The 57671-nt window shown below is 63.2% G+C and carries 45 protein-coding genes and 1 CRISPR repeat array (1 of these 46 running past the window's edge); of the genes, 26 read left to right on the top strand and 19 right to left on the bottom strand.

The features are described 5' to 3' along the window. The 7 genes from HPY44_19910 to HPY44_19880 form a co-directional block, all read left to right on the top strand. Nucleotides 1-268, top strand: partial view of a sulfatase-like hydrolase/transferase gene (locus HPY44_19910; protein ID NSW58279.1) — the 3' end only. 1334 nt of this gene lie to the left of the window's left edge; 268 of the gene's 1602 nt are visible here — the last part of the coding sequence; the start codon falls outside the window, past its left edge; the stop codon is at nt 266-268. 24 nt (nt 269-292) lie between these two features. Next, a complete protein-coding gene (locus HPY44_19905; protein NSW58278.1) occupies nt 293-1678 on the top strand; it encodes a sulfatase-like hydrolase/transferase in 1386 nt (461 codons plus the stop codon). A gap of 44 nt (nt 1679-1722) precedes the next feature. Continuing rightward, a complete protein-coding gene (locus tag HPY44_19900; GenBank protein NSW58277.1) occupies nt 1723-4113 on the top strand; it encodes a DUF4091 domain-containing protein in 2391 nt (796 codons plus the stop codon). 51 nt (nt 4114-4164) lie between these two features. Continuing rightward, nucleotides 4165-4641, top strand: a complete 477-nt coding sequence (locus HPY44_19895) for a hypothetical protein (protein NSW58276.1) — start codon at nt 4165-4167, stop codon at nt 4639-4641. Between the two features lie 97 nt (nt 4642-4738). Next, nucleotides 4739-7321: a hypothetical protein gene (locus HPY44_19890; protein NSW58275.1), complete on the top strand. Its 2583-nt coding sequence runs from the start codon at nt 4739-4741 to the stop codon at nt 7319-7321. A gap of 29 nt (nt 7322-7350) precedes the next feature. Next, a complete protein-coding gene (locus tag HPY44_19885) occupies nt 7351-9477 on the top strand; it encodes an SGNH/GDSL hydrolase family protein (protein NSW58274.1) in 2127 nt (708 codons plus the stop codon). Between the two features lie 17 nt (nt 9478-9494). Then, complete coding sequence (locus HPY44_19880; protein NSW58273.1) at nt 9495-10385, top strand: formate/nitrite transporter family protein; 891 nt, start codon at nt 9495-9497, stop codon at nt 10383-10385. Nucleotides 10386-10486: 101 nt separating this feature from the next. Here the strand turns inward: HPY44_19880 and HPY44_19875 are convergent, their stop codons facing one another. From HPY44_19875 to HPY44_19850, 6 genes are all read right to left on the bottom strand, one after another. Beyond that, on the bottom strand, nt 10487-10726 hold the full coding sequence (locus tag HPY44_19875; protein ID NSW58272.1) for a hypothetical protein: 240 nt from the start codon (nt 10724-10726) through the stop codon (nt 10487-10489). Between the two features lie 62 nt (nt 10727-10788). Continuing rightward, entirely contained in the window at nt 10789-11427 is a 639-nt protein-coding gene (locus HPY44_19870; protein ID NSW58271.1) for a DUF1559 domain-containing protein, read from the bottom strand. A 161-nt stretch (nt 11428-11588) separates the two neighbouring features. Further along, the gene (locus HPY44_19865; GenBank protein ID NSW58270.1) at nt 11589-12815 is read right to left on the bottom strand and encodes an L-rhamnose isomerase; all 1227 of its coding nucleotides are present in this window, start codon (nt 12813-12815) and stop codon (nt 11589-11591) included. A gap of 313 nt (nt 12816-13128) precedes the next feature. Further along, entirely contained in the window at nt 13129-13866 is a 738-nt protein-coding gene (locus tag HPY44_19860; protein NSW58269.1) for an SIS domain-containing protein, read from the bottom strand. Beyond that, entirely contained in the window at nt 13866-14612 is a 747-nt protein-coding gene (locus HPY44_19855) for a sugar isomerase domain-containing protein (GenBank protein NSW58268.1), read from the bottom strand. The genes HPY44_19860 and HPY44_19855 overlap by 1 nt, the downstream gene beginning before the upstream one ends. A gap of 5 nt (nt 14613-14617) precedes the next feature. After that, nucleotides 14618-15616, bottom strand: a complete 999-nt coding sequence (locus tag HPY44_19850; GenBank protein NSW58267.1) for a hypothetical protein — start codon at nt 15614-15616, stop codon at nt 14618-14620. A gap of 109 nt (nt 15617-15725) precedes the next feature. Here HPY44_19850 and HPY44_19845 point away from each other — a divergent pair, with 109 nt between their 5' ends. Further along, a complete protein-coding gene (locus HPY44_19845; protein ID NSW58266.1) occupies nt 15726-16952 on the top strand; it encodes a hypothetical protein in 1227 nt (408 codons plus the stop codon). A gap of 16 nt (nt 16953-16968) precedes the next feature. Continuing rightward, nucleotides 16969-17859 (top strand): NAD(P)-dependent oxidoreductase, encoded by an 891-nt coding sequence (locus tag HPY44_19840; GenBank protein ID NSW58265.1) that lies wholly within the window; start codon nt 16969-16971, stop codon nt 17857-17859. Nucleotides 17860-17865: 6 nt separating this feature from the next. On the opposite strand, the gene HPY44_19835 is transcribed toward HPY44_19840, so the two are convergent. Both HPY44_19835 and HPY44_19830 read right to left on the bottom strand, forming a co-directional pair. Next, entirely contained in the window at nt 17866-19566 is a 1701-nt protein-coding gene (locus tag HPY44_19835) for a hypothetical protein (GenBank protein ID NSW58264.1), read from the bottom strand. 29 nt (nt 19567-19595) lie between these two features. Then, nucleotides 19596-21002 (bottom strand): hypothetical protein, encoded by a 1407-nt coding sequence (locus HPY44_19830; GenBank protein NSW58263.1) that lies wholly within the window; start codon nt 21000-21002, stop codon nt 19596-19598. Between the two features lie 189 nt (nt 21003-21191). On the opposite strand from HPY44_19830, the gene HPY44_19825 reads away from it, so the two are divergent. Further along, nucleotides 21192-22220: an aldo/keto reductase gene (locus tag HPY44_19825; protein ID NSW58262.1), complete on the top strand. Its 1029-nt coding sequence runs from the start codon at nt 21192-21194 to the stop codon at nt 22218-22220. A 241-nt stretch (nt 22221-22461) separates the two neighbouring features. Here the strand turns inward: HPY44_19825 and HPY44_19820 are convergent, their stop codons facing one another. From HPY44_19820 to HPY44_19810, 3 genes are all read right to left on the bottom strand, one after another. Next, nucleotides 22462-23787 (bottom strand): ammonium transporter, encoded by a 1326-nt coding sequence (locus HPY44_19820; GenBank protein NSW58261.1) that lies wholly within the window; start codon nt 23785-23787, stop codon nt 22462-22464. Between the two features lie 464 nt (nt 23788-24251). After that, nucleotides 24252-25481: a hypothetical protein gene (locus tag HPY44_19815; GenBank protein ID NSW58260.1), complete on the bottom strand. Its 1230-nt coding sequence runs from the start codon at nt 25479-25481 to the stop codon at nt 24252-24254. Between the two features lie 16 nt (nt 25482-25497). Continuing rightward, entirely contained in the window at nt 25498-26523 is a 1026-nt protein-coding gene (locus tag HPY44_19810; protein ID NSW58259.1) for a hypothetical protein, read from the bottom strand. 470 nt (nt 26524-26993) lie between these two features. Here HPY44_19810 and HPY44_19805 point away from each other — a divergent pair, with 470 nt between their 5' ends. From HPY44_19805 to HPY44_19760, 10 genes are all read left to right on the top strand, one after another. Further along, nucleotides 26994-27656: a peroxiredoxin gene (locus HPY44_19805; protein ID NSW58258.1), complete on the top strand. Its 663-nt coding sequence runs from the start codon at nt 26994-26996 to the stop codon at nt 27654-27656. A gap of 165 nt (nt 27657-27821) precedes the next feature. Further along, the gene (locus HPY44_19800; GenBank protein NSW58257.1) at nt 27822-28487 is read left to right on the top strand and encodes a hypothetical protein; all 666 of its coding nucleotides are present in this window, start codon (nt 27822-27824) and stop codon (nt 28485-28487) included. Nucleotides 28488-29508: 1021 nt separating this feature from the next. After that, the gene (locus tag HPY44_19795; GenBank protein ID NSW58256.1) at nt 29509-31212 is read left to right on the top strand and encodes a GAF domain-containing protein; all 1704 of its coding nucleotides are present in this window, start codon (nt 29509-29511) and stop codon (nt 31210-31212) included. Nucleotides 31213-31323: 111 nt separating this feature from the next. Next, nucleotides 31324-31794 (top strand): ribose 5-phosphate isomerase B, encoded by a 471-nt coding sequence (gene rpiB, locus HPY44_19790; GenBank protein ID NSW58255.1) that lies wholly within the window; start codon nt 31324-31326, stop codon nt 31792-31794. Next, complete coding sequence (locus tag HPY44_19785; GenBank protein NSW58254.1) at nt 31791-32279, top strand: cytidine deaminase; 489 nt, start codon at nt 31791-31793, stop codon at nt 32277-32279. The genes rpiB and HPY44_19785 overlap by 4 nt, the downstream gene beginning before the upstream one ends. 4 nt (nt 32280-32283) lie before the next feature. Continuing rightward, a complete protein-coding gene (locus HPY44_19780; protein ID NSW58253.1) occupies nt 32284-33237 on the top strand; it encodes an undecaprenyl/decaprenyl-phosphate alpha-N-acetylglucosaminyl 1-phosphate transferase in 954 nt (317 codons plus the stop codon). Beyond that, nucleotides 33204-34439, top strand: coding sequence for a UDP-N-acetylglucosamine 2-epimerase (non-hydrolyzing) (wecB, locus tag HPY44_19775; protein ID NSW58252.1), 1236 nt, complete (start codon nt 33204-33206; stop codon nt 34437-34439). The genes HPY44_19780 and wecB overlap by 34 nt, the downstream gene beginning before the upstream one ends. A gap of 27 nt (nt 34440-34466) precedes the next feature. Next, nucleotides 34467-35582: an AI-2E family transporter gene (locus tag HPY44_19770; protein NSW58251.1), complete on the top strand. Its 1116-nt coding sequence runs from the start codon at nt 34467-34469 to the stop codon at nt 35580-35582. Between the two features lie 33 nt (nt 35583-35615). Next, nucleotides 35616-36449 carry an undecaprenyl-diphosphate phosphatase gene (locus HPY44_19765; GenBank protein NSW58250.1) on the top strand — a complete coding sequence of 278 codons (834 nt, stop codon included), beginning with the start codon at nt 35616-35618 and terminating at the stop codon, nt 36447-36449. A gap of 135 nt (nt 36450-36584) precedes the next feature. Beyond that, nucleotides 36585-38867 carry a sodium-translocating pyrophosphatase gene (locus HPY44_19760; GenBank protein ID NSW58249.1) on the top strand — a complete coding sequence of 761 codons (2283 nt, stop codon included), beginning with the start codon at nt 36585-36587 and terminating at the stop codon, nt 38865-38867. Nucleotides 38868-38951: 84 nt separating this feature from the next. Here the strand turns inward: HPY44_19760 and HPY44_19755 are convergent, their stop codons facing one another. Further along, nucleotides 38952-40334, bottom strand: coding sequence for a sulfatase (locus tag HPY44_19755; protein NSW58248.1), 1383 nt, complete (start codon nt 40332-40334; stop codon nt 38952-38954). 143 nt (nt 40335-40477) lie between these two features. Here HPY44_19755 and HPY44_19750 point away from each other — a divergent pair, with 143 nt between their 5' ends. The 4 genes from HPY44_19750 (at nt 40478) to HPY44_19735 (ending at nt 43700) form a co-directional block, all read left to right on the top strand. Next, on the top strand, nt 40478-41377 hold the full coding sequence (locus tag HPY44_19750) for a dihydrodipicolinate synthase family protein (protein NSW58247.1): 900 nt from the start codon (nt 40478-40480) through the stop codon (nt 41375-41377). A 103-nt stretch (nt 41378-41480) separates the two neighbouring features. After that, complete coding sequence (locus HPY44_19745; protein ID NSW58246.1) at nt 41481-42113, top strand: ThuA domain-containing protein; 633 nt, start codon at nt 41481-41483, stop codon at nt 42111-42113. A gap of 55 nt (nt 42114-42168) precedes the next feature. Next, entirely contained in the window at nt 42169-42849 is a 681-nt protein-coding gene (locus HPY44_19740) for a D-lyxose/D-mannose family sugar isomerase (protein NSW58245.1), read from the top strand. 161 nt (nt 42850-43010) lie between these two features. Beyond that, nucleotides 43011-43700: a hypothetical protein gene (locus tag HPY44_19735; protein NSW58244.1), complete on the top strand. Its 690-nt coding sequence runs from the start codon at nt 43011-43013 to the stop codon at nt 43698-43700. Nucleotides 43701-44115: 415 nt separating this feature from the next. Here HPY44_19735 and HPY44_19730 read toward each other — a convergent pair whose 3' ends face one another. The 6 genes from HPY44_19730 to rpmE form a co-directional block, all read right to left on the bottom strand. Next, nucleotides 44116-44739, bottom strand: coding sequence for a DUF1559 domain-containing protein (locus tag HPY44_19730; GenBank protein ID NSW58243.1), 624 nt, complete (start codon nt 44737-44739; stop codon nt 44116-44118). A 156-nt stretch (nt 44740-44895) separates the two neighbouring features. After that, nucleotides 44896-45534, bottom strand: coding sequence for a DUF1559 domain-containing protein (locus tag HPY44_19725; GenBank protein ID NSW58242.1), 639 nt, complete (start codon nt 45532-45534; stop codon nt 44896-44898). Between the two features lie 69 nt (nt 45535-45603). Continuing rightward, complete coding sequence (prmC, locus tag HPY44_19720; GenBank protein NSW58241.1) at nt 45604-46476, bottom strand: peptide chain release factor N(5)-glutamine methyltransferase; 873 nt, start codon at nt 46474-46476, stop codon at nt 45604-45606. Continuing rightward, a complete protein-coding gene (gene prfA / locus HPY44_19715; protein ID NSW58240.1) occupies nt 46473-47528 on the bottom strand; it encodes a peptide chain release factor 1 in 1056 nt (351 codons plus the stop codon). The genes prmC and prfA overlap by 4 nt, the downstream gene beginning before the upstream one ends. A 51-nt stretch (nt 47529-47579) precedes the next feature. Beyond that, on the bottom strand, nt 47580-48722 hold the full coding sequence (locus tag HPY44_19710) for a DUF1385 domain-containing protein (GenBank protein ID NSW58239.1): 1143 nt from the start codon (nt 48720-48722) through the stop codon (nt 47580-47582). A gap of 99 nt (nt 48723-48821) precedes the next feature. Beyond that, entirely contained in the window at nt 48822-49043 is a 222-nt protein-coding gene (rpmE, locus tag HPY44_19705; protein ID NSW58238.1) for a 50S ribosomal protein L31, read from the bottom strand. 829 nt (nt 49044-49872) lie between these two features. On the opposite strand from rpmE, the gene HPY44_19700 reads away from it, so the two are divergent. Then, entirely contained in the window at nt 49873-52071 is a 2199-nt protein-coding gene (locus tag HPY44_19700; protein NSW58237.1) for a DUF4091 domain-containing protein, read from the top strand. 237 nt (nt 52072-52308) lie between these two features. Further along, on the top strand, nt 52309-55521 hold the full coding sequence (locus tag HPY44_19695) for a DUF4838 domain-containing protein (protein ID NSW58236.1): 3213 nt from the start codon (nt 52309-52311) through the stop codon (nt 55519-55521). A 10-nt stretch (nt 55522-55531) separates the two neighbouring features. On the opposite strand, the gene HPY44_19690 is transcribed toward HPY44_19695, so the two are convergent. Further along, nucleotides 55532-56950, bottom strand: a complete 1419-nt coding sequence (locus HPY44_19690) for a hypothetical protein (GenBank protein ID NSW58235.1) — start codon at nt 56948-56950, stop codon at nt 55532-55534. A 331-nt stretch (nt 56951-57281) separates the two neighbouring features. Continuing rightward, a CRISPR array of direct repeats spans nt 57282-57619; the repeat unit is 38 nt; unit sequence GTTTCAATCCCCTTCGCAGCGGGGAGTGCGGCTGAGAC. Nucleotides 57620-57671 lie beyond the last annotated feature (52 nt).

Genomic DNA, 57671 nt, shown 5'->3' with positions numbered 1-57671 from the left:
TGAGATCCCCGGGCGCGGGCGCTTCATGTACACATACAACCTGACATCGCCCCAGGACGAACTGTACGACCTTGATGACCTTTCGTACCGTGACCTTTCAACAGATGCGGCATTCTCTGATGTGAAAACCAAGATGATTCGCCGGCTCGGTGCGATCCTCGAAAGCGACCCGCGCTGGACATGCTACTGGCACACATTCCGGCTGGACAAGTACGAGCTGCTGGACGTGCCTCAGGGCGATTTCCAAATGTTCCGGCCGGAGCACTGACGTTACAAACCGGGAGGCAACGCGGTGTCCAGACCCAATATCGTGCTGGTCCTCGCCGATGACATGGGCTACGGTGACTTCGGCATCTTCAACGGTGGTCTGAGCCAGACGCCCAACCTCGACCGACTGGCTTGCGAGGGGGTCTGCCTGACTCAGCACTACGCCGGCTCCTGCGTCTGCGCCCCATCGCGGGCAGCGCTGATGACGGGCCGTTACCCGCACCGCACGGGAGCCGTGGATACCTACGAGGGCCGCGGCCTGGACCGCCTCGCGCTGGCCGAGGTGACCATGGGCGACATGCTTCAGGCCGCCGGATACGTCACCGGGCTCCTGGGAAAATGGCACCTGGGCGCACTGGATCCGCGCTATCACCCGAACCAGCGCGGCTTCGACGAGTTCGCCGGATTTCGCGGCGGATGGCAGGACTACTACGACTGGCGCCTCGACCGCAACGGCTCCATCAGCAGGTCCGACGGGCGCTATCTCACCGATGTCTTCACCGACGAAGCCTGTGACTTCGTCCGCCGACATCAGCGTGAACCCTTCTTCCTGCATCTCACCTACAACGCCCCACATTTCCCTTTCCAGGCCCCGGACGAAGATCTTGCCGCCGTCCCTGACGCTGCGGGTCTTACCCACGCCGTTCGCATGATCTATGCCATGATCCGCAGGATGGACGCCGGCGTCGGGGCTCTGCTGGAGACCCTCGAAGACTGCGGCATCGTGAACAACACGATCTTCATCTTCACCAGCGACAACGGGCCGCAGTTTGGCGGCGAGGGCGACCAGTGCACGACTCGCCACAACTGCGGCTTCAATGGCTCCAAGTGCAATGTATACGAGGGCGGCATCCGGGTGCCCGGGCTGGTGCGCTGGCCGGACGGTCTCCCGTCCGGCCTACAGGTAGATGCGATGATGCACTTCTGTGACTGGCTCCCGACGCTGGCGAGCGCCGTGGGCTGCGACTTGCCCGCGGGCAAGACACTCGACGGCTGCAATGTGCTGCCGATGCTCCGGGGCGAGCCCGGAGACGTCTGCACCCGGCGGTTTTGGCAGTGGAACCGGTACACGCCTGTGGTCCAGTCAAACGCGGCCTTCCGCGACGGCGACTGGAAACTCCTGCGCCCCGTCATCCGCGAAAGCATGGCCGTTACCCCCCTTGACGGCCAGATTGACCGCGCTCTCAAGTACGCGCCCGAGACCGTAACCGACATCAACCGTGAACCCGAACCCGAGCGCATCCTTCCCGAACCTCCGCCACCCATGCTGTTCAACATCCGCGAGGACCCGTGCGAGTTGAGGGACCTCGCGGCGGATGAACCCGACCGTACCGCGCGGATGCTCACCGAGCTGGAGAACTGGTTCGAGGAAGTGGACGCCGAACGCCATGCGATCCCGGACGAGTGGTAGCGTCAGACCCGTAACCCACGCCGCATTTGACAGGAGGCCGCACCATGGCACGCTTGACACTGGTAGCCGTGTTCGCAGTCACCCTCACAACTGCCGCCCTCGCTGAAGTGACGCCTCAGGGACTGCTCATCGCGGGCTTCGAGACCTCCGACGAGCTCGCTCTATGGAAGACCCGGGCTCTCACCGACCTGGCGCTGACGGATGCCTGGAGCGCCCAGGGGCAGTCCGCCGCCGCAATCACCTACCACCAGTGGTCCGCCGGCAAGGAGGAGTGGCCGGCGATCATTGCCGACCTGGGCCAGGCCCTGCCCACTGGCGACTTCACCGCCTTCGAGGTTCTCCGCTTCACCGCCTTCAACCCCGGCGATCAACCCGCGGAGATCAAAATCCACATCGCCGGGCGGACTGGAGCCCGTTATTCCCGGATCTTCTCCGTCCCTGCAAGGCAGGAGTTGCCGGTTCAGATACCCCTCAATGAGATCGGGGCATCCATCGATATCAGCAATGTCGCCACCCTCCACTTTTTCGTCACCCGGCCCGAGCGCACATACACCGTCTACGTCGACGACCTGCGACTCACGGTGGACGTGCCCGGCAATGCGGAGACGCTCCTGGCCGACATCGCAGACCTTCAAGCGCAAGTGCGCCAGTATGGCGCCGGCGTGGTGCGCGCTCTGCCGCCTGTGCTGCAGAGGAGGTTGGACTGGCTGGACACTCTCGCAGGCCAGACCGAGCGAGTCCTGAACGCGGCAGCCGCGGGCGACCTGCAGACCTGGGATGCCGTGAAAGACGCCAGGGCGCGGCTGGTGCGCATACGTCGCGAGCTTGAGGACACGCGCCTGACCCTGCCGAAACTCGCCGCCCTCCGGGCCGCGCGCAAAGCGGGCGCGGACCAGTTCGTCCTCGCCACCGAGACCTCCATGCAAAAGGTATTCCTCGAGCAGAGCAAGTTCGCCTCGGCGTTCGGAAACGAATACGAGTTGTCCTGCGCCCGGAATGAACACGAGAGCTTCCAGGTCATTGTCGTCCCGGTGGCAAATCCCCTCACCGACGTGCGTTGGTCCGCCACAAGCCTTTACAACGACAAAGGCGCGAGCATCCCGGCGAGGGTGCGACTCGTGGGATATGTGGAGACAAAGCAGCCCTCCTACCCGGTGCCCTTCAATGGCTGGTGGCCCGACCCTCTGCTGGACTTCATGGACAGCGTTCCCGAAGTCCCCGCCGACGAGGTGCTGCCTCTTTGGGTCACGGTGAGCGTGCCCGAGGATGCCGCCGCGGGCGTCTACTCCGGGCGGGTTACGGTGACCGCGGCAGGCGCCAAGGCCCAGACCGTTGATGTGCGCTGCCGAGTGCGCAACTTCGCCATCCCCAAGCACACGCACTTGCGCACCGCCCTGAGCTGGCGCGGGCATCTTGGCGCTCTCTACCCTGAGGACCAGGTCGCCGACATGACCCGCAAGTACCACGACTGGATGCTTGAGGAATACCATCTGAACCCAAACAACATCTACGCCGCCGGGCCGCCGACGGAGTGGGATGTCGCGCGGCTGAAGGACCTGATGAGCAAGGGACTCAATGCCATCAACCTGGCCTACTTCAACGCTCCCCGGGAGCCCGACTTCAACTCCGAAGCCTACTGGAAGAGCTTCGACCAGCGCGTTCAGTGGATCAAGGACTACCTGCCCGTGGTCGATGCCGCCGGGGCGCGCGACCTGTGCTTCATCTACTGCTTTGACGAGCGCCCCAGCAGCCAGCTAGACATCGTCTTCGAAACCGCCGAGAAGCTCAAGGAGATCTTCCCAGACATCGAGACCATGACGACCGCGTACGACACCACCTTCGGCATGAACCGTAAGAACGGGCATTTCATGGACATCTGGGTGCCGCTCACGCCCCATTTCGACAGCAACGCGGCCAACATCGCCAGAGCCCGCGAACAGGGCCGGGACATCTGGTGGTACATCTGCATCGGGCCGAAGCACCCCTACGCCAACTGGTTCGTGGAGTGGCCGGCGATCGAGGCGCGTCTGCTGATGGGCATGATGACCGCCAAGTACAACCCGGGCGGGTTCCTCTACTACGCGGTGAACCGCTGGCCCAATAACAAGAAGGTGATCACCGGCGGCCCGCGCACCGACTGGGACCCGGCGAGTTATCAGATCAACAATGGCGACGGGAGCATCATGTGTGCCGGCCCCAATGGTCCGCTGGCAACGATCCGTTTGGAGAACATTCGCGACGGCATCGAGGACTACGAGTACAACCTGCTCCTGCGTGACCTGCTACGGAAAAAGGGCAAGAGCCTGGATGCGGCTGAGGTCTCGCCGAAGGTGGTGCAGGACCTGTCGCATTTCACCTACGACCCGCAGGTGCTGTACGCTGAGCGCGAGCGGATGGCAAGACTGATTGAGGAGTCAAGCGGCGAAGGCAGGTGAGGGCGCTGATCCGCGACCGAACTCCGACGGCACGATGGAGCGAATAAGCGAATGGTCAAGCTGAGCCGATCCAAACGAAGGCACCTCGCATCTGTCTATGCCACGGCTGCTCACTACCTGGTGCAGATGGATGAGGCGGCGCGCGAGGGTCGCTCGCCAACAGGTGTCGGTGCGCCCTTGGCGCCTCTGCCGCCCCACGAAGCCGAGACGATACTCGCCCCGGTGCGCGAAGCAGTGACGCGTCTTCGACAACTTGCGCTGGAGTACGCACCGACTGAGCTGGCCGAACTTGAGCGACCTCAGAGCCTGGGAAACACATTGGTGTGGCTGTCGAATCTGCTCGGGCGAATCCGGGTAGCCGTGGACGACCTGCTCCCCCGAGCATTGGCGAGATATGGAAAGTGCGCGCCGGAGGAGGCAGCAGTTCTGGAAGATGCCCATCGCGTGATGTTCACCCTGATCCAGACGGCGCGCGAACGCCTTGACAACACCACCACGGCCGACGGGGGGTCCGTGAGCAACCGCTGATGACGCTCCAGAAAGCGCCCTGCACCACGAAGGCCGACACGCCCCCAATAGCGAACCCTCCCGCCCAAGTCAGTCACCCAGGGAGGGTTCGCTTCTCATGCCCATAGACAAGATCCCCTACTCGCCCGAAGAACTGTTCGCCGAAGGCCCCCAGAAGGTCTACTCCGGCCGCGAACTCGATGAGATCGCCTTTCCCCTCGGAGGCATCGGTACCGGGACCGTGAGTCTCGGCGGCTGGGGTCAGTTGCGCGACTGGGAGATCATGAACCGCCCGGCCAAGGGCAGGACCATGCCCAACGCCTTCTTCGCCGTGCGCGTGGTCGAGGGGAAGAAGGAGCCACGCGTCAAGGTCCTGCAGGGCCCTGCCGGAGGCACATATCGCAATGGCGGCCACACTGCACACAAGGACTCCGGCGAGGGTCTCCCCCATTTCCGGGACGTGACCTTCAAGGGCGAGTATCCCTTCGCCGAAGTGGAGCTTTCCGACGACGACTTCCCGGTGGAAGCAAAGCTCCTCGCCTTCAACCCCTTCATTCCCCTGAACGAGGACGACTCGGGCATTCCCGTGGCGATCTTCCTGTACACCCTTACCAACCGCACCAGCCGCAAGCTCAGGATTTCAGTGCTGGGCAATCTCACCAACATCATCGGCGGCAATGAGGGCCGCACCAATGAGGCGCGCGAGGCCGACGGTCTCACCGGTCTGTTACTGGGAACCACCGCGCATGACCCGGATCACCCCGCTTTCGGCACCATCGCACTGACCACTCCGGCCCCCAACGCCTGGGTCTGGCCGCGCTGGCATGACGGCCGCATTCTCAAGTTCTGGGAGGCAATCGCCTGGAATGACCAGTGGCCCCCGGTGCGGGATGGGGGCGCGGAATCCGGCACCGTCGGCGTGGACCTCGACCTCCCTCCGGGCGCATCCGTGACCGTGCCTTTCATCCTTGCCTGGAGCTTCCCGAACTTTGAGCATTGGGCGAAGTGCGAGGGCTGTGACACGGGTGCGACCTGGAAAAACTGGTATGCCACCCGCTGGTCGGAAGCCTGGGATGCCGCGAAGTACACGCTCTCCGAGTTCGACCGCCTTTACGACGAGACCCGGCGCTACCACGACTCCCTGTTCGAGACCACGCTGCCCACACATGTGCTCGACGCCGTAAGCAGCCAGATCTCGATCCTGCGCACCAACACCTGCCTGCGCCTCACGGACGGCACTTTCTACGGTTTCGAGGGCTGCAGCGACACCGTGGGTTGCTGCGAGGGCTCCTGCACTCACGTCTGGAACTACGCTCAGGCCCTGCCATACTTGTTCCCCAGGCTCCAGCGGTCCCAGCGCGAAGCTGACTGGAACAACTCCATGCTGGAGGACGGATTCGTGTGCTTCCGGATGCCCCTGCCGCTGGGCACGAAGGGCACCGACCGCTTCCACCCCGCAGCGGACGGGCAACTGGGTACGGTCATCCAGGTCTACCGTGAGTGGCTCATCTCCGGCGACGACGACTGGCTGCGCATGATCTGGCCCAGCATGAAGCGCGCCCTGGAGTTCGCCTGGAAGTACTGGGACGCCGACCGCGACGGGCTCATGGAAGGCATGCAGCACAACACCTATGATATGGAGTGGTGGGGCGCTAACAGCATGTGCGGTAGTCTGTACCTCGGCGCGCTGCGAGCCGCCGAGGAAGTCGCCCGCTACCTCGGCGAACCGGACAAGGCCGCGGAGTATCGTGCGCTGTTCGAGAGCGGATCGGCACTCACAGACCAGCGCATGTTCAACGGCGAATACTATGAGCAGATCGTGAATCCGCAGGCCAACGAGGGTTGGCCACAGCACCTGAAAGACCTGTGCATGGGCGGCGGCGGCCCAGACGACCGCTTCCCCGATTGGCCCAAATGGCAGTTCGGCAGGGGCTGCCTGTCTGACCAGCTCATCGGCCAGTGGTACGCGGAAATGCTGGGATTGGGCTACCTGTATAAGCGCGACAATGTGCGCAGGGCCCTACGGTCCATCTTCCGGTATAACTGGCTGCCTGACCTGTCCGACCACTTCTGCTCCCTGCGCATCTACGCGCTCAACGATGAGGCCGGATTGCTCATCGCCACCTGGCCGCGTGGCGAAAGACCCGGCTATGCATTCTGGTTCTGCGACGAGGTCTGGTGCGGGATCGAGTACCAGGTCGCGAGCCACCTCATCTACGAGGGGTTCGTGAGAGAGGGCCTGGCCATCGTCCGCGGCGTGCGCGACCGTCACACCGGAGAGCGCCGCAACCCGTGGGACGAGTTCGAATGCGGCCACCACTACTCCCGCTCCATGGCCAGTTACGCGGTGCTCACCGCGCTGTCCGGATTCTCTTACTCCGCGCCCGAAAAGCGCATCGGCTTTGCGCCACGCGTCCATCCCGAAGACTTCCGGTGCTTCTTCTGCGTGGGTTCCGGCTGGGGGGTGTACAGCCAGAAGACCGGCGAGAAGACCACAATTCGCCTGCGCGTGGACTACGGAACTCTGGATGTCCAGACGCTCACACTCGCCTTCGATCCGGCCGCATCCGTTACGGCGAAGCTGGGCCGGCGCGAGATCGCATGCAGGGTGAAGAAAGCCGGCAAGCGCCGCGTCTTGGTGTTCGAGGCGCCGGTGACCATTGGCACCGGCGAAACGCTGGTGATCACGGCGGCCCGGTAGCCGGCCACCGCAGAATCCAGGAGGTCTCAGTGCTGCTCCTATCCTGTCTCGCCGGGGCGATGCTCTTGGCAGCCTCCGCGCAGGCCGAAACCGTGACCATCGACGCCAACTCCATGCCGCGCATCGTGTTCACCGGCGATTCGCAGACCTGCGGGCGCGTAGGCGCCACGGACTACCCGCAACTGGTGGCCCGGCTGCTGCCACTGCGGGTCATCAATACCGCCGTTGGGGGCACCAATACCCATCATCTGCTCTTCGAGACCAGTGGCGGAACTGCCTCCATCAGCAAAGGGGAGCATGAGGTCCGCGGGAGCGGCGTGAGCTGGTATGCTGGACCTTACCCGGGGCAAAAAGTACGTCTGGGGGCCCACCAGTACACTATCGACCGCATCGAGGTGAGAAACCAGGCGGAGCGCGAGGTCAGCCTCTGGATCGTCGAGCCGGCCGTCGAGGACTTCGAAGGGTCCGACTACGCCATCGAGCCGGGTTGGCGAGCGCGCATCGTCGAGCAGCGGCCGGACTGGGTCTGCTTCATGTACTCGGTCAACGATGCCGGCAAGACGTCGGATGATTTTCTGGCGAACATCCATGAGATCGCGCGCCGGACGCGCGAACTCGGTGCACAGCCCATCTTCCTTAGCGGCGTGCCTTACATGGACCGCGAGAAAGGCGGCACGCACCCGGGAAGCAACAGGAACGTTGCGGTTCGCGCCCGTGACCTGGCCCAGTATTGCCGCGAACACTCGATCCCCTACGCCGACATCTTCACCGCGCTGATGCAGCTGGACGAGCACTGCGTCTCGGTCTGGGCGGATACGGTGCATCCGACGACGGACGGATCAGCGCCCATCGTTCAGGCAATATTGCACATACTCCGGGAATTGGGTATCGCCATTCCCCCGCGCTCGCTCACGGCCTGGCGCGCGCCGTCCGTTGAGCCCGGTCCAATCAGGGACAAGACAGAATGGACACCGCTTACCACAAGCCAGCCCGATTACTCGGCTGCCAACACGCCGGACGAGAACCACTTCGATTTGAACGCCATCCGTGTGCGGGATGAGTATGGACTGATCGAGGCCGCCGATGGCGAAATGCTGAATGGCGGCCCGGCGTTGGTGCTCTCCTTCTGCGCCGCCCGGCCTGCGCCGGTTGTTCAGGCAACCGCGCGGCTGGTGCTGGGCTCGGAATGCATAGTCTTGGCCGCCAGAAGAGACGGGAAAGCTCACAGCGCATGGGAACGTCTGGGCACTTTCGGGCCGGGCTCCGTCAATGTCCGCGTCCCGCTTCTCCGGGATGGAGAAACGGGCGAAGCAATTCTGTGCCTGAACTCGTCGCAGGGCGTGAAGCTGGATTACGCGAGCCTGGAGGTCGATGTGACCGGGCCGACGGAACAGCTTCCCTCCCCGGCGACATGGATCCACTGGCCCGCCGAGGAGGAAATCCATTGGAGCGATGACCCGAGCAATCTTCTGGTGAACGGTGCCCTCACCGAGACGGACGGAGTGCTCCCGGCGGGCTGGCATCCCAGCGGGGATGGCGCACTTTATCTGCCCGCACGGGTGGTGGCGCAGGGCACTGGAGCGTTCATGCAGGACCGCCGCATCGACCTGTTCCGACCAGATGATCCAATTGCGACCGGCATGGTGCGCCCTCTGGACTTTCTCCAGGTCGACCATGAGGACAATAACTTCGCCGGGCGCTACATCATCTCAGGAGTGGAGGCAGATGGCAGCTTCCGGCTTCGAAGATACGCGCCTGAGCAGGCGAAGGGCGTAACGTTCTGCGTGCTGCGCCGTTCGGGTTGTCTCGCGGTGCCGGGAGGCTGCTGCATTGAGGCTGCGGGAACCTCTGCGTGGGAGCAAACTGTTGAGGGTCTCCAATCCGGGCGGTATGAGATATCCTTCTTCGCGCGTGCCTACGCGCCGGAGCGGCTCTCGGCATCGAGTCGCCCCGACTGGCGCGCGCGCCTGACGCTCTCGGATGGCGAAAGAGAGCTGTACCGACTGACACCCGAGACCCACTTTCAGTGGCAACGCACCACATTCCATTTCGAACTCGGGAGCCCGTGCGCGTTGACGGTCACTGTAGAATCAACTGAAGACATGCCTGTACAGTACACCGGCTGGCGATTGCGCCGGCTCGACATGACTGACTGATCCTGGAGGCCGTGCCAATGTGCTCCACTGATCCCGTCTCCCCGGTTCCCACCCCTTGCGGAGGGCCGGAACTGGCGGCCCGCGCGCTGAAGAGTGGTGAGGCCAAGGCAAGACTAGGGTTCATCCCCACCCTGTTCCTCGGTATCATGGCGGGCGTTTATATCGGGTTCGCCGCCAACTTCTTCACCATCATGAAGACCGGCAACACGCTGCCCTTCGGGATACAGCAGTCACTGGGTGGACTATGCTTCTGCCTTGGCCTCATTCTGGTTGTAGTCGGGGGAGCGGAGCTCTTCACCGGCAACACCCTGATCACCATGGCCTGGCTCAGCGGCCGCGTCCACACCCGGTCGATGCTCCGCAACTGGGCCATCGTCTACGCAGGCAACCTGATCGGCTCGATCCTCCTGGTATATCTCGTGGTTGCTTCGGGCCAGGACACCCTGTCCGGTGGCGGCGTGGGGGAAACAGCAATGAAGATCGCAGCCGCCAAGTGCTCCCTCACTTGGGGGCAGGTCTTCTTCCGAGGCATCCTGTGCAACGCCCTGGTCTGCCTCGCGGTATGGCTCTGCTATGGGGCATGCACCAACACCGACCGGATCCTGGCGATCCTGTTCCCGATTACCGCCTTTGTGGCCTGCGGGTTCGAGCACTGCGTCGCCAACATGTACTTCATCCCGATGGGGATCGCGCTGAAATCGGTGGCGGCCAGCGTCCCCGACGGGGTCGCCGACGCGCTTACGATGAGCAATTTCATCTTCCGCAACCTCATCCCGTCCACGCTTGGGAACATCATCGGCGGGTCACTGGTTGTGGGAGGCGCCTACTGGGTGTCCTACCTGCTGCCGGAGACCCAGGCATTCCGCGGCTATACATTCCGACGCAACAACAAGTGCGATCTCGAGTAAGCACTGCTACCGGCGACAACGGAGCGTGAATCCACAGGGGCGCGAAGCATCCCACTGCTTCGCGCCCCTGTCGCTTGCGCAACGGTTGTGACCTGGTGGTGCTACCTGGAGGGAGACGGTCCGCGACCGGGCTGCATGGGTGCCGAGCTACCACCCGTGCCGCCGCCCGGCATGCCTCCCGGCGGCATGCCCTGGCCATACCCTCCGGCCGGAGGAACCATGCCTTCGGCCGGCTGCGGCGTGGACGACTTACCCATGGTCATCTTGTAGATGATCCCGATGACCACGATTGCCACGACAACTACGATAGCGACGACGACCGGCGACACGCTCTGCTTCACGTCACGACACCTCCAGAGATGCGTTGGCTCGGACTTGGGCCGAGCTACTGGGCACGGTCAGGTTAGCGCGGCCGGATGTACAGCGGCTGGGCGTCATCATCCTCGTTGGGGATCGACGCGATCTTCTGCCACTTCACGTGCCCGTCGCAGAAAGCGATATTGGCCCCCTCATTGTGCGGGCCATCCTTGCTGCCCTCTTCGGCGCAGGTGCCGATGCGATGGTGCCAAGCCTGACCACCGAAGCAGCAGCCGCCCGCAACCGAGTAGGGGAACCAGCGAATGCCGCCCGAGTCAGCCCACATGACCGTCCGCGCCGGCTGGCTGATAGCGCCGTCCTTCTGCCGAGCCAGCAGCTTGTTGTAGCCATAGGTGGGCCACCCTTCCCAGCTGGGGCAGTAGAGGATTTGCTTGTTCTTCAAATATGGGAAGATGAGTCCCTCGCGGTCCCTGACAATCTCGCTCCAACACATGTTCGGGCAGGCTGGGTTGCCGGTATTGCACCATACCTCGTACATGTAGCGCTCATCGTAATCCTGATTGTACATGAGAGTTGCCAGTGCAATCTGCTTGAGATTGCTGGAGCAGCTTGCCTGGCGAGCTTTCTCGCGCGCTCTGGCGAACACCGGGAAAAGGATGGCCGCCAGAATGGCGATGATGGCGATCACGACCAACAGCTCAATCAGCGTGAAACCCCTGCGCACGGCGGTTCGACCTCCTTCTATCGCAATGTTGTCCAAACTGCTACGTTCCGCTGAATGTTAGCTAAAATCACCCCCTCCACAGGGCAGTTTCATCTCTGCTCTAGCGTGCTGAACGCCGCGGGAAAGGCGCTTTCCTTCCCCGCGGCAGATGCCAACTCACACTAGCCCAGGCCGCCGCCGCCGCTGCGGATGCCCCGCTCCTGCTCGATCTTCGCCTGGTATCCGCTTTCCCGATAGGCCTTGAGCGGTTCGGGGTTCAGCCCCATTTCCTCGCGCACCGCGTGGATCAAAGGACGCACGTCGGTGAAGAAAGCTTGGGTGAGCACGTTCTCGCAGTCTACGATGTTCAGTTCCGACTGCGCCTGCTGAAGCCGCTTGCGGTCTACACAGAGGGCCTTTGCATAGGTGTACTGAATGTGTTCCACGGTCTGGATCATCGCTTCGATCTTCGGCTTTACATTGTGGCTTTGGTCGATCATATAGGCGATGTCCAGCTCAGGGTCTGCCGCTTCGGCCTTCACCAGCTCGTTATAGATCAGGAAGCCCTCGTAGGGATTGACGGAGCCGAAGGTCAGGTCATCGTCGGCATAGCGGGCGTTGTTGAAGTGGAATCCTGCCAGCCGGCCCTCGTCGATAAGATTGGCCACGATGTGCTCGATGTTCACCGTTCGCGGGTGGTGTCCCAGATCCACGAGGACCTTCGCATTGGGCCCGCAGCGCTCGGCGAACTTCAGGGCCATCCCCCAGTCGGCGATGTCCGTGTGGTAGAAAGCGGGCTCGAACAATTTGTACTCAATGCCCATGATCATACTGTCGGGCATGGCCGCATACACCGTGTTCAGGCACTCCTGCACCCGGTGCTTGCGCTCCATGAAATCATCCATGCCCGGATAATTGGTGCCGTCGGCGAACCACAGGCTCAGGAAGTCAGAGCCCACCTGGCGCCCGATGTCCACGGATTCGAGCATGTGGTCCACGGCCTTCTGCCTTACCTTGGGGCAGGGGTGGGCGATGGACCCGTACATATACTCGTCCTGCTCAAACAGCGTGGGGTTGATCGCCCCGACCTTCACGCCAAGCGACTCGGCGCAGGCGGTCACCTGGGAGATCTCCACATCGGCGAAGTCCCAAAGCACATGGACCGCGACCCTGGGACAGATGCCGGTGAACTTGTGGACCTGGGCGGCGTCCGCGAACTTCTCCTGGTACGTCACCGCCGCTCCCGGCTGTTTGAAGGTCTTGAAACGGGTGCCGCCGTCCGCGTAAGCCCAACTCGGGGTCTCGATCTGCTGCGCCTTGAGTTTCGCCTTCACGTCGTCAACGTCTACGCCCCGATGGGCGAGCTGGTCGCACAAGACGGCATAGGCATCATTGCTGTTGCAGGCCACTTTCGCATCATCCTCGTCGGTGGAATTGTGGGGGACCGGGTAGTCCGGTCGCCAGGTCTGTGCTCGTTACCTGTCTACGGTTCCGTGGGCCACTTCGCGGTTTCCGCATCGTCGATCGCCGTCCATAGATAATACTTCAACGAGTTCATCCATTTGGCGTGGCCATCGCAGAACGTGAAGTTCGCACCCTCGTTGTGGGCTCGCCAGACACCGTTGTGGTAGTAGGTATTCGGATATGGCTCGCCCGGGAAGTTGATCCGCCCGTCATGAGGGTTGACCTTGCAGTTCGAGTCGGAGCTCAGACTCGAGGTCCCTACATGTAGTGGATCCTTCCCGCATTCTCGGCCAGTACCTTCGCGTTGTGCTCGTCGCCGCCCTCCACATTGGCGCTGATGAAGACCGGCGGCGTGACTCCTTTCGCCAGAAGCTGCTCGATGACCTCGCACACAATGCAATTGACCACAGTCAGCCCCAGCACGCTGGAGAGCGGTCCCGATTTCTGAGCGAACCCTTCGAACTCCACCGCCGCATCGCCCAGGGGCGAGCAGTTGTCGATAATCAGGTCGGCCAACTCAAACAGGCGCTTGCCGCTGGAGTGCCGGCTGGTGACGTTCCGCGAGTAGTCCATGGCCGTGATGCCGATGGTCTTCACACCCATCTCCCGCGCCGCGATGGCCATGTCCAGCACCACCGCATTCCGCCCTGAGGTGGAGGCCAGGATGAGCACATCTCCCTCCCGCGCCGGGCTGTTGCGCAGGAGCACTTCCCCCAGACCCTCCAGCCGCTCAAGCTGGGAGGTCATGGTCAGCGGGCGTACCGAGAGGTTCATCCCGTGAGGCGTGATCGGATTGATGAGCATCAGCCCGCCGGTACGGTATACCATCTCTTCGGTCAGCATGAAGGAATGGGATGCGCCGAAACTGAAGACCTGCCGGCCGTCGACAATGGCTTCAGCCACCATCTCCGCCGCCCGGTAGATTGCCTCCTGCTGGGTCTCACGGATTCGCTCGAGGCCCTCCTCAACGGCCCTGATATACGCAAGCGTAGCCATCAATACCCCACCCTGTCCACAATCTCGGTCTCAACCTGCCGGTTCCGCTCAGAGCCGCCGTCGATGTTCGCGCTCTTCCAGATCTGGGGCTGAGCACCTTTGGCGTTCATCTTCTCCACGACGCCTGCGGCGATCATCCACATTATCATCGCTGCATTGATCCCCGAGAGCGGGAACAGGGGGACGTCGTAGCCCTCGACCTGCATGTGTCCGTCGCCCAGCGGAGCGAGGTTGTCGAGAAAGATATCGGCGCACTCGAACAGGCGCTTGCCGGACGGGTGCTTCGGCTCCACCTGGGTCGAGTAATTGTGGGACGAGATAACGATCACCTTGCAGCCGATCTCCCGGCACTGCAGAGCAAGCTCGATCTGGGGGAATGATCGGCCGCTCACAGAGCCGATGGTGATGACGTCGCCGGCCCGAAGATTCGATGCATGCACAGCCAGGCGCACGGTTTCCTTCGCCACGTCGTAATCCGGATCCGCCGGCGGCCGGTTGCGCAAACAGGCCGGAACTGGGTCCTCCACCGAAAACGACCAGCGGAAGGGACGGATGAGCATCAGGCCGCCTCCACGGTGTATCAGCTCGCGGTCGATGATGTGCCCGGTGTCATGTACATGCCACGCGCCGCCGTTCATTACGGATTCGGCGATCATCTCCGCCGACTGATCGATCAGCGCGAACTGGTCTTTCTCAATGGCGTCAAAGCACTTGCGGAAACTGTTGAGCAGATCCAGGGCCAGCAATGGTCTCACTCCCGGGGAGTCTGTTGGTGGTTACTGTCTTCAGCCTCGCTCCGCAGCCGGGCGAGGAACGGTTCCTGTGTCTCGATGATGCGCTCCAGCAGTGCTTCAGTCCAGGGCACTTCCAGCGCCTTCAGCCCCATGAGGCACGCGCCCACAACGGGCCGCACCTTCGGCTGCACGGGCCGGATGTCCGGCGCCACCCCTGCCGCAATTTCGCAGAGGCGATCCCAGAAGATACGCGATCCCTGGGCCACGCTGCCGGTGGCCACCATGTATGCGTCTGACCGCGTCATATCCAGTTCGGTGATGACCTCGACCAGCAGTTCGCCAAGCTCATCGGCTGCCTTGCGCAGCATCTGAGCGGCGACACGGTCGCCTTTCTCGGCCTCCATATCCACCGCGCGGGCGACAGCCGCGATCTGCGTCCGCCCGACCCGGTCAATGTACAGCAGGTGAAAGACCTCGCGCAACCCGGCCACACCCATGGCCTTCGGGACGGCTTCGCGCAGGGACGTGCGGCGCGCTTCGGAGTACTTCGAGCGGAAAGCCGCACGAATCCCGAGAATGCCGATGTGATACGCGCTGCCCTCGTCGGCAATTATCGGGCCGTTGCCGCCCAGGTGCATGTGCCGACCGTCCGGAGTGCGACCGTGCACAAAACTCCCCGTCCCGGACAGCACCAGGATGCCATGGGTAGTCAGTGCGGTGGCAAGGCCCATATCCGCCTCGCCACAGGGCACGAACTGCTCCGCGCACAAATCCTGGTTCAGCCACTGGTGCAGGTGTCCCACGAGACCCAGGCCGGCGATGCGGCTCAGAGGGGGCGGCGAACCGCCCGTTGCGCCGAGGATCGCGTCCTTCTGCGACTGGATAGGCACGTCAGGGCCAACATACAGGCCGTGGGTCGGCCCACCTCTTCCCCACCCCATCACCGTTCCGTCTTCGGCCATCAGTACAGCGTCACACTTGGTACCGCCACCGTCGAGGCCCAACACATAGCGCATCCGAGAACATCTCACTGTCTTCGTCGATTGGTTCAGCCCAGGCAGGATTCCCCGCGTCTCGAGGAAAACCTCTGCATATTCGCACAAACCCGGGAAGGGAGCAAGCGCCATGAGCGATCAGCGTTTCGATTTCGGCTTCTGGCATTCCCTTGACATTGAAGATTGCACCGAAAGCTCGCTGGATGACTGGGCGGAGGCGGGCATTACCGTCCCCCAGTCTCCGCGCTACCGAGACACGCCGGCCCACAAGGGTAAACTGCGCTGGGTGCTGGACGCCTGCGCGGAACGGGGCATGGAGGCGATCCTACTGGACCCTCGCACGCGGGTGCCCGGCGGAGACTGGGAGAGCCGCACCCCTCTGCCCGATGACTACCGGCGACGCGCCGAGGAGGCCGTCCGGGACTTCGGCCACCACCCCGGCGTGCGCGGCTATTACCTGCGCGACGAGCCACCCAAGGGCGTCCTTCGCGCCGTTTGCGATGCCCACCGGATCATGCTGGAACTCGCGCCCGACAAGCTTCCCTTCATCAACCAGTTCCCCTTCCACGGCAACATCCACGAACGTTATGGGTTCGGAAGCTGGCCCGAGTATCTGGACCGTTTTGTCGAGGCCTCGGGCGCGACCCAGCTGAGCTACGACTGCTACTGCCAGATGATGGAAGGGCCCTATGAGAACCCGCTGTACTTCCAAAACCTCGAATACATGCGGGATGCATCTCTACGTCACAACATCCCCTTCTGGAACATCGTCCTGGCCACCCCGCATTTTCGCTACCGCGCGCCGAGCAAGGACGATATGCGCTGGCAGATTTACACATCCCTGGCCTACGGCTGCCGGGGCATTCTCTACTTCACGTGGTACACGCCCCTGACATGCAACTACCGCGACGCGCCCATTGACGCCCACGGCGAGCGCTCCGAACGCTGGTACATGCTGCGCGATCTGCACCGAGATTTCCGAGCACGCTTCGAGCGCGTCTACCTGGGCCTGCGGTCTGTGCGGGTGTTCCACTGGCCCGATGCCCCCGAAGGATCACGGCTGCCTGATGGTTGCGGCGTGGCCAAGAGCATCCACGGCGATCAGAGCGACGGTGAGTTCGTGGTGGGCGAGTTCAAGGACCCACAGGACCGCGACTGGGTGATGGTGGTGAATCGCAGTCCGCGGCACTCCACCCAGGCGCACCTCACCTTCCACCGAGAACCGAAAGCCTGGTATATGCTGGGCTACGACGGTAAAGAGGTTCTGGCATCCGGTGACGCGCGCCCGCCTGGGGACACGCACGCGGGCTTCTGGCTGGCGCCGGGTTGGGCCGAGCTGATTCGGGTGGAGTTCTGATACGGGAGGCATGCGCATGTCGCGGCAGATTGGACTGATCGGACTCGGGCTAGTGGGCAAGGCGCTGGTCGAGCGGCTGACCGGGGCGGGCTACAGCGTGCTCGGGTATGACATCAACCCGCAGGCGCGGGAGGATGCCCAGGCTCGGGGTGCCGAAATTGCGCCGCATGCCGGGGCGGTTGCGGCGGCAGGTGGAACGATCCTCATCAGTCTGCCGGATTCCGATGTCGTCAGCGAAGTCCTCTTCGCCCCGGATGGCATCGCAAAGTGGATCCCGGCAGGCTCTCTCGTCATCGACACTACTACCGGACGGCCCTCGGATGCCGTCGCCAACGCAGAAGCCCTCGCGAAGCAGAGCGTGCGTTTCATTGACTGCACCCTCTCAGGGTCCAGCGAAGACATCGCTGAAGGCCGGGCCACGGCACTGGTGGGAGACGAAGACTGGAACCTGAACCGGGAAGTGGAGCCCGACTATTTGCCCGTGGTCCAGGCGTTCGCCGCGAGAGTCTTCTGCGTCGGGCCTGTCGGAGCCGGATGCCTGGGCAAGCTCATCGTCAACCTTGTCATGGGCCTGAACCGTGCGGCGCTGGCGGAAGGCCTCGCATTCGGCCTCGGGGCGGGATTGGATGGGCAGACACTGCTGGAGGTGTTGGCCGAGAGCGCCGCGTACTCGCGGGTGCTGGACATGAAAGGCCGGCGCATGGTGGAGGGCAACTACGCGCCGGCCTCGCGCATCGTCCAGCACGCCAAGGATGTGCGCCTCATTCTCGATGAGGGCGAACGTGCCGGCGTGGACCTTCCCCTGGAGCGCGTCCATGCGCAGTTGCTCGAGAGCCTCATCGCCCGTGGCCTGGGGGACCTGGACAACGCGGCACTTATCGAGGCATACCGGCCAGACCAGCGCTGAGAAGCGTCATTGCGCCTGAAGATCGATGGTGCCCTTGTCCGGAATGCGATCGCAGTAGCTCTCGGCCGCTCGTGGAGGCATCCGGATGGTGATGCCCGGGTAGGTGCTGAACTGCTTCGGGGCTCCGGAAGATCCGAACCTCATCTCTCGAGTTTCCGCGCGCAGTGTCACGGCCCGGGCAGCGGGCCGGCCGAGTATCTCCAATGGCAGCAGCACCCAGGCGTCGCTGCCCTGCGCAGCAAGGCACTGGTTGAGGTGAACTCCAGTATCCGCGGCGTTCGGACCGACCTCGAAGAGGATCGCCTGCCCGCCCAGATTGATGTCCCAGTTCATCGACATCGCATAGCTCCGGGCGGGGGGGCCGGGCACATCGATGAAGAGCGAGGTGAAATACTCGGCCTGCGGAACCACGGGCCGGTTGTACCGCACCCGGGCGAAGAGGTACTCGCCAGTCAATGCTGCCTGGAGTTCCAGCATCTCCATGTTGGGTATGGCGTTAGGCTGGTCCACAACGATAGAGGGCACGCCCGGTGCGCTCACTACCAGGGCTCTCGCATCGTCCGGGTTGTCGGGAACCAGGGAGGCCTGTGCGGGGAAGGGCACTGAGCGCCGGGGTTCGCCGGTATCGAAGGCGATAGCGGTCTCCAGGAAGCACTCTACTGGCTGCCCGGTTGTCCAGACAGACAGCATCCAGTCGAAGGCAGGGCCATTGAGTTGCAGGAGCGCGAGGGGCGCTTCCACGGTCGCGGTCCGCCGGTCGAAGGTCACCCGCAGGTCGCTCCCGCCAGGCGCCACACCCCCGGTGAGGCGCTCGCCGAACTGGCCGATCCCACGAACGAAGCTGACTGAAGCCGAGCCGCCCATGAGGGTGCATTGCAGGTTGCGGTCCGGGCCGAAGGGGAGCAATGGCACATTGGCCGTGTCGATGCCGGTGGCCAGACTCCGATCGATGTCCAGCAGGATCGACATGTAGACCGTGTTGTAGTAGTCCGCCATGCCCACAGGCAGGTCTCGGGTGAACTCCACTTTCCAGACCGCACTGTTCCCCCGGATCGCCGTAGTCACGCGTCGAACCAGATGGGGCTGCCTCCCGGCGGCAGGCCATTCGAGCACGCGCTCGGCCGCTCCCTCTGCGGCAGGTGCCCCGGCGTTCACTGCCTGGCCGGTTGAGGCGCGGACCACTCCTGCGTCAGGAACCCTGTCTCTGCTGTCTGTTGAGCCGAAAATCGAGGTAGAGTAGAGCAGGTAATCGAAATCCCCGCGGGCGCTGAGGATATCCAGCGGCACTGTGATCTCCAGTTGCCGGGGATTGAAGCGCAGATTCGTCCCGTTGCCGGCGTCCGCACTGACCTGCAGCTGGCGTCCTTCGCCTGGCCCCGCGAACACGTCCACCTGCCCGAGAGCCACGAGTTCGCTCACGTTGAAGGTGATCTGGGCCTCGAAACCCGGCGCCCCCTCCTGACCTGTGGCGGGGTTCTGGTCGGAGTCGATGTGAATCGTGCCACCCACGCCCCAGCCCATCCCGATTGCTTCTTCCGCGTAACTGATGGTGAAGATCGCGCTCCGGCCCTCTATGCGCGTGTCGATCGACACCACGTCGGGCCCGTCGAAGTCACCAACCGGGTCCTGGAAAACGGCAGCGCTGACGGCCGGGATCGACCCGACCGTCAGCGCCATGGTCACGAGCATGACTCTCAATGCCGCCACGATGCACCCCCTGGTACGGCAAGTCAGCACTACAGCACCGCCACGTCATACCCCAGGTAGTTCTTGAAGGCTTCAACCATTGCAGCCTTCACGTGCCCCGGCGCGCAGCTGACGTGATGCCGGTAGCCGTTCTTGCCCACGAAGTACAAGACGTCTTGCAGGTTCTCGATCTGCGCCACGCCGGCGCAGCCGAAGAAGTCCTCGGCGATCGGGTCCTTGGTGAACTTACCCTCGCCCACGTAGAATTTGACGCGGCCCTCGGCAGTGAGACTACTGGCGAAGGTGAAGTCCATCGGCGCGATCCGGCCCACATTGCACCCGAAAGCGCAGCCCTCGCCCACCACATTACGCAGGATTGCATGGTCGGTGATCCTGCCCGGTCCGGCCATGAGCGACTGCGGCACCGGCCCGCAGTGGAACAGGATGCACTTGTCGTCCTCATCCGCGTAATTGTTGTTCCAGTCCAGACACGTCGCCGGCTGACCGGTGGCCAGCTTCAGGGCGTGCATGGCCACTGCATTGCCTACGTCCACCTCACACGAAGCAGCAATTCCGCGGTCATTCATCTCGCTGAGCAGCACGCACGGGGAGATGCCAAGCTGTGCCTGGAGCTCCACCCAGCAGCGCAGGGCGATGCAGTCCAGCCGGTACTCTTCAACCATGTCATCGATCACAACGCCCAGGCGCGAGATCTGCTCGAGGCGGTCCTCCGGCACACCCTCCCAGCAGGTGTAGCTCCGCAGCCGGGCGATCTTGTCATTGAGCTTCGGAGTGCCCGAGGCAATGTCCTCCATGCGCTTGAACACGTCGGACAGGTCGAACGCCTCGACCGTGATCCCGTGGCGCTGGAGCGTGACCTCGTCGAAACGCACGGTCTTGAAGGCGGTAGTCCGCGCGCCCACAGCACCCAGAACCATGTCCTTCATGCCGCCATACACACGGCAGACCCGGTCGAAGAAGTCGATGTTGGCCGCGAACCGGTCGCTGTGCGGCGAGACAGTGTGCGGCTTGGCGATGGTGTACTTGATACCCGCCTGCCAGAAGACGTCCATGATGGAGAACTTGCCACAGAAGGCGTCCCTGCGAAGCTCCGGAGCCATCTTGTCCAGGTCGTCCGGGTAGGCGTGAATGAAGATCGGGACCCCGGCGTTCTTCAGTGCTGCCATGGCCCCGTTCTCATCCCCGAAATTCGGGAGCGTGAGAATCACCCCGCCGAACTTGCCTTTGTTCTCCTCGAGGAACTTCGCATAGATGCGGCCCTCTTCCGGCGTTTCCACGGCGCCGAAGCGCGTGGCCGACTCGTCCATCAGCAGCACGTCGTGGCCCATTCCTTTGAGGATCGCCACCATCTCCTGGCGCGCCGAAGCCATCAGCGAGCCCGGGAACATGCCGCGGTTCCCAAAGTACAGCGCAAAGGTTGTCTTCGCTGCTTCCATCGATTTTGTCTCCTCCTGTACTTGCGGTGCGAGGTCAGCCCGGGGCCTACGGTCACCCCGATTGGCCCGCCCGATCAAGGAGCTATTCCACGTGGCCTGCAGGAATACCTTCGCGCAGGGAGAAGGTGCTTCCGCCGTGAAGCCGGCAATCCATCGGCCCTTCCGGGGCCGTCGCTGGAGGCGCAAACCATGGAGTATCGCCAATTGGGACGCAGTGGGATGCGGGTGTCCAAGCTCTGTCTGGGCACCATGAACTTTGGGGTGAGCACAGACGAGGCGGAGGCTGCCCGCATCATCGACGTGGGCATCGAAGGCGGCGTCAACTTTATCGACACCGCCGACGTGTACGCCCGCGGGGTATCCGAAGAGATCACCGGGAGGGCCATCGCAGCCAACGGACAGCGGGACAACATTGTCCTGGCAACCAAAGGCGTCGCCACCATGGGCAAGGGCACCAATGATCGCGGGGCCAGCCGCTACCATCTCACTCGCGCTGTCGAAGCCAGCCTGCGCCGCCTGCAGACCGACCGCATCGACCTGTATTACCTGCACATTACCGACATCGACACGCCCATTGACGAGACCCTGGATACCCTCGACATCCTGGTCCGGCAGGGCAAGATCCTCTACTGCGCGTGCTCGAAATGGCCCGTGACGCTGATCATGGAAGCCCTCTGGCTCGCCGACAAGCACGGGTGGCCACGCATCATCGCCGAACAGCCCGCATACAACCTGAGTGACCGCCGGGTGGAACGCGACCTGGTCTGGACCGCGATGCGCCACGGGATCGGCCTCGTGCCCTTCGGCCCCCTGGCCGGCGGAGTACTCAGCGGCGTCTACCGCAAAGGCCAGCCCGCCCCGGAGGGCCACAAGTTCAAGGAAGTCGGCCAGAAGGATGGGCACAACCGCTACACCGAGGAGAGCCTGGACCTCGTGGAGGCGCTGATTCCTCTGGCTGAGGCGAAGGGCATCAGTCTCGCCGAGTTTTCCCTCGCCTGGCTCATGCACCGCCCGGGAGTTACCGCGCCTATCTGCGGCCCGCGCACAGTTGAGCACATGCAGTCCGCCCTCCGGGCATGCGAGGTAGTCCTCGAGCCCGATGACATGGCCCAGGTGGATGAGATTATCGCGCCGGGCGCGAACGTCACCAATTACTGCACCCTCCATGAGCGCATGTGCAGGGCCGTCAACAAGCCGGAGAAGCTCGCACCGTTCTAACTCGGGCTCTCCGTGAATGCGCAGCCGTAGATCCTTCGGATGGGACACACAGGACAGCGCGTCGGCACGACACGCCGGACCTATCCGGCCCGGTCTTGCCGGATGGCAACGGCGCCAACTGCCAGACGCTCACCAATAGTGAGGGATAGACGGGCTGCTTTATCCAGCCTGCAGCTGAATCAGAAAGGGCCCGGCCTCCATCGCCGGGCCCTGCTCCATCACCCGCATGGTTGGGCCCCGCTCAGTCAAACTGCAGCGTGTATGCGGCCTCGCCATGCTGGCTGACATCGAGGCCCAGTTCCTCTTCCTCCGGTGTAACACGCAAGCCCATCACCGCATCCAGGACCTTGAGCACCACCCATGATCCGCCGAAACCCCACGCTCCCGCAGCGAGAACAGCGGCTGCCTGGATGACCACCTGCATCGGATTGCCATGCAGCAGACCGTCGGCTCCCGCCGGGTTGATCACGGTGCTCGCGAAGATACCCGTTGCTATCGCTCCCCAGATACCGCCCACGCCGTGGCAGGCGAAAACATCCAGGGTGTCGTCAAGCGTGGTGCGTTTGATCAGAATGACGGTCATGTTGCACACCAACCCTGCAACCAGCCCGATGGCCATCGCCGCCGACACATCCACGAAGCCCGCTGCCGGAGTGATCGCCACGAGGCCGCAGACCGCGCCAATCGCCGCTCCACTGGCACTTGGTTTGCCCTTGAGATACCAGTCCACCACCATCCAGCTCAGTGTCGCGAAAGCCGCCGCGACATTGGTCGTGAACATCGCGCTGACCGCAAGGCCGTTGATCGCCAGAGCGCTGCCTGCGTTGAACCCGAACCAGCCGAACCACAGCAGCGAAGCGCCCAGGATCACGTAAGGCACGTTGCAGGGCCCGCTGTGCCCGTCACCATTGAGATAGCGCCGGCCAATGACCAGCGCCCCGGCAAGGGCCGAGCTGCCTGCAACCACATGGACTACGGTGCCGCCTGCGAAATCCAGAGCGCCCAGTTCCCGCAGCCACCCTCCCACCCCCCAGACCCAGTGTGCAACCGGGGCGTAGACCACCGTCGCCCAGACCACGATGAATGCCAGCAGCGATTTGAAGCGCACGCGTTCCGCGAAAGCACCGATGATGAGCGCGGGTGTGATTGCCGCGAACTTCATCTGGAAGAAGCAGTAAGACAGACTCGGGATGGTAGCGGCATAGTCGGTATCGGGGGACATCCCCACGCCCCGCAGGAAGGCGTACTTCAGGTTCCCAATGAGCCCTCCCACGCTGCTTCCAAAGGCAAGCGAGTATGCCCACAGGACCCACACCGCCGTGGCGACTGCGAAGATGGCCACGCACTGCACCAACGTTGAGACCAGATTCTTCTGCCGCACCAGGCCGCCGTAGAAGAACCCAAGCGCCGGGGTCATCAGCATGACCAGCGCCGCGGAAAGAGACACCCAGACGGTGTCTGCCCCGTTCAGCTCAGCGTCCTGCGCCGCCGCGACCGCCGGTTCCCAACGGCTCAGAAGCGCCAGAACCGCCGCCACCGCAACCACGCATATCGTCATCAGAATCATCTTGTGCCGCATCTTGCATCCTCCATGCTCGGCCAATTCCCGCTGACTGGGTGAATGGCATCAGGCTACAGGGAGGGTGTTTCGTGGATGTTTCGGGGGAGAAAGGTGTGGGTGTTCGCCGTTAGGCCCCGGAGGGGACGTCCGACTAGAGCCAGGGGCGGGACTCCAGGGGAAACAACCGGGCGATGTTCGGCCGGAAGCCTCCAAAGGGGGCGACAGAAGGGATACGGCGGACAGGCAGAAGCGCCTGTCCCGGTGACGGCAGACGACACGTCTCTCGCATCCGCCAAGACGCCCGGAGCGGAGCGATCCGATCACGGATGGCCGGTCCCCCACAGGCACGGGTCTCAACCGGGCCACGGAGGGCGAACGGCTGACGGCCGAGCCGGATAGGGTCCCTGCGAGTCGTCTCGACGCGCGTTCCCTATGCGGCCCAGCCGAACGGCCGAGGTCGCCGTCCGCCGTCAATACTCGTCCGTGATCCCACGCACGATCTCCACCCAGTCCCGCAGGAGCTCCGGCTTGTGCAACACAGTCTGCACGTCCTTCAGTGTGATGTCCACGTGGCAGCCCTTGCTGGCTTCCATTCCCTCCCGGATCACCTTCCGGATGCCATCCGGGTCCCAGCCGCAGCAGATCATCTGCGACGGGTTCGGCCGCCACGAGAACACGTACTTCTCGCCGATCACCTCGGCCGACTTCGCCACATCCGCCACAGGAACCACCGCAATCCGCCGCAGATTGGGCAGCCTGCTGAGCATCTCCACTTTGCGCGTGAGGTCCTCGCAGCAGCCATACGCCACGAGGCCGAACTTTTCGAGGATCGGGTACTGGTAGTTGAACAGGAACTCTTCATGCATCGCTGGCGACACCAACGCGAACTCCTGGGCCGCACAAAACACCCACAGGTCCTTCCGGCTTACCCCGTGGACGCCCGCCGCCGGGTCGGACAGCTCTCGGGCATACGGCATCGCCTGATTCTGGTGGTTGGACAGGCTCCAGTCGCCCGCTTTCTCCGCCTGCTCGTGCACCTCCAGAATACCCCGGCTCATGAACCCCACCAGCTCATGCAGGAAACCTGGATCGTCCAGCATGTCCATCATGAAGGTGTCAATGCCGCGCAAGTAGCCCAGATCCGTGCTGATGTCCGCGTGCCACACGGTCCACGCCGGCTGCCGGTCGAGTTCCACCGCCAGGATGTCCCCCACCGCGTCCTGCAGCCGCGCCAGATTGACCCGAGTAGCCTCCTCGTCGATCTCATGCCGGGGTTTCACCAGACGCGCGAGGTCCTCGGGCGACTTGATCGGCGGATCGTTTTTCCATGCGCCGCCGGGCACGTTGGGCGGTATCCGCCCGTAAGGGACCCCCCAGACGCTTCCCTCCGGAATCCGGACCGAGGCGCGCTGAGTGATCCACGGTTCAATGATGTAGTCGTCCCCGATCCAGTCCTGGAAGATCATCTGACGGAGGAACTGCTCGTGCCCCTGCCAGAAGCGGTCCTCGCAGCGCGGGGTCGCATCCGGGTGTTCGTTCCACGCCGCCAGCCACCGCACGTAGATCAGCGGCCGGGTTCGGATGAGGCTGTTGTGGTTGCGCCACAGGTTCCGGCGCTCGTCCTGGATCGGTTTCGCCGCGATTTCGGCGTACTGTTTCGCCAGGTCGCGAATGATCTGTATGTCCCGCGGGTTATCCATGACCTCTCCTGAGCGCCTAGAAGGTGATTTCTGAGTACTCCTGTTGGCAGGGATACCCCTGGCAGTACAGGAGCTTCCTCTGCCGCGGGATGCCGATCATGCTGTACTCGGTGTGGCTTCCGTCTCCGCGCCCGTGCCGGCAAATGGACACGTCCCCGTGGCGCCGCAGGACGGCCTGCATCGACGCCAGGCCGAGATCCGGCAGCGACTGCTCCAGTTGGTCCAGCGTATGCCTGCGTGCGATGGCGTTGAGCTTTCCCGGCTCCGACCTGCGGTCGGCATTCCACAAGTGCGGAAGCTGGTAGTAGTTCACGCAGTTCATGACCCGCGCGCCGTCCTCCGGGAAGCGCACCTGCATCAGCGGGCACGGTGCCTCGATGGAGCACATCATCCCATGCGCATCCACGCACAGGATACTGTAGCCCTTACCACGTGTGGGCCGGCTACCGAAAAGCCGCAGGAATTCCGCCGTGGTGCGTGCCCGCATCATGCACTCGTACGCCCACAGGCGGATGAAGACATGATGGTCGCTCTGCTGGTACGTGCTGCCCACCGACGAATACCCCATTGCCAGCCCCTCGGCGTTCATGCCGTCTGTCGTGGCCACCATTCCACAGAAGGTGAACACAACCAGCGGAATACCGTCGTCTCTGCGCACCAGTCTACCGCAGGGGGGCCGCGCCTGGCCCGGCGCACCGCCGTCATTGTTCTTGCCCCACAGTGGCCCGTCCGGCCCGTCCGCGAAAGCGACGTTGGTGCAGCCCTCCCGAGGGTCGTTGTCGCTGGCATACAACGGGCAGTTCAGCGCCAAAATGTCATCCAGGGAGCAGTTCGCCCCTTCGGCCATGCCCTGCATTTCTTCCCAGACCAGGGGGAGCATGTCCCGGAGCACCTCGATGAAAGCGCCCTTCCGCCGATCCCATTCGGCACGGTTGCTCACTGGAGGGAAAGCGTCCAGGTGCTGGGCGATCTCCTCCCGTGTGGCCTCACCGGTTTCCCTGCCGATTGCCCGCGCGTTGCCCGATGCCTCGATGATCTTCATGCGCAACTCCTATCGAGCCTCTCGGCCTTCGGTCGGCACCACAATTCGCCGCAACCAGGGCCCGCACCTGTCTGGCTGCCGGCTATCGTGCCGACATGCTTCAGGTATCCCGCCGGCATCAAGGTGAACGAATATGGCAGTCCCGTCAAGAATCCTCTGCCAACCGAGTTGCGGCGTTTTCGAACCGCATCTGGCCGAGCCGCCCGACACAAGTCTTCGATGGCTCGCGGGGGGGCAAAGACGTCTCGCTCAGCGCGATCAAGAGCCCTCGACGCCGACCCGCGAGCCGAGAGACTGGGCTCAGCGCCAAACGAGCCCTTGTGCCTGGGGCGCCGGGGGACTACAATGCAGGCGTCGTGAAACCATGTATCATTATTTGGAGTGTGACGGATATGGCGAAACTTGCTCGATTGCTGGCCGGAATGTCTATACTGGTGCTGCTCGCGTCCACATTGGCCTCTGCGGCCAACATTCCGCTGATCGGTGACCGCGCACCCTCCTTCACTGCCCCAACGACCCAGGGGACCATCAACTTCCCCGATGACTACAAAGGCAAGTGGGTCATTCTGTTCAGCCATCCGGCCGATTTCACCCCCGTCTGCACCACGGAGTTCATGACTTTCGGCTCCATGCAGGACGAGTTCGCCGCCCGCAACTGCCAGCTCATCGGTCTGTCCATTGACGGCGTTTACAGCCACATCGCCTGGCTGCGCACGATCCAGGAAAAAGTGGAGTGGAATGGCATGAAAGGCTTGGCCATCACCTTCCCCGTCATCGCGGACCCAATGGGCAACGTCGCCAAGCAGTTCGGGATGCTTCAGCCGGGCGCCAGCGGCACTGAAGCCGTGCGCGCAGTGTTCATCATCGACCCGAATGGCATCGTGAAGGCGATCCTGTACTATCCGCTAACAAATGGGCGGAATATGGATGAGATCATGCGCCTGCTGATCTCCCTGCAGACGAGTGCGAAACACGGTGTAGCAACTCCCGCCAACTGGCAGCCTGGCGACGACGTGATCATCCCGCCTCCGGGCAGCTGCGGCGGCGCGGCTGAGCGGATGAAACAGGGCGAAGCCGGGGAGATCAAGTGCCTGGACTGGTTCCTGTGCTTCAAGAAGCTTGAGGAAAACTAACCCGCCGGCGCACCCTCCGCCATTGGACATCGAGGCGGCCTTTTGCCCTCACGCTGGGCTTTAGGCCGCCTCTTTTGCTACCCGCACCTGTCAAAAGTACACGATGCACAGGGGGCGGGTTGCGTGTAAAATGGTTGCGCCGAGGGTAAATGGAGAACATTGAGCATGGCGAAAGGTAACCGTAGCATGAAACCCGGGAGGCGTCTGCGTAGAGAAAGCGCCTTTGCCCTACTGGCAGCTTCGATGCTGGCTGCGCTCCTTGCGGGCTGCAACGTGGCCAAGCCCTACGAGCAAGCCGAGCGCACAGATGATATGCCGGTATCGCCGGAGGCAGTGCCGTCATATCGTCTACCCCAGCCACCTGCCCCGGTTGCCCCGTCTCCACCGGCTTCCGTCACCACCACCTCGACACCCCCTGTCTTCCTGGACAGGCTGGAAGACAAGGCGTCCGAGCAGGCCCAGTTCAAGTACTGCCTTGATGAGCGATACAAGCGGTACCATCGCTTCAACTGCCCCTACGCGCCCAAACAGACCCGCGGTTATACACTGGCTGTACAGGGGACGGACCTGGCTCACCGCGAAACGATGCAGACCACGGGCACCCACATGAGCCGGGCCCAGATCAAAGCCAAAGGTTACAGACCGTGCCAGCACTGCCGGCCCGATCTCGACCAGCCACCTGCCTGGTATCGCGGCGAGTCCCGAGAGTACCGCCAGCGGCAGTCACTTCCTTTCAGCGTCCACGGCAGCGGCCGCATGAGCTCCGGTGAAGCGAGCACTGCGGGGCAAGGGCGGGTAGGCGGGTCCAGCCCCATGGGTCTGTCACAGTAGGCAGCGAACGGGTCTTGAGTCTCCGAGCGTGGCCCTGATCGGCGGCTTGCAACACTGTCGGCGGCACACGCGGCCGAAGGCAGGGGTCTGACCGCGCGAAGTACCCGATTGTGTCTCCGGTCTGTGGTCAGTGTCACAGGGAAACCACATCCCCAGCCGGCAGTGAAAGCTGTGCGGAGAATCCCGCGCGATTCAGGGGTGAAAGACAACAGTTCCCGAAAAAAGCCGAACCACCTGCGGAAGCTTGTCTGCGAATTGCGCGAGAAGCATACTCCGGTTGGCAGCGTGGCTGAACCCAAAGAGGTCGCGGTTGCGGTAAGCCGTCATGTGTCGCGGCTTGTGGCGTAACAGAGGACTATCGGTTTTGGTGGACGCGTTCCGATTGATACCGAATTCGCGTTCAGCATGCCCTCAGCCGTTGTCCCACAGCCTGCAGCCGGGGGCGGAAGCCCGCGGATTGTCGCCCCGTGACGCGGCTTGAGCCCCCGACAGGGGCGACAGGCCGTTCACCGCGCACCCGGTCTGGCCGCCCCTCCGATGCTTGTGGCCCATTCCTGGGGCCGGCACGCACATCACAGGACCGATGGTCCTGATGGCGCAACAGGGCCGCCTTGACTCCCCGAAAACAGACTAACTATAATGGCCCAGTCTGAACTCACCCGCCAGGGGCATCGGAGGCAAGGGGAACTCCCGCGCCCGGTTGCGGGGCGTGCCCACCTGAGCGCAGGCCCGTTCGGATCGGGGACGGTCTCTCGTTGCATTCTGGCCGATCCATCGATTGCGCCGGTGGAAGTTGCGGTCCGGAATCAGTATCCGGGCAGCGCCACGGGTTTCCTGATGTCCTGTTACAAGCACTGGCGAGACGCACCACAGGGAGCCTGCCGGGGGTGCTCCACCCCTGCTCACCCCTATAAGGTCAAGGGTGTAAGCAGGGCGTGAGTTCGTCCCAGCGGCTGGGCGCACGGATGGGGCTGCGGAGAGGTTGCGTCGCCGAGAAGCGCTCCAGGAGGAACCATTCCAGATGCCAGAGGACGTCCTGCCTCCCGACGAGCCTCAGAGCCTGCGAAAAGAGCTTGAGCGATACCGTCTGGTAGTCACCGAGCTTCAGAGCAAGATACGCGCCCTCGAAGAGGATCTGAGCACTGCAAGCACCATGGCCGAAATGCCGGCCGTGGTGGTGACTCAGCCTGAGCTGCGCAAGACCCTTTCGCGACTCATCAGCAAGGTCGCGATGATCGTGCAGGCTGAGAAAGTCATGGTGCTCCTGTACCAAGCCGAGGCCGGGGAACTGGTCGTCTTGCCCCCCACCCTGGGCATCACCGAGGAACAAGCCAGCGAACTGCGGATCAGCCCTGACCAGGGCATCAGCGGCCTCGTATTCCGTTCAGGTGAGAGCGCGATCTACAATGACGCGCTCAACGATCCTCGCACCCTCGACGCAGAAGTCTCCCTCCTGCGCATTCACAACGGCATCGCCGTCCCGCTTATCATCAAGCAGCGCGACGAAGAGGAGCGCGTTGTTGACGAGCGCGTGATCGGCGTCATGCACGTGTTCAATAAGCGCTATGACCAGGATTTCAATGAGGATGACGTCCGGCTCCTGGAGATGTTGTCAGACCAGGCTGCCGCAATCATCTCCAACGCCCAGCTCTACATCGAGCTCACTGAGGTCAAGGAGCAGCTCGAGAGCACCTTCGAAAGCATCCATTCGGGGGTCATTGTGGTCAGCATCGCGGGGAAACTGCGGCTGATCAACAAGGCCGCCTGTGACATGCTGCACATCCCGCACCAGGAATACCAGGCCCGCCCCATCGATGAGGTCATTCCTCTCGAATCGGTGCGAGTGTTCCTGCACGAGGCGCTTCAGGCACGGCAGGAGATGAGCCGGGAGATCAGCGACGAAGAGGGCCATCGCATCTACAAGGCAGAAGCCACCCTGATGGGCGGCGACAACGGCGAAGTTGCGAATATCGTGGCGATCTTCACGGACATCACCGAGATTCGCCAGGTGGAGCGCATGAAGACGGCCTTCGTCTCCACCGTCTCCCACGAACTGCGCACGCCGCTCACATCCATCAAGGGCTTCACCGCCACCCTCCTGGACGACCCCAACGGCGACCTGTACGACAGTGAGACCCGATACGAGTTCTACACGATTATCGACCAGGAGTGCGATCGTCTGACCCGGCTGATCAGCGACCTGCTCAACGTCTCGCGGATCGAGTCGGGGCGCGCGCTGGACATGCAGATCAGCGAAGTCAGTATCCATCAGGTTGTGGCCCGTGTTGTGCGCACCCAGCAGCAGGGCACAACGCGTCACCGGCTGGTCAACGAAGTGCCCGAGGATTTCGTTCTCATCGAAGCCGACGAGGACAAGGTCTATCAGATCCTGGACAACCTCCTGGGCAACGCAGTGAAATACTCGCCGGATGGAGGCACGATCACCGTTTCCGCCGAGGACGAGGGCGACACGATCCGCATCGATGTCAAGGACCCGGGTCTGGGGATCCCGGAGCGCCACCGAGAGAGCATCTTCGAGCGGTTCCACATGGTGGACGACGACGTGGACCACAAAGCGGTCAAGGGCACGGGCATTGGCCTGTACCTGGTTCGCCACCTTGCGAGAGCCCACGGTGGCGAAGTCTGGTTGAGCTGGACGGAAGTGGGAAAGGGCTCACAGTTCTCCGTGCGTCTGCCCAAGGTCCCCAAGACGGAGTCGGCCTAGAAGCAAGACCGGGCGCGGCGCAAGTTGACCGCTCCGACCGTATCGCAGGCCCCCTTGTCGGGGGCCTTTGCGTACCCACCGCCCGTCCGGCACGCGAGAGGAGTGGCTGATCTGAAAGTTGCGATTGCTTCCGACCATGCTGGCTTTGACCTCAAGCAGTTCGTGGTCAAGCTCCTGTCCGAACAGGCAGAAATCGACGAAGTGCAGGATCTTGGTACTGATTCCCACGCAAGCTGCGATTATCCCGACTTCGCCATAGCCGTCGCCAGGTCCGTCGCGTCGGGCAGCGCCGACTGGGGCATACTCATCTGCGGCACCGGTGTGGGCATGTCCGTGGCAGCAAACAAGATTCCGGGGATCGTCGCGGCTCTGTGTGCCGACTGCTATACGGCCCGCATGGCTCGGGAGCACAATGACGCCAATATCCTGTGCATGGGCGGGCGTGTCATCGGCCCTGGTGTCGCAGAGGATATCGTGCTCAGCTTCATGCACGCGGAACCAATTGTAGGTCAGGAGCGCTATACTCGCAGGCGGGAGAAGGTAAGCCGGCTGGACACCCGCCCCGCCACCGACCAGACATGAGCGAACAGACCCCTGATGCCCGTCCCGACTGGGACGACTATTTCATGCAGATCTGCCACGTGGTGGCCACTCGGTCCACATGCCTTCGCCGGAAAGTGGGGGCGATCCTGGTCAGGGATCGGCGGATCCTGACAACCGGCTACAACGGCCCGCCAAAGAAGCTGCCACACTGCGCGGAACTCGGAGGATGCTACAGGGAGAAACTTGGCATCCCAAGCGGGCAGCGTGTCGAACTTTGCCGGGCAGTGCATGCCGAGCAGAACGCCATCGCCCAGGCAGCGGTGCACGGGGTCGACCTCGATGGCGATATCACCTGCTACTGCACCACCCAGCCCTGCGTGACATGCGCAAAAATGCTGGTGAATGCAAACGTGAAGCGCATCGTCTACGAGGGTGATTATCCGGACGAACTGGCGCTGGAGATATTCAAGGCTGCCGGGGTCGAGCTCTGCCGCCGCCCGGGGCCTTCGGAGGATGACGAGTAGGTCGATGGAGCCGCTTATCTCGGGCCTGGGGGCCCTGGTTCTTGCCCTTGTCCTCACTCCCCTGTGGATTCGCATCGCGCCTCGTCTGGGCGCTATGGATTATCCGCGGGGCAGGCATAAGCACAGACAGCCCACGCCGACAGTGGGCGGGATCGCTATTTTCCTGAGCGCCTGGGCGGGCGTGATCGCCGTCACCGGTTGGCCGCTCCCCCACCCACTGATCGGGCTGCTGATCGCTTCTGCGCTTCTTGTGTGCATGAACGTCTACGACGACACGCGAGGCCTGCCGCCAGCGGGTCGTCTTCTGGTGCTCATCGCGCTTGGCGGCGTAGCGTATGCCTGGGGAGTTCGCATCGAGGGGCTGACCAACTTCTTCGGTCTGTTCGGCGAATCCCGGTGGGTGCAACTCGGCTGGTGGTCAGCGCCACTTACGATCTTCTGGATCGTGCTCATCACGAACGCGATGAACTGGCTGGATGGTATTGATGGCCTCGCAGCCGGTGTCACCGGCATATCGGCCCTGACCCTGGCGATTATGGCCGGCTTCGGCCCCGAGATTGGCCCGTATCCGCTGATCGCGATCTTTGCGTCGGCGCTGTTCGGCTCTTGCGCCGGCTTCTTGCGCTACAACTTCGCCCCGGCACGGGTATTCATGGGCGACACGGGCGCGATGTTCCTGGGCTTCACGCTGGCCTGCCTGTCGGTCATGGGCGCGTTCAAGTTCCCCACCGCTGGGACTGTCATTCTTCCGGTGCTGGTGCTGGGTGTGCCGTTGTTCGATTCCACCACGGCGATCATCAAGCGGCTGCTCAGGGGCAAGAACCCGCTGGTCGGCGACCGCAACCACATCCACCATCGGCTCGTGGATCGTGGCATGAGCGTGCCCCAGGCGGCCCTGGTGATCTACGCATTCTCGGGCACTCTATGTCTGGCTGCCCTCTGGTTGTGGTCCAAGTGATCCCCCTGAAGATCGCGCTGGTATTCGGAACTCGCCCGGAAGCCGTGAAGCTCGCGCCTGTCTACCAGGAACTGCGCAAGCGCAGCGACCGCTTCAATGTCGAGGTCATCGTTACCGGCCAGCACCGTGAGATGCTGGACCAGATGCTGCGCGTCTTCGACATGTTCCCGGACGTTGATCTGGACATCATGGCGCCAGAGCAGACCCTGGCGCAGATCACCACGCGGGCACTCACCCAGCTTCAGGAGGTCTTCGCCGAACGAGCGCCGGACCTGGTGTTGGTTCAGGGCGATACCGCTACCTGTTTCGCAGCCGCCCTTGCAGCGTACTATGAGAAAATCGCAGTGGGCCACATCGAGGCCGGCCTGCGCACCAACGACCGCTACTCTCCCTTCCCCGAAGAGATGTACCGGCGCCTTACCGACCAGCTATCTGAACTGCATTTTCCGGCGACCCACCGCTCGCGCCACAATCTGCTGGGCGAGGGCACCAGCATCGACTCGATTTTCGTAACCGGGAACACCGTAGTCGATGCCCTCTACACGGTGATGGAGCGCGGCCCAGGCCTCGAGAAGACCGACCTGCACTGGGTCAAAGACATCGAGGGGCGCGTCTGCCTGCTCACGGCCCACCGTAGGGAAAACCTCGGGGTGCCACTGACTCGCGTCTTCCTTGCAGTGAAGCAGCTGGTGGAGACCTTCTCGGACCTCAACGTGATTTTCCCGGTCCACAAGAATCCCAAAGTGCAGCGGGCGGCCCAGGAGATCCTGGGGTCTTCGGAGCGAGTCGTCCTGTGTGAACCGGTGGATTACCTGACCTTCGTCGCACTAATGGACCGCGCGGATATCATCATCACGGACTCCGGTGGCGTGCAGGAGGAGGCGCCGGCGCTAGGAGTCCCGGTGCTGGTGGTGCGCGAGACCACAGAGCGCCCGGAGGGTGTCGAAGCCGGCGTGGCGCGGCTTGTGGGCACCCAGACCGAAGACATCGTGGCCGGTGTCAGCCAGATTCTGCGCAATCCCGGGGAGTACCGGCGGATGGCGTCGATCGGCTGTCCTTACGGTGATGGCAGGGCAAGCGCGCGGATCTGTGACGCCATCGAATACTTCTTCCACTTGCGCGATACCCGTCCCGCGGAGTTCGAGTGGCACCCTCGAAACGTCGAGGGCGGCCATCAGGACGACGAGGCTCCAGAGGAGTAGGACGTCGGGGCTCGGAGCAGCAGACGCATGGAACAATGGACGACACGGCGGATCGTCATCCTCACCCTCACCGTGGGCACGGTGCTGTACCTGGTGTACTACGTGCCGGGCGCCATCGCCCATTTCGTGGGGCGCATCTGGGACGTCGTGGTCATCCTGGTGCTGTCCACGGCCCTTGCTTTCCTTATGGCCGGGCCGGTTGAGTTCATCAGCCGCCTGCGTATACCCCTGCCGGTCCGCACCCGCCGCGTCATCGCCACCATCCTGGTCATGGGCGGACTCGTCTATCTCAGCTGGATACTCACGGTTCTGACGGCCACTCAGATGGTCGAGGAGCTTGAAGGGCTCGTGAACATCACGAAGAGCTGGCTCATCCAGGCGCCCGGTCAGTTGCAGGCGTGGCTGGCAAGGTACGACGCCCAATTGCCGCCGGGCCTCATCGAGGCAGCCACGGGTACGGTCGCCCAATGGACACAGGACCTGCTCCAATACCAGTTCGGATTCGCGAAAGGCGCTCTGCTGCGGGGCTGGTACCTGGTTGAGCTTCTCATCATTCCGGTGCTCGCATTCTACTTCCTGGTGGACAGCGCCACGCTTCGCGCCGGCACTCTCTATTTCACCCCTTCCCAATACAGGGAGTTCGCGGGCTGTCTGATGGATGATGTCGCCCGGCTCCTGCACAGCTACGTGCGGGCCCAGGTACTCCTGTGCATTCTCAAGTCGATCCTTGTGGGCCTGGTGCTCTACTTCTGCGGGGTCAACATGTACCTGACCCTCGCGCTCATTGCGGGGCTGTTTCGCATGGCGCCCGTTGTGGGCCCCCTGGTAGCGGGGATACCCTGTGTTGGTGTGCCGTTGCTGCAGAATGGCCTGTCGGTGGGCCTGATCGTGCTCGGTTTCTACGCTCTCTTGATCTTCTTGGACGGCAAGCTGCTCACTCCCGTGGTTCTTGCTGAAAGCGCTACGCTGCATCCCGTGGTCGTGATCGTGAGCCTGCTACTGGGGTACGAGTTCATGGGGGTGCTCGGACTGCTGGTCGCCGTCCCGGTTGCCGGAATCATCCGCACCGTCTACATCCGGTATCAGCAGACATTCCTCGGTGCCGAACCGCCGCCCGGACACATTGGGCCTGACGCTGCCTGACGCGACATCAAAGCAGTCCAGAGGTTGCATTACATGAACATGGCGCAGGCGCTGATCCTGGCCTTCATCCAAGGCGCCACCGAGTTTCTCCCTGTGTCGAGTTCGGGACACATGGCCCTGGGGGGCAAGCTGGTTGGGTTGCCCCAGGCGCCGCTGGATTTCGTGGTCGCTACGCACTTCGGCACACTGCTTGCGGTTCTGGTGCACTATCGCCAAGACCTGCTCGCCATGGTGCGGGCCATCATCAGACCCCGAGGCGATGATCCGGAAGGCGGCGATACTCCATCACCCGCTGATTACCGGCGGTTATTCGGGAACCTGATCCTCGCCAGCATACCGGCAGCCATCGCCGGTGTCCTGTTGGAGGACCGCATCGACGCCGCCTTCGGCGATATTCGTCTTGTCGGGCTTGCGCTCATCGTGACCGCAACGCTGCTTGCCGTCGGTTCGCGCCGCAGTGGTCCCGTGGACCTGCCCGAGACCACGTGGAAACATGCTTTGTGGGTGGGTGTGTGCCAGGCAATCGCGCTGGTTCCGGGGATCTCGCGCAGCGGCTCCACCATCGCGGGGGGTCTGCTGGGCGGCTTTTCCAGGCAATGGGCACCGCGCTTCGCCTTTCTCATGTCTGTCCCCGTAGTGCTTGGCGGCACGTTTTTTGAGGCCCGAAAGCTCTTCAGCGGCGGTATGGAAGCGAACTTTGACCCGGTCATCTACGGGATCGCGACCCTGGTCGCGGGGGTGGTGGGATACCTGTCGATTCTCCTAGTAATCGATAGCGTGCGCAGGGGAAATCTGCTATACTATGGCGCGTATTGTCTGGCGGTGGGCCTCGTGGCCATCGCCACTGGTTTCTTCGTCACCCCGTAAGCCGGTTCGGCCGGGGCCCCGTGGCTCCGGCTGGTCTTCTGACTGGTTGGCGTGGTTGCGCGGGATCCGGTGGGGAGGGTCATATCCCGCCGATTCATCAGCCTAAAGCATAGGGAGGAAACCGTCGTGCATACCATGGAGCTTACGGCGTTTGAGACTGGAGCGCTTGTCTTCACTCTCATCGCCGCCATCACGGGGCTTGCATTCGCGCTGGATTTGCGAAGGAAGGTCACAGCCCTCCCCGAGGGCACGGACAAGATGAAGTCCATCGCTGCGCAGATTCAGGAAGGCGCCATGGCCTACCTGACCCGGCAGTTCAAGACCATCATGTACCTCGTCGTCGTGCTGTTCATCGTTCTAATCTTCACCGCTGGTGAGGACATCGGTCTGGGCTTCGCACGCGGCGTTGCCTTCCTGCTCGGCTGTCTCGCTTCCGGCGCAACCGGCTACATGGGCATGACCCTGGCGGTCCGTGGCAACGTCCGCTGCGCCAATGCCGCGCGCACCAGCCTCAAGGATGCCTTCGGCGTGGCGTTCAACTCCGGAGCCGTTGCCGGGATGTTCACCGTAACCATGGGCCTTGTCGGCGCGACTATCATCTTCTGGATCTACAAGGAACACGCCACCGACGTCCTGTTGGGCTTCGGTTTCGGCGGATGTCTCCTGGCCTTGTTCATGCGAGTTGGCGGCGGCATCTACACCAAGGCCGCTGACGTCGGCGCCGACCTGGTTGGCAAGGTCGAGGCCGGGATCCCCGAGGACGACCCCCGCAACGCCGCGGTTATTGCAGACAATGTCGGCGACAATGTTGGCGACTGCGCTGGTATGGCCGCGGACATCTTCGAGTCCTACGAGATCACCCTCGTGGCTTCCATGATCCTCGCATTGGCTCATGCGAACACCGGTGCGCATGGAGATTGGCGCAAGGCCACGGTGTGGATCATGTACCCGATTATGGTCCGCGCCATCGGCGTCCTCACGTCCATCGCGGGGATCATCATGGCCCGCATGAAGTCGGAGGACGAGCACCCGCTCGGGGCCATCACCCGCGGCTTTGTCTGGTCCGCGCTGGCTTCCGCAGTGGGTTTCTTCCTGATCGCGGTCCTGTACGTGGGCAATCCTGAAATCGGCGACCCCGAGAACGCGATGAAGCTCTTCTGGGCGACCATCTCTGGTCTGGTCCTTGCGGTGGCGATGTACAAGCTCACCGAGTACTACACATCCTCCGAGTTCAGCCCGGTCAAGAGCATCGGCAAGAGCACCCAGACCGGCAGCGCCACCACAATCCTGGGCGGGTTCGCCGAGGGTCTGGAGAGCTCCGTCTACGCCCTGCTCGTAGTCTGCGGCTGTCTTTTCTTCTCGATCCTGGTCTTCGGCCGCGACGCGTCGGCTGTTGACATTCTCTACGGCGTCTCCCTGTGCGGTCTTGGCATGCTGACCACTACCGGCGTTATCATCTCCATGGACACCTATGGACCTGTCGCTGATAACGCCCAGGGTATCTCGGAGATGGCTGCCATCGAGGACAATTCGCAGAACGTCGAGCTTCTCGACGCTGTGGGTAACACCACCAAGGCGGCCACCAAGGGCATCGCCATTGCCTCCGCGGTTATTGCCGCGGTCTCCCTGTTCGGCTCCTATCTGTCCAAGGTCGCGGGAGCCGTCGCCGGCACGGGTGGCGCCGCCGAGTCCATCGACGCCGCTGCACTGGCCCAGTACCACATCAACATTGACGCGCCGATCGTCTTCATCGGCATGCTGATCGGGGGTGCGATGCCCTTCCTGTTCAGCTCCATGACTATCCGTGCCGTGGGGCGCGCAGCCTTCGAGATCATCAATGAGGTCCGCCGCCAATTCCGGGAGATTCCCGGCCTGATGGAGGGCAAGGAGGGCGTGCTGCCCGAATCCGGGAAAGTCGTTGACATCTGCACTGCAGCGGCGATCCGCGAACTCGTTGCCCCCGGTCTTCTGGCTGTCCTCACACCCGTGGTCGTAGGGGCCTGGTTCGGCTGGGAAGGCCTGGGTGGCTACCTGGCCGGCATCATCGTTACCGGTCAGCTCATGGCTGTGCTCATGTGCAACGCAGGTGGCGCGTGGGACAATGCCAAGAAGATGATCGAGGAGGGCGCATACGGCGGCAAGGGGTCGGATGCCCATAAGGCTGCCGTGGTGGGCGACACGGTTGGGGACCCCTTCAAGGACACCGCCGGCCCGGCCCTGAACCCCCTCATCAAGGTCATGAACGTGGTGGGCCTGCTGGTTGCCCCGCTGGTCGTTACTGCGGGCGGCAGCGTCGGAATGGTCATCGCCGGTGTGGTTCTGGCGCTCGTCATCGCCGCCGCGCTGATTTACTCCAAGCGCGAGACTGCCGCCGCGACCGCTGCCGAAGCCGCGCTCACCCACTCTGACGTGGCGTAATCGCCGTCCCTGATGCAGAAGCCGTAAGAGCCCGGCCCCGTCACGCGGAGCCGGGCTCTTCTCTTGATTGCCTGGGCCTTCTCTCTACTTGTACTCCCCCGCCTGGTCTCCCATTCCCTGCATCGCAAGGTGCTCATCTGCGAACCTGCGCATCTGAGCGGCAACGTCCGGGTACTTGTGGACCACGTTCTTCGTCTGATTAGGGTCTTTCTCGAGGTTATACAGCACCGGTTCACGCTGTCCGCGCCAAACACAGTACATCCACTCCGGTGTCATTACCTGAGTATTGATGGGCGTCCCCAGGAGGGCAGCATCGCGGCCCTTGCGACCTTTACCTGCCGCCAGCGGGAGCAGCGAATTCCCCCACAGACCGTCCGGCTTCGGTATCCCGAATGCATCCAGCACAGTGGTAGTCAAGTCCCACGGCTGGACGATCGCCGGGATGCGCCGCCCTTTGGTTTGCCCGGGCAGCCGAATCATGAGCGGGATACGGCAGACGCCCGTATAGTGGGGGTAATAGTGTAGTGGCGGCTTCGGTGGGGCGCCCCCGCCCATGATTGAGCCGTCATCGCCGAGCATGTTTGCCTTGCAGATCATCCCGTTGTCAGCAGGGTAATCCAGATAGATGCCGTGATCACTGGTGAAGATCAGGAGCGTATCGTCGGCGATTCCCAGGTCTTCGAGGGTGGTGAGAAGTCGCCCCAGCGCAGCATCCACCATGGTCACCTCACCCGCATACCGCGCGCGGATGTTCCTGACCTCGCGGGGCGTGTAGCCAAGCTTTTTCACGATTCCGTACGTCGGCGCATCGAAGCGCCTGCCCTTGAAGCCCGGATCATACATATCTTCATACCATTGGGGCGGATCCCAGGGCTCGTGGGGGTCGAAGGTGTCCAGATAAAGGAAGAAACTGTCGCGGGTATAGTTCTGCTGCAACCATCGGATTGCTGTGGCATAAGTGGCCGGTGCAAACCAGTCTTCTTCGGTCCTGCGATGCACCCGGGTGACCAGGATCTGGTGCCACCAGGCGGCCGGGTAGCGAATCAGGTGTGGCTCCACCGGGAACTCCAGCGGCACCGTGTCATCCATCCACGACGGGTCCGCCTCCTGCCCGCGGTTACAGGTCCAGGCGGTGAACCCTTTGTTGATGTTGATCCCGCGCGTCACCGTGTTCTGCACATCGGTGATCATCATCGATGGGATGTTCTTGGCTGCCAGGCGCTCGGGGAGCGTCACCTCATCATTGTCGATGCACTTCCAGCGGTTGAAAGGCACGCCCTTGTCACCGCAGCCCAGCATGACGTCGCGGCGCGTGGGCACCGTGGGAAAAGATCCGATGTAGGCGTGCTCGAACACACTCGACTGCGCGGCAAGGCGGTCCAGATTTGGCGTATGAATCCAGTCATTGCCGTAAGCGCCGACGTGATCGCGTCTCAGCGAGTCCGCGTAGATCAGAATGACCTTCAATGGGCGCACCTCCCTTGGTTGTCCGGGTCTCTTCTCCGGCACGCGGCGGACTCCTCTGCACGCCTTTCCAGGCGCTTGCGCCCCTCGCCGGTTGGGGGTAACATGAGGACCGCATCACAGGACGACAGGGAAAGGGAACCACGATGTTCGAACCTCTGCATGGGCTCAATACCGCGATTTTCACGCCCTTCGATGACGACGGGAATGTGGACATCGGACGCTTCGAGGCACTCCTGAACTGGCAGATCGACGTGGGCGTCACTGGCTTCTTCGTCTGTGGCAGCACCGGCGAGGGCCTCTATCTCTCGCCCGAAGAGAGGCGTCTCATGGCCGAGGCCGCGGTGCAGATCGTGGCCGGTCGCGCCGCGGTCATGGTGCATGTTGGGTCCAACACCACAGCGCAGTCAGTGGAACTTGCCAAGCACGCACAGGATATCGGAGCCGATGCTGTCAGTAGCATCGCCCCGGTCTACTACCAGCTTGGGTTCGAAGCCACCCTCGGCCATTACAAGGCCATCGGTTCGGCGACCGATCTGCCGTTCTTCATCTATCACATCCCCCACCTCACCGGCGCGGCGCTCACGGCCGATAGCGCCAGCAGGTTGCTGGAGGTCCCGAACCTCGCCGGACTGAAGTTCACCGACCCCGCGCTGTACCTCATGAGGTGGGTCTTCGAGCTCACCGGCCAGCGTTTCACCATGCTTTCCGGGCCCGATGAACTGCACCTGCCCGCACTGACCATGGGGGCGCACGGGGCCATCGGCACCACCTACAACATCATCCCCGCCGCATTCCTGCGCCTGCGCGAGGCCTTCTTCAGCGGCGACATGGACCGTGCGATGTACCTGCAGGCGCGCTGTAACCAGATCATCTATGTGATGCTGCAGTTCGGCGGTATTCCGGCGTTCAAGGCCACCATGAAGCTCGTGGGGTATGATTGCGGCGACCCGAGAGGGCCAATCCCAACGCTGTCGCCCGATCAACAAAGGGACCTCCACCGACGACTGGCCGAAGCCGGACTCGAGGAGCTCACGGCGCTGTAACCCGTAGCGGCGGCGAAGGTGTCCGGCCATTGTTGGGCGAAGTAGTGTCGCGAACAACCGCTGGCTCCCGCCACGTGCGGGCGCGTAACAAGGAGACTCACGCATGAAGAAAGCCCTGATCGTTCGCGGTGGCTGGGACGGCCACGAACCGGTGCAGGTTGCGGATCATTTTGCCCGGATCCTCACCGATAGCGGCATGTCCGTCGAGATTTCCGACACACTGGACGCATTCAAGAACGAAGCCCTGATGAAGGACCTCAGTCTCATCGTGCCGGTCTGGACCATGGGGAACATCGAGGCCGACCAACTCAACCCTCTGCTCGATGCGGTGCGTGGAGGCTGCGGGATCGCCGGAGTTCACGGCGGCATGAGCGATGCTTTCCGCCAGCAGACCGAATACCAGTTCATGGTCGGCGGCCAGTGGGTGGCGCATCCCGGGGGCGCCGGGGTCACCTACACCGTGCACATCGTCGATCCGTGGAACCCGCTGACCGCCGGCATCGGGGATTTCGAGGTCACCAGCGAGAAGTACTACATGCACGTTGACCCGGGTAACATCGTGTTGGCTACGGTGAACTTCGACTATACCGTGATGCCCGCGGTCTGGATCAAGAGTTACGGCAAGGGCCGGGTCTACTACTGCTCCGTAGGCCATGTTGCGGCAGACATCGAGATCCCGCAGGTGGCCGAGCTCATGCGCCGCGGCTTTATCTGGGCGGCTGGTGGCGAAGGCTGACGCAGGCCGGGGCAGCCATCACACTTCACTCCCGGGCCATAGCGAGGGGATTACCGTGAAGCGATCCGAGATCAACGCAATCCTGCGCGAGAACGTGGAACTATGCCGGAAGTACAATTTCAACCTGCCCCCGTGGGCCTTTTGGTCCCCGGAACAATGGGCGATGGCCGGACACGAGTGGGACGAGATACGGGACTGTAAGCTAGGCTGGGACATTACGGATTACGGCAGTGGCAAGTTCGACGAAATGGGGCTGCTCCTGTTCACCATCCGCAATGGCCACCCGCATCTGGAGAAGTACACGAAGCCCTATTGCGAGAAGCTCCTGATCGTGAAGGAGGAGCAGTACACGCCCTACCACTTCCACTGGAACAAGATGGAAGACATCATCTGCCGGGCGGGTGGCAATCTGCTGGTGAAGGTCTACAATTCCACCGAGGATGAACAGCTTGCCGACACGCCTGTTCCGGTGAATGTGGACGGCCATGCGTACCAGGTACCCGCGGGGTCCGTGATCCGTCTCACCCCGGGGGAGAGCATAACCCTCCCTGCCTACAACTACCACACCTTCTGGGCAGAAGCCGGAACCGGCACGGCGCTCGTGGGCGAGGTCTCGAAAGTCAACGACGACGAAAACGACAACCGGTTTCTGGAGAACCAGCCGCGATTCTCGCCAATCGACGAAGACGAACCGGCCATGTACCTGTTGTGCAACGAGTACCCTCCGGCGTCCTGAGCCCGGTTCCCGTACAGCCCGAGACAAAGCCCGGCGTTTTCTTCGCCGGGCCTAATCTTTTCTTAATGTTCTGCAAGACGTTCAGCGGGGGGAACGGTCTAATGCCAATGGCTGCGAGCGACTCGCAGGCCGCAAGGCCAGACAACACGGGAGGAAGACCAATGTCCAAACTAGTCGTCGCCGTAATCCTCGTACTCTGCAGTGCAGTGCCGGTCCTGGCTGGCGACATCGTGAGCATGCCCACCGGCAATGTTGTCGCCAAGGGACAGTGGGAAGCGAACGCCATCTACTGGAACCGCCCGATGAACACCGATACGGTTATCGGCGAACTGTTCTATGGCGTCACCGACTGGCTCGAAGTCGACCTGTGGTATGCCGACGTTGACAGTGCCGATTCCTACTTCCAGGCCAATGCGTATGTCACCCTCGTCAAGGAAACCGCCGACCACCCGTCCCTCATCGTGGGCGCGACCAACATCACCGGCGAGGACTGGATCGGCGGTCAGCAGTTCATGGCTGACCTGGGCCTGCCCCGCTCCATGGGCAACCCGGACTACGACGACCCGTCCCTGTTCGTGCTGGGCGCCTTCAATCTGGCCGCTCCCGCCGTCCCGACCTGGAAGGCCCCGCTCGTCCGCCTTCACCTCGGCTGGGGCGAGAAGCAGCATGACAGCGAGCTCTTCGGCGGCTTCCAGTTCAAGTTCACCCCGAAGATCGGCGCGGCAATTCTGAACTACCGCTCGATGCCCGCGTACATGGCGACTTACTGCGTGAATGACAAGATCGAGCTGACCGCCGGGCAGTTCGACGGCGACACTTTCTTCCGCGGTGGCATCGCCTGGGATTGGTAGTCCAGTCCTGCGGTTGCAAGACACACACAGGGCGCGGCCTTCACGGTCGCGCCCTTTCTCTTCGCATCGGCCCAGCGTGGGCTCCGGGGCGTTGTCGGAGCGCCTGCCTCTGCCCGGAAATCACTGCCGGCTCTCACTCGCGCCGTTGCCGATGCACACAATAGTGCACCATTCGCCCATCCGTCTCCCAGGAGCGCTGACACAGGGCTGGCCGCGTGGGGCCCCCGTCCAGCTCGTCACCCGCTGCACGAAGTCAGTGCCCATTCCATTCGTCGCCCACCACCATCTCTTTTCCCAGGATCAACGCAAGCGTACTCTCGCCAGGACCTGGCCTTTCCAAGAATGCCGAACGGCTCCACGCTTCCGCGGAGCCGTTCAATGTGCGCCATTACTCGTCTTTGTCGGAGCGAATCGCTTAGCGGTTGTAGATCGGGTTCTGCCCGCCGTTGAGCACGGGGTTCAACTGGTCGCCCTTGAGCCATTTGACATGACCATCGCAGAAGGCAACGTTGGCGCCCTCATTGTGGCGGCATCCCGTGGCGATGCGCGTCTGCAGGGATGGGACCCCGCCACAGCCGCAGGCGCAGGTCGCGCCGGCCTTGGCGCAAGCATTGTCGTGGTCCTGCAGCAGAGCGGTCTCCGCGGGCTTGGTCAGGTCGGCGAGCCTGTAGCACGGAGAGTCCGCGCCGATCGCCCGGCAATTGATCCCGTATGAAGAAGTTCCGTCGCGCCATGCGTGGGGGCCGCTGTCGCTGGGGCAGATGAAGATCTGTGTGTTCTTGATGTACGGCTCGATGAGCTTCATCCAGGAGCGATCGGGAACGACTCCACCGGTCTTGCCACGTCCTGAGAACATCTCGTCGTAGTCCTGCACGTACATCAGATGACCAAGCGCCAGTTGCTTGGCGTTGCTGGAGCAGCTCGACTGCCGGGCCTTCTCTCTGGCTCGCGCGAAGACCGGGAAGAGGATCGCAGCGAGGATCGCGATAATCGCGATGACGACCAGCAACTCAATCAGAGTGAAACCACGTCGCGACATTCAGCAGTACCTCCATTTGGTTGGTAACTACATTACGCGGTAAGTAAATTGTACAGCGAGACCGTAGATTTCCGCAAGATGAAAGGAAAACAGAAAACGGCGGCAGCCACGGTCTGGCTGCCACCGTTCATCGCTTCTTCGGGGGGGTGGTTGTGCTTACATGATGTCCCACAGACAGGTCGCTGAGCCGTGTGTCTGGCTCACCAGTGCGTCCATGGTCATGGCCTTACCGTGGCCGTCGAGGAACGCGGTATTGCACAGGCCGTTGTGTCGGGGCACGGCGCGGCGCGGGTCGGTGTCCCAGTATGGCACATTGTTGGGCCACCGGCCGTAATAATGGCCCGAGCCATCTTCTTTCCAGTCGTTCGGCGCGGCCGTGGGATTCGTGATGAGCCCGGTGTCGCACAGAAGAACGGTCTCCGCGGGCTTAGCCACCCTGCTCATGGAGACCGAGCCATTGTAGCCAAGGTTGCAGTGGTTGTGCCCGTATCCGCAGAATGCGGACTTGTTGCTGGGACAGATGAAGATCCGGCTGTTCTTCACATAGGGCATGACCAGGTTATTCCACCAGACGCCACCGATGTAGCATGACAAAACCTCTTCGTCGTAGTCCTGGCTATACATCTGCGCGCCCAGGGTCAATTGCTTCACATTGCTCAGGCAGCTTGCCGAGCGGGCCTTTTCGCGGGCCCGGGCGAAGACAGGAAAGAGAATGGCAGCCAAAATAGCGATAATTGCAATGACGACCAGCAGTTCGATGAGGGTGAAACCTGTGCGGCCATTGCGGACCTCCATTGATGTGGGATGTTATACGACGTGGCACTATTCGGCGCGGCGACAAGCATTTCCTTGCACATTATAGGACTATTTTGTGGCGATAATCGCACGGGGGAACCCGGCAAGGTCGTTGCGTATGGACACGTCCCAGCCGGGGAGGCTCGACTTCGTCAGCGCTTCCAGCAGGCCTTCTTGCTCAAAACCGAACTCGAAGGCGACGACCTCGACGTTGGGGAGGCAGGACAGCTCCCCGAGAATGCGCCGGTGGCCGTCGAGGCCATCCTCGCCGCCATAGAGCGCGAGGTGGGGTTCGTGCTCGACAACCTCGGGCTCGAGGGTGGCGAAATCTCGCTCCGGGATGTAAGGGGGGTTTGAGACAACCACCTGAACACGGTCGCAGATTCCGGCGGCAACCAGCGGTCCAAGGTCCGGCCCCTGGAGAAAGGTAATACGGTGTTCGAGCCCGTTGAGGGCAGCATTTGCGCGGGCCACGTCCAGAGCGTCCGCGGACAGGTCGGTTGCGATCACCTCCGCCGCCGGGAGGGCATGGGCAAGCGCGACGGCGATGCACCCGCTGCCGGTGCCGATGTCCGCGAGGATCAAGCCTGCGCTGTCGCCTTCTCCGAACCGTGCCCTGACCGTTTCAATGACGGCCTCAACCAGGATCTCTGTGTCCGGACGCGGGGTGAGAACCCTGGCGTCACAGTGAAACCGGAGGGACATGAACTCCGTCTCGCCGAGGACGTACGACAGGGGCTCGCGGGCTGCCCGGCGCGTCACCAGCGCGTCCAGCATCCTGATGGTTTCACTATTGACAGGGTCGGCGAAAAGGGTGGGGAGGCGGCCCATGGTGGTTCCCAGGCAGTGGGCAAGCAAAAGGCGCGCGTCCACTTCGTAGAAGCGAATGCGCGCCGCCTTTAGCTTCTGCTCGGTCTGGTGCAGTGCCTCTCGGACCGTCACTTCACATCCACCAGGCGCTTGAGGCGCTCGGCGTCTTCATGCTCCCGCAGGGCGTCGGCCATCGGGTCAAACTCCCCGTTCATGACCGCCGGGATGTTGTGGATAGTCAGGCCGATCCGGTGATCCGTGATGCGGTCCTGGGGCCAGTTGTAGGTGCGAATCTTCTCGCTGCGGTCGCCACTGCGTACCTGCTCGCGCCGGGCGGCAGCTTCCTCGGCCTGTTGCTTCTCCAGTTCGATCTCCATGAGGCGCGAGCGCAGCATGCGCAGGGCTTGTTCCTTGTTCTGCAACTGGCTGCGCTGATTCGAGGAGACTACCGCGATGCCCGACGGGATGTGAACGATGCGCACCGCAGTGTCGTTCTTCTGCATGTGCTGGCCGCCAGGGCCGCCGGCGCGGAACGCTTCGATCTTCAGGTCCGACGGCGCGATCTCGATGTCCACTTCCTCTGCTTCCGGCAGCACGACCACGCTGGCTGCCGATGTATGCAGGCGGCCCTGGGACTCGGTCTTCGGCACCCGCTGCACCCGGTGGACGCCGCTTTCGTGCTTCATCGTCCCGAATGCGCCGTGCCCCTCCAGGATGAAGGATATCTCTTTGTAGCCGCCCATCTCCGACTCGTTCTCGCCAAGGACCTCGACCTTCCAGCCCTTGCGCTCGGCGTAGCCCGAATACATGCGGAACAGGTCACCCGCGAAGAGCGCGGCCTCTTCCCCACCCGTCCCCGCGCGAATTTCCACGATTGCGTTTCTTGAATCCCGCGGGTCGCGTGGCACGAGGGTCAGGAGCAGGCGGTTATACAGCCCCTCGACCTTCTCCGCGGCCTCTTCGTACTCGGCCTGGATGAACTCCCGCATTGCCTCGTCTTCAGTCTCGGCCAGGAGAGCTTCCGCGTCGTCCCGGTCTCTCGCGGCCTGTGTATATTCGTTCCACAGATCCAATGCCGACTGGAGCTCGGAATGCCGGCGGCTCAGGTCCCGGAACAGGTACTGGTCGGAGATAACAGCGGGGTCGCTGAGCTTTCGGCCCAGCTCCTCCAGTTCTTCAGCCATACGTTCGAAAGTCTGATTCAGGTCCATGGGGGATCTCGCAGATTCCGGCCGTCAGTGGGCGTCCGCGCCACCACTTGTCGCCGGTTCAGTATCCGGCTCCATCTTTGCGACCAGGGGGATCGGGAGACGTCTCGCCTCCGGCATGTGGGCCGGCAGGTCGACTTCCGGGGCAACGGCGGCCAGGGCGTAGATCGCCACTTCGGCCTGCTTTTCGTCGGGTCGCCGGGTGGTAAGCTTCTGCATGAGCATCCCCGGGGCCGCGAGCACCCGTGAGAGGGCCGATCCGCGGTGCCGACCGGCCCAGCGGATCACCTCGTATCCGATGCCCGCCACAACCGGAAGCAGGCCGAAGCGGATGACCAGGCGCAGGCCAAGGTCCGGCCAACCGAAGAACCAGCCGAGAATGACCTTGACGATGATGACCACGAACAGGAACGCCGTGCCACATCGCGGGTGCAGAGTGCTGTAGCGAATGACATTGGCAGGCGTCACCGCTTCCCCCGCCTCATAGCAGTTGATTGCCGCGTGTTCGGCGCCGTGGTATTGGAAAAGTCGGCTGACGTACTGCATCCGGCTGATGGCCACAATGTACAGAAGCAGAACGGTCAGCCGGATCCCGCCCTCGATCACATTGCGCAGAATGCTGTCCCAGCCCCACCAGGGCGTTTTCTCCTGCAATTCGTGCGGGATCGCGTCCACAGCCCACGTTGGCAGAAACACGAAAACGCAGAGGGCGATGGCGAAGGAGATCGCGATGGTGACCCATTTGGCCACCGAGTCCAGGCCCTTTTGGGGTTCGGGCTCCGGTGCCGTCTCCGCAGGCGCCTGGGTGGCGGGGTCGGCGTCGGGTGCGTTCGCGGCTTCCGCTGCTTTCTCCGCTGCGAGACGCTCGCGCTCCTCCTGGGTTAGAACATCGGCCGACCAGAAGAGAGCTTTCATGCCAAGCGCCAGGCCGTCGATCAAGCCCACATTGCCCCGGATCAGCGGCCATTTCGCCCAAGGGTGGCGGTCCGCAAAGTTCGAGATCGGCTGCTCCCCCAGGACCACTTCGCCGTCGGCGCGGCGAACCGCCACGGCATAGCGGTCCGTTCCGCGCATCATCACGCCCTCCATCACGGCCTGTCCGCCGTAATAGTGGGCGTCTTCCCCGCACGGGCAACTCCCGCAGCCTGTCCGCTCTTCAGCGCTGGTCATGAGTGGCCTCGTCTGTCGAGATCGATCAGGTCCAGTCCCGGCAAAAGGCGAGCCCAGGCGGAAGTTCCCCACCTGGGCTCAAGCACCGGTGCGGGCGCGCTACTTCTGCTTGTTGTACCGGTCCTGCATCTGGTAGCGCTTGATGAAGCGTTCCACGCGGCCCTCGGTGTCCACGATCTTCTGAGTGCCGGTGAAGAACGGGTGGCACTTACTGCAGATGTCGAGCCGCAGGGAGGGCTTGGTGGACCGTGTGGTGAAGCTTTCGCCGCAGGCACAGGTGACCGTGCAATCCACGTAGTCGGGATGGATATCCGGCTTCATTCGTCTCTCACCTTCTGAGCATCGGAACAGATGAACGAACCATGAGCAGTAAATTATAACAATGCCGTCCGCGACTCGCAAGCGTTTTCACCGAGAGGGTCTGACCGCGAAAAGTGGGTGGGGCGTGCCGGCTCGGCACGATCCCCTCGTGGACTAGGCGCCGCAAGGCCTCGGGCCGTTGTCATAGCCTCAAAGCCCGCGAAGCGCGACGCAGCCCCTGGACACTGGCGCCCCAAGGTCACCCGAGAGCCACCGGGCAGGGCAGCACAACTCCGCAGCGTTCTCATCATTTCTGTCGCACCTTTGGGGGCTCAGGAGACGCAATTCGGAGGCTCACCACAGGTTCCGTCACGCTTCAATTCGCTCTACCCGTGACTACACGCCGCAGCCCGCGTCGCGGGATGTAAGGCAAAAGGGCCACCAGCGAGATTCCGACACTCTGGGACCAGCGATCAGGTGACGCGCAGATACCTGCCAGACTGAAACGCACCCTAACCAGACCCCGGGCGGAAGCATCGACGGCCTTCACCCCCCCGGCACCGTCGATGACGAAAAGTGGATGACCCGAGGCGGCGATGAACCCCCATTGGGCCGGCTCGGCACCCTTCCCGGGACAATACGCGCTGTCCGGGGCGGGCCTGCGTCGTGCAGAAGGTACTGCGCGCCCACGCCGCGAACCTGCCTGCAGTATAGGCCGTTGCCCACGACCGGATGGGTGGGACCTTCCGACCGGTGAGACTACTCGCAGGGCTTTAGCACCGCCAAGTGGTTGCCGTGCCCGAAATGTCTCCAAAGGCCACGTGGCGGCAGACGTGGAGGAGATGTACCAATGAAGTGTGCGACAGCCGGCGCAATCATGCTCGCCATTGCGTTCCCTGCCTGGAGCGATATCGGTCTGGTGACGTGGCTCCATCCGCAGGAGAACGGCCGGTTCGCTGTGGAGAGTGCACACGAGGGCGTGCAGGTGCGTGTGCAGGGCGAGGGCGGCACCGAAATCACCGATGCCGCGGCCCTCCAGGCGGCCGGTTGGGGGTGGTCCGGCGACGGCTTCTGGCAGACCCCGAAGCGCGCCGGCGGCGGCAAACTGCTGGTCACCGTGACCGGACTCCCCGCCGGGACGCACCAGGTCTATCTGCGCTACTTCACCCAGCCCCGCCTTCCCGGCAACCCCTGGTGGTTCATTCTGCTCCGTGGACTGGAAGGCGGCCGGAAGTCTTCGGAGCCCGACCGCATCATCGCCGGCACGGGCGGCCACGATCCCACCACCGTGTACGAGACCCACATGGGTACAGTGGGCACCGAAGAGCAGCCTGTGACCCAACTGGCCCTGTGGATCCAGCGCTACCAGTGGAGCGAACTCGCTCGCTTCGGCTCCATCCGCATCGAGACCGATCCGTCCATGAACGCGTCCACCACCACCGATTCAACCCCGGAGAATGAACGTGTCCGCGCTGCCTTGCTGGCGAACGGCCCGGCGCTTGAGGGCAGGCCCGCCTACGGGATCGCCGTGGTCAGCGGCACCCTGAAGGTGCGGCCCAAGAGCTTCGACGCCCTGGCCAATCAGCCTTTGCCCGCCGAGATCAACATAAGCGCCGCCAGGGGGGAATACGAGAACCGGCAGGTCGTCGTCTACAGCCCGGACTGTGACCTGACCGGCGTGACGCTGGAGTGCTCCGCCCTGAAATCAGAAGCCGGGCACACGATTCCAGCAGATCAGTTGCTCTTCGCGCCGGTGGGGTATTGCCCGTACTCCGTGCCCTCTGATTTGTCCATCCACGGCTACTGGCCCGAACCAATCCTGACATTCCTGAAGGCCTTCACCATCAAGCGCGGCGACGTGCAGAGCTTGTGGTACCGGGTGCATGTACCCCGGGATGCGAAGGCAGGCGTCTATCGCGGCACGGTGACGGTCCGGCCGAAGGAAGCCCCAGCATCCACGATTCCCGTTGAGGTGCGCGTGTGGGACTTCACACTGCCCAAGTGGCCGCGGCTGCGCGTCGTGGTCGGCTGCAATCGGCCCGGTGAGTTCGAGATGAGCTACGGCCTGAACCCGACCAGCATCTATGGATTCAGGGACGAGTGGATTGAGGAGTTTCCGACATGGGCGGCGGCCGGTGTGACTGCCATCAACCTGGGATACATCTGGGGCAAGCAACTCGACCAGCAGACGAAGCTGCCGACGGAGGCCCAACTCGACGAGTGGGTGGACCAGATCCGCGCTCGCTACGAGGCGGCGACGGCAGCGGGGCTGCGGGACGCCTGCTACCTGTACATGTTCGACGAGGCCACGGCAGAGTGGGACCCGGCCATGCGGATGATTTCTCGGCGGCTGCGAAGGGAGTTCCCCGATCTCCTGCTGCTTACTACCGCCCACCGGTCCTGGTTCCCCGGCGGCCAAGTGACAGACGGCGGAGAGACCATCGAGGACATCGACGGCTGGTGCCCTGGAACCTACCACTACAACTATGACAACGCAGCCGAAGCCAGGCGACAGGGCCGGCAGGTGTGGTGGTACACCTGCAACTCGCCGGAGAAACCCTTCGCGAACATCCTGATGACCCATCCCGCAATGGATGCCCGTCTTCTGATGGGCTTCATGGCCTTTGCCTACCAGACCGACGGGTTCCTGTACTACGCCACCGCAGGCGGCTACTACGCGAACATGCCGGCGATCACCGAGGGGCCGTACACGAAGTGGAGCCTGCAAGACAACGCCCACGACCACCTGTACCAGAGAGGACCGGACGGGCCCCTGCCCTCACTGCGCCTGGAGGCCATGCGCGATGGGCTCGAGGATTACGACTATCTCTACCTCGCCTACTGCGCCCTGACTGACCTGCGGGAAGCGGGTATCAGTGACCCGTCTCTCGATGCCCTGGCGCGAGAAGTGACGCCCTGTTTCGCCCCCGGCAACGAACTCGTCGGGAGCCTGACGCGGTATACCGACGACCCGCAGGAACTGGAGATCGTACGGGAAAAGGTCGGAAGATATGTCGAGGCGGGCCAGGCGGAACTCAAGCGCCGATGAGGCGAACCGAGTCGCGACGCGTGTGTGCGGAACCAGTGGTGCGGATCCTTCCAGCCTGTCCGTCAGAAGGAGGCTGGGCACCCGCACGATTGGTGTGCGATGTCCGCAATGACGCCTGGTTGGAGGGCCGGGCTGCGCTTGCTCCGATCGGCACGAAAAGCGTTCTGGGGGTGTCGGAGCTCCACGGTGGCAACCTGAGTCGTCTGCCTGTGCAGCGAAAGGAGATTTGTTCGGTCCATGCTGACACTGGCCAGTGCTCTTGTACTGCTGATCTTGTACACCGTGCCCGTGCCTGGGACCACTGCTGCACCTTCACCGTCTCTGGCCCCCGAAATCCCGGCCACCATCGCCCGGGTCCCTGTCAGTGCCGACACAGTGCTCTGCCCAGCGCGCCCCACCAGCCCCGGCGGGGCGGTCACATCCCTGTGCGCCGGTCAGGGCGGCGGTTATGCCGAAGACGGTCATCTCCTGCTGCGTTTCGACGAACTCCCCCCGATTCCGGGGCGCGATGTTCTCACTGTCCGCCTCGGGCTCTACCGTGAGTGGAGAGGAAACACTTACGATGACGCCGATGAGATGGTGAAACTCGTTCTACCGGCACCGCAGCCTTTTGACGAAGCCGCTGAGACCTGGCAGTCGGCGTCCGCCCTGCCCGCCCCCAATAACACCGTCCGCGACTTCCAGGTTGCCGCGCAACTGGGGGCAAGCCCCCGCAGCCACCTGCGCCTGACCACCAACCCGCAGGGACAGGGAGAGTACAAGTACACGGACATCACCGAGATCGCTCGAGGCTGGTTCGACGGCACCCGCCCGAATCATGGGCTCTTGCTCATCACGGAGTTCGCTCAGAGCGCCCCATGGGTCGGAACAGCTTACCTCACCAGCCGAGAAGGGCTGGTCCAGCAGCATCCGATGCTGGAGATCACCTACGCAACGCGCCCCGCCGGCATGCCCGACGGCCGCTGGACCATCGTGGAAGCCACAGGAGCAACTGAGTCGGAGCAGACTGCCGCCACTGAACTGCGGAACTACTTCCGGCGCATCTGCGGCGAGTGGTTCGAGATCGAGCCGGAAGAGCGTAGGGTCGACGACCGCCCGGCGATCTACGTCGGCAACACTCAGTTCGCGCGCCGGCACGGCCTTCGGACCGAGGAAATGGCCGGCGAGGAGTACGTCCTGCGGCGGGCCGGAAACAGCCTGATCCTGTGCGGCGGTCGGCCCCGCGGAGCCTTCTACGCTGTCGCGCAGTTCCTCGAGGGGTTCTGTGGGGTGCGCTGGTTGACGCTGGCGGGCGAGGAGTTCGTGCCGCTGCGTCCCGACCTGCGCCTGCCGCGAGTTGACCGGCGCAGCCGTCCGGCCTTCGTGGACCGCGACCTCATCCCCCCACACCACTGGCCCCGGACGGGCTGGTATGACGATGCCACCAGGTCCCGCCTTGCCCGCGCCCTGGCATTTGGGCACATCAACGGCAGAGCGCCCAGCATCTACCTGGGGACCGACGCCCCCTCGCAACGGTACGGTGGCCACATTCGCGGCAACCATCACGGGCATACGATCCGGTGGTACCTGCCGCCCGAAAAGCACTTCGCCGAACACCCGGATTTCTATGCGCTGCGCGGGGGGAAGCGAGTGGATAGCGGCCTGTGCAAGACCAATCCTGCGATGCGCGACACGTATTTCCGAAACATCACTGAGGCCATTTCCAGCGGCGCCGCCGACGCCGACAACGGATTCATCTTTCACATCAGCGACGAAGACGGCCCACCGCAGGTCTGTGAATGTCCGGATTGCAGGGCTGCGGACGCCCATTACGGTGGCGCCAACGTGGGCCAGATGCTGGACTTTCTCAACTGGCTCGCGGAACGCGGTCGTGAGGTCTGGCCTGCGGGGACTGCCCTGGAGACCCTGGCGTACTCGGGCTACGAGACCCCGCCCCCGAGTGGCGTCATCCGCGACGATGTGATCATCCGGTTCGCTCCCATCCACAAGTGCCATTGGGACCAGCTGGACGCAGCCGTGAACCGGCGCGACCTGGCGAACCTCAAGGGCTGGCTGAAGTTGGCGAAGGACGTGCGCATCTGGGACTATCCTCACCAGTACGGTTCGGGCGCGGAGCCCGTGTCCAGCCTGGCCATTACCCGGCGCGGCGACCCCGGCCTTCGGGCATGGGTGCAGCAGGCCATCGCAGACCGAGACGTTTCCCAAGCCGGCCTTCACCTGTCGCTGGAAGGCCCGGTGGCTCCCGGGGAGCGCCACGTTTTCACGGCCGGGATCAGCGCCTTCTGGGAGCCGAACCGCGGCGTCCGTCCGCGCCTGCTGGTGCGGTGGCAACGCCCCCGGGATCGACAGCCCACGCTCACAACCCTTATGGATTCCGCCGCGGCCATCGTGTGCTCGGAACAACCCGACACCGCGATCCAGGCGGTGTGGGAGGCCCCTATCCAGCGCGCCGGTGGCCTTGAGCTTGCCGGGACGCCCGGTAGGAGCGAGGGGCGCCGGTGCTGGTCATACCTGCGCTTTGACCTGTCGCCGATCCCGCCTGATGCGCGGGTGTTGGACGCTGAGATGGTTCTGTCGCGGGTCTTTGTTCGCGGTGCATCCGGACGGGCTCATGTGGCCTTCCGCGCCGTCAAGGCCGGGACAGATTGGGATCCCGTGCGGATGACTTGGAACACCCAGCCCCAGGTCGCAGACCGTCCCCTGTTCAGCCTGCGCCTGCCTGGGCCTGTACCGGGTTATGCGGGCCACGACGGCATCTTCCCACAGCCCAACCTGCGGGCCCTGGTGAACAACATCCGGCTGTACCACGAACTGGGGGCCAGGGGCGTGTTCATGGAGACCGATGCGCCCGGCCTGAACTCAGGAATCCACTGCGACGCGGACCTGACCTACTGGGTGCTCATGCAGGCGCTGTGGAATCCGACCCGAACGGCGGACGACCTCATTGACGATTTCTGCCGGCATTACTACGGCCCGGCCGGGGAGTTCATTACCCGCTATGTGCTCCGGCTGGAAGAGGCCTACGCCCGGGACCCGCACCGCCAGGCCTTCCACGTGGGCAACTACGCTCTACAGAGCTTCGTGGACCTGGACCTGATCTCCGACTGCCAGGGCCTCTTCGACCGGGCTGAGGCAGCATGTGGAGAAGACCGGGGACTCCTCGCCCGCGTTCGGCGCGCCAGGTTGTCTCTGGATATCCTCACCCTGTTCAACATGGAGCGCCTGCACAGGGAGTACCGTCAGCGCAACCACTCACCTGCGGGCTTCCCCTTTGACCGCGAGGCCATCGAGCGTCGGTACACGGAGGCCCGGCTCGCGAGCGTTGCCGAACGCTACCCCGACCGAAGCCTGGACGCGGAGCGAGAAGAGATCGCGAAGCTTCTGCAGGCCGCTCGCACAGCGGGGAACTGGACCTTGTGGCGAACGACGCCAACTCCCTGCCCGCTGTAACCCATGTACGTTACTTGCCAAGAGTGTCAATGAGTATCTCTTGGAAGCAGGCCGCGTAGGTGCTGCCCGGCGGGTCCGCGGGCAGGCCCTCCGCTCCCCAGCCGGCCGAATACAGCAGCCAGGCCCGGCGGCCATCGGGGGAGATGAACTTCGAGGGCATGGACATGGCGTAGGCGTTGGGTCCGAAGCCGCCCAGGTACTGGAAGATGCTCCATGGGCCAGTGATCTGCTCCGACTCCAGCAGCAGGCAGCCCTCGGCAGAGTAGAGCTTGTGCGGGCTGTCCGACTCGTTGTCCTTGACCACGAGCGGCGAAATGCACATGATGTAGCGCCCCAAAGGCTTGTTATAGACCACGTAAGCGTGACCCAGCCTGTCCGTCCACGTGAGCAGGGGGCGTGCATCTATCACTGCGTGACTCCATAAGTCCTCGCGCTGCTGGGACTTCCCGGCGTAGAACTCCCACCCGTCGGCTCGGATGATGTCCTCGAAACGAGCCGGGCATCGAAGCAGGTAGACCGAGTCTCCGTTCGCCCACTCCGGCGGCTTCAGGCCTTCGGAACCGTGGCAGGTCATGTAGACGTAGTTATCCGTAGCCCACTCACAGTCTCTCCCCAAGTCTACGAAGTGCGGGTTCCGGATGCGGTTGACATTCGGCGGCTCCCCGAAGAAGCCACCGGCCCTTGGGGGAATGACTCCGTCCGGGTAGAGTGGGTACTCCCCGATCCGTGTCGTGCGCGGATAGTAACGGGCTTCCTGACCAGTGGGGTCGTGCCAGTAGGGATTCTCCTTGAGTCGCCAGAAGCTGTGATCCGCCACTTCGCCCAAGGATCCGACTACACGGTCGAAGTCCCGGGAGTAGAGGAATCCCCAGAAGCGGCCGATGCCTGTATCGGAGGAAGTGTTCCAGCCGTCCTCCAGGCCGTAGTACCACACACCGTTCCTGACCAGGGTCGCACAACCGTAGCGCCGGGTGTTCGCCCCGGATTGCCAGTTCGTGACGTCCGGGCAGGAGTTGAAGTCGCCCAGGTAGCGGAACTGCAGGCTGAGTGGATCGTCACCGATGATCTTCACAATGCCGGCGTTGAGGATGTTCAGGGCGGCGGACTCCAGGGCCCCGTCCCCGCACTTGGCATACAGATTCCCATCTGCCGCCCATGACGTATCGTAGTAGTCCGTCACCGTGTAATGCGCGTGGCGCCCCGTCAGCCGGATGCCCGACAGGTGCGTTGAGCGGGGGAACGGGCAGTCATTGGGGATGGGCGTCGGCCAGCGACGTCCTTCAGCGGCATCTTTGACTTCGGTCTCCACCGGATCATCTCCCACTGGCTGCGCCGTGCTCTGCCCCGACGCAGCATTACAGGCAAGGTGGCTCGACAGGACCAGCGCAATCAGGCCGGCGTAGGCGCTAAGCCAAAGTGGCAATTTCATTACTGTCCACTCCGTGACCCGGAGTGCCGAGTATGTCTGGCTCCTGGTTGAAGGTCTTGGCAGCGTTCTGTGCTTCAACGTTTACGCCGGCATCACCTCCCCCGTGGGCTCATCTTGTGTGCGTGGATAGCCTGCTGTGTTCCGCGTGAAGGCATTGCACCCGCAGGGCTTGCTCCTTTCGGTCCTCCCGCCCACGTAAGACCCGACGGGAGTCCTGTCGTTCGCCGACGGTGGAAGGCTGCGCGTGGGCTGGCAATTTCCAATATCGTCTGGAGCGGGGAGTTCGCTGAAGATGCGCGTAGGCCGACCGTCTCGGTCGGTGCCGTCCGGAGCTCCAATCCCCTTCGCAGCGGGGAGTGCGGCTGAGACGGGTCGCCGGGGCGCGCTGGGTCGCAGGGACGCGCCGGTTTCAATCCCCTTCGCAGCGGGGAGTGCGGCTGAGACAACGCGTAAACCGCAAGTCCATTGGCGTCACTCGGCCGTTTCAATCCCCTTCGCAGCGGGGAGTGCGGCTGAGACGAAAAGCTCATCGACGAGGCGGACGCGGTGTTCGCGTGTTTCAATCCCCTTCGCAGCGGGGAGTGCGGCTGAGACCCCGGCGGCGAGCGGGAGGCTCAGCGGTGGCCTCGGCGTTTCAATCCCCTTCGCAGCGGGGAGTGCGGCTGAGACACAAGCCTTATTATGTACACGGGTGCAAGGTCACACTCTAGTTTCAATCCCC

The organism is Armatimonadota bacterium (assembly GCA_013314775.1).
GTDB lineage: Bacteria > Armatimonadota > Zipacnadia > Zipacnadales > JABUFB01 > JABUFB01.
The sequence above is the reverse complement of the archived record's forward strand: the minus strand, read 5'-3'. Positions and strand labels throughout refer to the sequence as shown.

What these genes read in the sequence shown, in the direction of transcription:
- wecB (NSW58252.1), top strand. Translation starts at nt 33,204, where the DNA reads ATGTCTGGCTGCCCTCTGGTTGTGGTCCAAGTGATCCCCCTGAAGATC.
- HPY44_19825 (NSW58262.1), top strand. Translation starts at nt 21,192, where the DNA reads ATGGAGTATCGCCAATTGGGACGCAGTGGGATGCGGGTGTCCAAGCTC.
- HPY44_19800 (NSW58257.1), top strand. Translation starts at nt 27,822, where the DNA reads ATGGCGAAAGGTAACCGTAGCATGAAACCCGGGAGGCGTCTGCGTAGA.
- HPY44_19850 (NSW58267.1), bottom strand. Translation starts at nt 15,616, where the DNA reads ATGCGCTATGTGTTGGGCCTCGACGGTGGCGGTACCAAGTGTGACGCT.
- HPY44_19735 (NSW58244.1), top strand. Translation starts at nt 43,011, where the DNA reads ATGTCCAAACTAGTCGTCGCCGTAATCCTCGTACTCTGCAGTGCAGTG.
- HPY44_19820 (NSW58261.1), bottom strand. Translation starts at nt 23,787, where the DNA reads ATGATTCTGATGACGATATGCGTGGTTGCGGTGGCGGCGGTTCTGGCG.
- rpmE (NSW58238.1), bottom strand. Translation starts at nt 49,043, where the DNA reads ATGAAGCCGGATATCCATCCCGACTACGTGGATTGCACGGTCACCTGT.
- HPY44_19765 (NSW58250.1), top strand. Translation starts at nt 35,616, where the DNA reads ATGAACATGGCGCAGGCGCTGATCCTGGCCTTCATCCAAGGCGCCACC.
- HPY44_19745 (NSW58246.1), top strand. Translation starts at nt 41,481, where the DNA reads ATGAAGAAAGCCCTGATCGTTCGCGGTGGCTGGGACGGCCACGAACCG.
- HPY44_19895 (NSW58276.1), top strand. Translation starts at nt 4,165, where the DNA reads ATGGTCAAGCTGAGCCGATCCAAACGAAGGCACCTCGCATCTGTCTAT.
- HPY44_19690 (NSW58235.1), bottom strand. Translation starts at nt 56,950, where the DNA reads ATGAAATTGCCACTTTGGCTTAGCGCCTACGCCGGCCTGATTGCGCTG.
- HPY44_19730 (NSW58243.1), bottom strand. Translation starts at nt 44,739, where the DNA reads ATGTCGCGACGTGGTTTCACTCTGATTGAGTTGCTGGTCGTCATCGCG.
- HPY44_19750 (NSW58247.1), top strand. Translation starts at nt 40,478, where the DNA reads ATGTTCGAACCTCTGCATGGGCTCAATACCGCGATTTTCACGCCCTTC.
- HPY44_19695 (NSW58236.1), top strand. Translation starts at nt 52,309, where the DNA reads ATGCTGACACTGGCCAGTGCTCTTGTACTGCTGATCTTGTACACCGTG.
- HPY44_19785 (NSW58254.1), top strand. Translation starts at nt 31,791, where the DNA reads ATGAGCGAACAGACCCCTGATGCCCGTCCCGACTGGGACGACTATTTC.
- HPY44_19880 (NSW58273.1), top strand. Translation starts at nt 9,495, where the DNA reads ATGTGCTCCACTGATCCCGTCTCCCCGGTTCCCACCCCTTGCGGAGGG.
- HPY44_19795 (NSW58256.1), top strand. Translation starts at nt 29,509, where the DNA reads ATGCCAGAGGACGTCCTGCCTCCCGACGAGCCTCAGAGCCTGCGAAAA.
- HPY44_19760 (NSW58249.1), top strand. Translation starts at nt 36,585, where the DNA reads ATGGAGCTTACGGCGTTTGAGACTGGAGCGCTTGTCTTCACTCTCATC.
- HPY44_19780 (NSW58253.1), top strand. Translation starts at nt 32,284, where the DNA reads ATGGAGCCGCTTATCTCGGGCCTGGGGGCCCTGGTTCTTGCCCTTGTC.
- HPY44_19845 (NSW58266.1), top strand. Translation starts at nt 15,726, where the DNA reads ATGAGCGATCAGCGTTTCGATTTCGGCTTCTGGCATTCCCTTGACATT.
- HPY44_19770 (NSW58251.1), top strand. Translation starts at nt 34,467, where the DNA reads ATGGAACAATGGACGACACGGCGGATCGTCATCCTCACCCTCACCGTG.
- HPY44_19815 (NSW58260.1), bottom strand. Translation starts at nt 25,481, where the DNA reads ATGGATAACCCGCGGGACATACAGATCATTCGCGACCTGGCGAAACAG.
- HPY44_19840 (NSW58265.1), top strand. Translation starts at nt 16,969, where the DNA reads ATGTCGCGGCAGATTGGACTGATCGGACTCGGGCTAGTGGGCAAGGCG.
- HPY44_19725 (NSW58242.1), bottom strand. Translation starts at nt 45,534, where the DNA reads ATGGAGGTCCGCAATGGCCGCACAGGTTTCACCCTCATCGAACTGCTG.
- HPY44_19810 (NSW58259.1), bottom strand. Translation starts at nt 26,523, where the DNA reads ATGAAGATCATCGAGGCATCGGGCAACGCGCGGGCAATCGGCAGGGAA.
- HPY44_19860 (NSW58269.1), bottom strand. Translation starts at nt 13,866, where the DNA reads ATGGCTACGCTTGCGTATATCAGGGCCGTTGAGGAGGGCCTCGAGCGA.
- HPY44_19900 (NSW58277.1), top strand. Translation starts at nt 1,723, where the DNA reads ATGGCACGCTTGACACTGGTAGCCGTGTTCGCAGTCACCCTCACAACT.
- HPY44_19710 (NSW58239.1), bottom strand. Translation starts at nt 48,722, where the DNA reads ATGACCAGCGCTGAAGAGCGGACAGGCTGCGGGAGTTGCCCGTGCGGG.
- HPY44_19890 (NSW58275.1), top strand. Translation starts at nt 4,739, where the DNA reads ATGCCCATAGACAAGATCCCCTACTCGCCCGAAGAACTGTTCGCCGAA.
- HPY44_19830 (NSW58263.1), bottom strand. Translation starts at nt 21,002, where the DNA reads ATGGAAGCAGCGAAGACAACCTTTGCGCTGTACTTTGGGAACCGCGGC.
- prfA (NSW58240.1), bottom strand. Translation starts at nt 47,528, where the DNA reads ATGGCTGAAGAACTGGAGGAGCTGGGCCGAAAGCTCAGCGACCCCGCT.
- HPY44_19700 (NSW58237.1), top strand. Translation starts at nt 49,873, where the DNA reads ATGAAGTGTGCGACAGCCGGCGCAATCATGCTCGCCATTGCGTTCCCT.